Origin of the sequence: Bradyrhizobium sp. TM233 (assembly GCF_036247965.1) — a bacterium.
In the GTDB taxonomy this organism is placed as follows: Bacteria; Pseudomonadota; Alphaproteobacteria; order Rhizobiales; family Xanthobacteraceae; genus Bradyrhizobium; species Bradyrhizobium ottawaense.
Genome location: NZ_BTIG01000013.1, coordinates 1 through 56,644, shown reverse-complemented (window position 1 = coordinate 56,644; position 56,644 = coordinate 1). Strand labels below are relative to the sequence as shown.

Genomic DNA, 56,644 nt, shown 5'->3' with positions numbered 1-56,644 from the left:
GCGTTGAACGCGCGGGCCAGCGGCACGAACTCGGCCGGCAGGCGATTGCGCGCCGCGCGGGCCGACAGATCGCCCTCGCCGAGACGCTTGGCCATGTCGACGAGCATCTCGATCGGCTTGATGACGAGCTTTTCGGCGGCAATCAGCGCGCCGAGCAGGACGAACACGACGACGAAGGCGAGCTGGAGATAGGCGGTGCGGATGTCGCGGTTGACCGCCGCGGACACCTTGTCTTCGTCGATGCTGGCGATCAGGCGGGCGTTGGTGCCGGAGATGCGGATGTAGCTGACCGCGCGGCGCGAGCCGTCGGCGGCGAGGAAAGACAGTGAGCCTTCATCCTGGTCGGAACGCAGCGCCCTGTCGGCGATCGCCGACATCAGCGGCATGTTGTCGAGCGGACGGCCGACCGCGCTGTGCTGATCGGCCGGAGCGGCCAGCACGGTGCCTGCGCTGTCGACCAGCACGGCGGTGATGCCGGCGCGGCCGCCCAGATTGCTCATGACCTTCGACATCCAGTCGAGATTGACCGTGGCAAGGACGACGGCATCGGATACGCCGCTGAAGGCGGACACCGGATAAACCGCCATCACGGTCGGCGTCGCCACGGGCCGCGACAGGATGAAATCGCTCAGCACGAAACGGCCGCTGGTTTGGGCCTGCTGAAAGTAGGGCCGGTCGCTCAGGTCGAGGCCGACATACATGTTGTTCGTCGCGCACTGGATGCGCCCGTCTACGCCCGCGATCAAAAGCGTGCGGATCCAGGGCAGGTTCGACGGCAGGCTTGCGCGCAGCACGTCGCAGCTCTTGCTGACGCCGCCGGCGGAGGCGCGAATGAAGGCCTCTGATTTCAGGATGGTCTCGACCGACGAGATCACCTCGCGCTGCGCATCGGCGCTGTGCCGCGCGACGGTGGTGAATTCAACGGTGGCCTGCGCGATCTGCCGGGTGCGGGTGTCTTCGAGCGAACGGATGCGCTCGAGCATCAAGGGCGCCACCAGAATCACCGCGAGCAGCGCAAGGCGCGCCCGGATTCCGAGAACCTGCTTGAGTTTCGCTCGTTTGCGGTTGAGACTGACGCTTGCCATCTTCGCTACCCACCCCGTCGGCCAAGGTAAAGCGAAGGGTTCAAAAACTCTTTCTTGAACTCGGTAAAATTGGACTTACCCAGGTTACGACCTTAATCAATCGACGTCATGACAGATGAAAACGATGGGCCGGTAACCGGCCATTCACCAAACGCGCTCGCCGCGGTCGAAGCCGAAATCGCCCGCGCCTGCAAGGATGCGCGACGCGATCGCGCCTCCGTGACGCTGATCGCGGTGTCCAAGACTTTCGCCGCGGATGCAATTACCCCGGTTATCGACGCCGGACAGCGCGTATTCGGCGAGAATCGGGTGCAAGAGGCCAAAGGCAAGTGGCCTGCGTTAACGTCTGTTTACTCGGGCATCGCGCTGCATCTGATCGGACCGCTGCAGTCCAACAAGGCGAAAGAGGCGGTCGCGCTGTTCGATGCGATCCATTCGGTCGACCGTCCCAGCATTTGCCAGGCGTTAGCCAAGGAAATCGAATCCCAGAACAAGCACCCGCAACTCTTCGTCCAGATCAACACCGGCGAGGAGCCGCAGAAGGCCGGCATCGCGCCCGGAGAGGCCGACGCCTTCCTCGCCAGCTGCCGCGACACCTATGGACTGACGATCTCCGGATTGATGTGCATTCCGCCGGTCGACGAGCCGCCGGCGGCGCATTTCGCGCTGACCGCCAAGATCGCCGCGCGTAATGGATTGACGAATCTCTCGATGGGCATGAGCGCGGATTTCGCCAACGCCATCATGCTGGGTGCCACCCATGTCCGTGTGGGCAGTGCGATCTTCGGGCATAGGTGATTGCTGTCGGCGGGGGCAGTCTGGATTGCCTCGAGCCGGGACCCAGGGCAACACCGTACAGTGCGGCGAAATGGGCCCGGCTCTGCAGCGCACCGCCAAGGGCGCTGCGCTGCGTCCGGGGCACGAGCAGCGAAGCGCTGCCCTCGCAATAACAGCGGAGTGGGCCGGGCCTACACGAACCCCACCGACACTTTCCCCAACATCCCAAAGTCCACCGCGAAATGATCGCCGGCCTCGATCGGCAGCGGCGGATGGCACGTGCCTGTGGTCACCACCTCCCCTGCCCGCAAGGTCAGTCCGAGGCTGCGCAGCTCATTGGCAAGCCAGGCGAGCGCGGCGCGGGGATCGCCGAGCACGTTCTTGCCGTGGCCGACATAGCGCTCGCCGCGCAGCGTGATCTGTGGCCGCTCCTCGACGAGATCCATCGCACGCCAGTTCGCGGTCGTCGCCGCGCCCAGCACGAACAGATGCGCGCAGGCATTGTCGGCGATCAGCTGCGCCTCGCCCGCTCCGGCGAAATCGGCAAAGCGCGAATCCGGAATCTCGATCGCAGGATGGAAACTGTCGACGGCGGCGAGCACCTCGTCGACAGTGTAGGGCGTTGCACGCGGCGGCAGATCGCGTCCCATGCGGAAGGCGAATTCAGGTTCGCCGACGCGCATCTCGTTGCCCTTCATCGACGCAGTCCCGCCGTCGGCGATCACGGTGTCGCTCATGATGCGACCGGCCAGCGGACCCGTGACGTTGATGTGCTTCTGCCCGGAGACGCTCGTGGCCGCGATCTTCCAGCCGAACAATTTTCCACGCGACAATGTTTCGAGGCCGGCCTGGATGGCGTAGCCCTCAGTGCGGCTCTGTGGCCGCAGCCGCGGCTCCAGCGCGTCGAGCTTGGTGCCGTCGCGCCAATGTTGAAAGAGGACGCGCGAGGCGGCGGCGGTCTGATCCTTGTCGAGCATGTGCCTCACCCGATGATGATTCTTGTTCTTGGTCCCAGCCGTCGCAGCAATTGCAGCATCGCAGATTTCGTCATGGAGACGCAGCCCGCCGTCGGGCCGAAATTGTCGCGGGCCAGGTGCAAAAATACCGCGCTGCCGCGGCCGGCGATCCGCGGCCGCGTGTTGTGGTCGATTTCGATGATGAAGTCATAGAGATGGTCGGCACGCTTGAGCCGGTCGCCGCCCTGCCCCTCGTCGAGCCGGATTCCCTGGTTGTAATGGCGATCCCTGGGGTCCTCGCACCAGGCGTCCTCTCCGGTGATGGTCCGGGCCGGCAGGAAGCTCCGCGGACGGCTGTGCCGGTCGCCCCGCCACCACAAGCGCCTGGGGTGGAAGCTGCCCCTGGGCGTACCGCCGTCGCCCTCGCGCTTGTTGGCCAGGATGCCGCCGCGCCCCAGCGCGACCGGTAGCGTCAGCGATCCCGCCGTCAGCCAGCCCCGGCGCGGATTCCCGGCCGCAGGCTTAACGCGGATCGCGGAGAGCGGTCCGGCGCTCCGGTTCTTGGTGTAACCAACTGAAGCTGCTTTATTTTTCATGTGAACGTGCAATGTCGAATTCATTACAGGACATTCATCAAACCGGCCTGCTATTCTGAGTTAGAGTGCTTCCGGCTTGTGAATCGGTAACAGCCCACTACTTCAACACGAACAACAATAACAACAGCGACCCCTAAACTTCCCTCACGGCTGGGTGCAGCATGGATGCGCGCCGAGTCGGACCCCAAAAGGATGACCCCCTATGGCCAATGCCCGCAAGATCCTGATCGTGGATGACGATACCGATCTGCGCGATACGTTGGTGGAGCAATTATCGCTACACGAAGAATTCGAAGCCTCCGCGGTCGATACCGGCGCCAAAGGCGCGAGCGCTGCCAAGGCCAATGCTCCCGATCTCGTCCTGATGGACGTCGGCCTGCCCGACACCGACGGCCGCGAAGTGGTCCGCTCCTTGCGCAAGGGCGGCTTCAAGGCTCCGATCATCATGCTGACCGGGCACGACACCGATTCCGATACGATTTTGGGGCTCGAATCCGGCGCCAACGACTATGTGGCAAAGCCCTTTCGTTTCGCCGTCCTGCTGGCCCGCATCCGCGCCCAGCTGCGCCAGCACGAGGCCAGCGAGGACGCGGTGTTCTCGGTCGGCCCCTACTCCTTCCGGCCCGGCTCCAAGATGCTCACCGCCGCCAATGCGCGCAAGGTGCGGCTGACGGAGAAGGAGACCGCCATCCTCCGCTTCCTCTACCGCGCCGGCCAGATGCCGGTCTCGCGCGAGACCCTGCTCCAGGAGGTCTGGGGCTATAATTCCGGCGTTACCACCCACACGCTGGAAACCCACATCTACCGCCTCCGTCAGAAGATCGAGAAGGATGCCGCCAACCCGGAAATCCTGGTCACGGAAGCCGGTGGCTACAAGCTGGTGCCGTGATACGCTCGAAAGGCGTGCGAATCGTTTTAGATCGCATGCCTTTGAGCCTCGGATCTGAATGTCAATCGACGACGACGTAGCGCTTCTCGAGCGTGTCCCGACATTGCGCCTGTTGGGAGATGCCTCGTTGCGCATGCTGGCGATCGGCTCCGAGCAGCGCAATTTCGTCCGCGGCGACACCCTTTTCAATCTTGGCGATGACGCCGATGCCGGCTTCGTGGTCCAGCGCGGCGCCTTCCGGGTCGATGACGGCGCCGGCGCCGAGATGATCGCAGGTCCCGGCGCGTTGATCGGCGAGCTTGCGCTGGTGGTGCCGATGAAGCGGCCGTCGAGCGCGATCGCGCTGGAGCACTCCTCCGTCATCCGCGTCGCACGCAGCCTGTTTCAGCGCGTGCTCGAAAGCGATCCGGCCGCAGCGGTTCGGCTGCGCGACGAGTTCGCGGTCCGCTCCAGCCAGATTGCCAGCGATATCCTGATGGCGGGTGCGAAGCTGACGTCGTAGCTTCCTGTCATTCCGGGCGCGCGACTTCGTCGCGCCCGGAACGACGGCGGGGCTCACACCTCCAGCGTCACCGTGACAGGCACGTGGTCCGACGGCCGCTCCCAGCTCCGCGCATCGCGCAGAATCCTGAAATCGCTGACCGCATCCTTCAACGCGCGCGAGACCCAGATGTGATCGAGCCGGCGGCCGCGGTCGCCGACGGTCCAGTCGGCGGAGCGGTAGCTCCACCAGGTGTAGACTTTCTCCGACATCGGAATCCGATCGCGCGCGACGTCGACCCATTCGCCCGCGGCCAGCGCGGCCTGCAGCTTTTCGGTTTCGATCGGCGTGTGCGAGACCACCTTCAGAAGCTGCTTGTGCGACCACACGTCGTTCTCGTGCGGGGCGACGTTGAGATCGCCAACCAGGATGTGGCGATCCTCGCCGCGTGGATGCAGCGGCTCGCACGCCTTCATCTCGTCGAGGAAGCGAAGCTTGTGATCGAACTTCTCGTTCAGCGCGGGATCGGGAATGTCGCCGCCGGCGGGCACGTAGAAATTATGTATCACCAACGGCTTGGCGATATTGGCCTTCTCGCCGAACGATACCGAGATATGACGCGAATCCACCTTGTCGCAGAAGGTGCGGATGTCCGTGGATTCGAATGGGATCTTCGAGACGATGGCAACGCCGTGATAGCCCTTCTGCCCGTTCAGCGCGACGTGCTCATAGCCGAGCCGCTTGAAGCGCTTCAGCGGAAAGGCATCGTCGATGCACTTGGTCTCCTGCAGGCACAGCACGTCAGGCCGCGCGCTCTTGAGGAATTTCGCGACCAGATCGATGCGCAGTCGCACCGAATTGATGTTCCAGGTTGTCAGGGAAAAACGCATGGGGGATGCGTCTTAGCATGGATTGGCGCGGGGAAAATGCTTGTCCACAGGGCCGAATTCGTAGGGTGGGTTAGCCGAAGGCGTAACCCACCACGGTCTATTTCAGCGGAAGTGGAAGTTGGTGGGTTACGCTGCGCTAACCCACCCTACGCGCCGTCAACCCGGCGCCGGGCCGTAATTGGTGAAATCGATCTTGAACATGCCGGGATCGAGCTTCTTGCTCGAGTCCAGATTGTAGACCGCGATCGTGGTGTCGTAGCCCTGCGGATCGGTGACGGTCCACTGTTTCAACTGGCCGTCCTTGGCGCCGAACATCAGCAGCAGGCGGCTGGTGCCGACCAGCGCCTGCTTCTCCTCGATGGTGACGCTGACGAAGACGTCGTCGGCCGAGACGTTGACGACATTGGTGTCCTTCATCAGGTCGATGCGATCCGACAGCAGGAAACGCAGCGGCGTCTGCGACAGCGGATAGACGTCCTGGGTCGCGAGCTTGCGGTCGCGCACCACCAGCGAGGATCCGTCGGCGACGATGTCGATCGGGCTCGGCGCGTCGTATTCGAAGCGCACCTTGCCAGGTTTCTGGATGTAGAAATCGCCCTGCGTCTTGCTGCCGTCGGGGCCGACCTGGACGAAATTCCCGACCAGCGTCGACAGCGACGACAGATAGGCACTGACCTTGGCCGCCTGCGCCTTCTGGTTGGCATCGAAGGTCTGGAAGATGCTGCTCGGCACGTTGCGGCGGGGATCCGGGATCACCGGATTCGGCGGTGTCTGCGTTGCGCCGGTGACAGCGGGCCCGCCACCTCCGGTTTGAGCACCATCGCGGCCCTTCGGCGCGGGTTTCGGCACGGGCACGGTCTGCGCGAACGACGACGCCGTCACCATCGCGGCGGTGACGAGCAGCACGCCGGCCACGCGCGCGCTTCGCGCAGCGACGGTGGCAGCAAATCGAATGTCCGGATGTCTGATCAACGCGTCGTCCTAACGTGGCTGGGCGTCTTTTAGCGTGATTTCGGGCAAAAGCAGATAACGATTTCGCGTGAAATGATGTCTGGAGGCGGCTGCCTCACATATGGCTGTCTTCTTCCTCGACCAGAATCTCGCGCTTGCCGGCGTGGTTGGCGGGTCCGACGATGCCTTCCAGTTCCATGCGCTCCATCAAGGATGCGGCGCGGTTATAGCCGATCTGCAGGCGGCGCTGGATGTAGCTGGTCGAGGCCTTGCGGTCGCGTTTGACGATCGCAACCGCCTGCTGGAAGAGGTCGCCGCCGCCGTCGCCGCCCATGCCGGTGGCGTCGAACACCGCGCCGTCCTCGTCCTCGGTGGGCTCTTCGGCCGTGACGGCCTCGAGATATTCCGGCTGGCCCTGCGTCTTGAGGTGACGCACCACCTTCTCGACTTCCTCGTCGGAGGCGAAAGGTCCGTGCACACGGCTGATGCGGCCGCCACCGGCCATGTAGAGCATGTCGCCCTGGCCGAGCAGCTGCTCGGCGCCCATCTCGCCCAAAATGGTGCGGCTGTCGATCTTGGAGGTGACCTGGAAAGCGATGCGGGTCGGGAAGTTCGCCTTGATGGTGCCGGTGATGACGTCGACCGACGGACGCTGCGTCGCGAGGATCACGTGCAGGCCGGCGGCGCGCGCCATCTGCGCGAGGCGCTGCACCGCGCCTTCGATGTCCTTGCCGGCGACCATCATCAGGTCGGCCATTTCGTCGACGATGATGACGATGTAGGGCAGTGGGTCGAGCGAGAGCTTCTCTTCCTCGTAGATCGCCTTGCCGGTCTCCTTGTCGAAGCCGGTGTGAACGGTGCGCGTCGGCTCTTCGCCCTTGGCTTTCAATTCGAGCAGGCGCGTGTTGTAGCCGTCGATGTTGCGCACACCGAGCTTGGCCATGTTCTTGTAGCGCTCTTCCATCTCGCGCACGGCCCATTTCAGCGCGACCACCGCCTTCTTCGGGTCGGTCACGACCGGCGTGAGCAGATGGGGAATGCCGTCATAAACGGAGAGCTCGAGCATCTTCGGATCGACCATGATCAGGCGGCACTGGTCCGGGCGCAGCCGGTAGACCAGGCTGAGGATCATGGTGTTGATGGCGACCGATTTGCCGGAGCCGGTGGTGCCGGCGATCAGCATGTGCGGCGTGCGCGCGAGGTCGATGATGACGGGGTCGCCGCCGATGGTCTTGCCGAGGCAGAGCGGCAGCTTCGCCACCGTCTCGGTGGCTTCCTTCGCGATCAGCAGCTCGCGCAAATAGACCTTTTCGCGATGTGCGTTCGGCAGCTCGATGCCGATGGCGTTGCGGCCGGGCACGACGGCGACGCGCGCCGACAGCGCACTCATCGACCGGGCGATGTCGTCGGCAAGTCCGATCACGCGCGACGATTTGATGCCTGGCGCCGGCTCCAGCTCGTACAGCGTAACCACGGGGCCCGGATTGGCTTTGACGATTTCGCCGCGCACGCCGAAGTCCTGCAGCACGCCTTCGAGCGAGCGCGAATTGGCTTCGAGCTCGGCTTTGCTGAGCGGCTGGCGATCGCCGGCCTTGGGCGCGGCAAGCACGGAGACGGACGGAAGCTCGAACTTGTCGGAGGATTTCTTGGCAGCAGCCTTCGGGGCAGCCTTCTTGCGCGGGGCGCGAGCGGCGGGCTCCTCCTCTTCCTCCTCGTCTTCTTCCTCTTCCTCGTGCTGGTCCTCGTCGTCCTCGTCTTCGGCCTGCGGCGAGATCGAGGGCGCGGCGCGGCCGCCGCCGCCGAGATTCGGCTCCTGGCGGCTGAACGCGACGGCCTTGGTCTTCGGGCCGCTCGAGACCAGCGAGCGGTAAGCGGCGCCACACAGCCAGATCAGCCGCGCCTTCGTGCTCATCAGCGCATGGAACAACCAGCCCAGCGACACCGAGCCCCGATCGTTCTCCTCGTCCTCGTCGAGCGGCTTGTCGTCATCCTCGATCTGCGCCAGCTCGTCGTCGTGCTCGCGGGCGCCAAGACCGCATGCGATCAGGAAGGTCGCGGCCATCGCGGCGAACAGGATCGTGCCCAGCACGATGCGATAGATCGTGCCGGCCGGCCCGAAAATCACTGCGGGCGCGCGGACCAGCGCATCGCCGACCACGCCGCCGAGGCCCGTCGGCAGCGGCCATGCGCCGCCATGCGGCCAGCAGCTGACGAAGCCCGCCGCGATCACGGTGCAGAGAATCCAGCAGCCGAGCCGCAGCGCTTCGCGGTCGAACGCGCGATGGGTCATCATCCGCCAGCCCCAGACTGCGACGGTCAGGACCAGCATGATGGCGCCGAGCCCGAGGATCTGCATCGCAAGGTCGGCGCCGATCGCGCCGGCGTAGCCGAGAATGTTGCGGATCGGCCTTGAGGTGGCGTGGCTCAGGCTGGGGTCCTGCACCGACCAGGTCGTCAGCGCTGCCGAGGCAACGCCCGACAACGCGATCAGGCCGAAGCCGGTGAGCTCGCGCACGCGCCGTGCCAGCCCCTCGCGAATCGAGAGCGGCAGATGGCCGACCAGTGGAATGACACGTTCGATTGCCGACATGCTCATGGGCCCCGCCTAACCCAGAGTCTCGACCAGCCGGTGCAATGCCTGCGCCGTGGTCTCGCCATCCTGCACCAGCGCCAGGCGAATGTAGCCTGCACCGGGATTGAAGCCGTCGGGCTGTTGCCGTGCCAAGAAGCTGCCGGGCACCACGCGCACGCCTGCTTCCTTGAACAATTTCAGACACACCGACACGTCGTCGCCGATCTCGGACGTGTTGAGCCAGACGCAGAAGCCGGCGTCGGGCCGACGATAGCCGTAGCGGTTACCGATGATCTGGTCGGCGAGATCGAACTTGATCCGGTAGAGCCTGCGGTTCTCCTCGACATGCGCTTCGTCGCCGTAGGCAAAGGTCGCGACATGCTGGAGCGGCACTGGCACCTGCGGCGCGGCGATGTTGCGCAGCTCCAGGAACATGCCGATGAATTTCTTGTCGCCGGCGGCGAAGCCGACGCGCAGGCCCGGAAGGTTCGAGCGCTTCGACAGTGACTGGAACGCGGCCACGCGGGTGAAATCGGGGCCAGCGCATTCGAGCGCACTGCCTGGCGCTTCGCGGGTATAGATCTCCGAATAGCACTCGTCGCTGAGGATCATGAAGCCGTGGCGATCGGCGAGGCTCTTCAAGCGCGTGAAGTAGTCGCGCGAGGCGACCGAGCCCTGCGGATTGGCGGGCGAGGCCAGATAGAACGCCACCGTGCGCGCCAGCGTCGCCTCGTCGATGGCATCGAGGTCAGGCAGGAAGCCGTTTTCGACGGTGGTCGGCAGATAGACCGGCTCGCAGGCTGCGGCACCGGCGCCAGCACCGTAGACCGGATAAAACGGATTCGGCATCAGGATGGCGGGTTTGCCGGGGCGCGGGCCGACATAGCGCGCTGCTGCGATCGCGGCGAGGAACAGCCCTTCGCGGCTGCCATTGAGGACGAGAATCTCGCTTTTGGGGTCGAGCGGCCGCGGCAGCTTGAAGCGCGATGATAGCCAGGTGCTCGCGGCTTGGCGGAACGGCTCGGTGCCCTGGTTCATCGGGTAACGGCCGAAATCGGCGATGTGCTTGGCCAGCACCGGGCCGACGAAATCAGGCACGGGATGCTGAGGCTCACCGACGGCGAGCGAAATCAAGGGCTTGCCGGGTTGATGCGGCGCCAGCAGCTCATTCAGCCGGACGAAGGGCGAGCGTTCGGGAGCGGAGCTTCCACTGGCCTGCGGCGCACGGGATGAAGCGGTCATGACCATTCTGGGCGCCAGCACTCTTGGAACAGCCGGTCGCGCGAAGGCACCGGCGGGAAGCGGTTCAGTTCACCATAGATAGGGCGAGGTTAAGACGCGATTAACCATCGGCCGCCGCCTCCGTCCAGAGCAGGAATAATGAAGCCGGATAACAACGGGATGGTTCTCACCTCTCCCGCTTGCTGGAGAGGTCAGCGCGCTCGAAGAACGTTGCGGGTGAGGGCTCTCTCCTTTTGGGGAACCCCGCGGTGGAGACACCCTGTCCCCGACCCTCCCCGCATGCCGGGGAAGGAGCGCACCGTCATCGGGGCTTCAGCGCCCCGGCAGCCTCTCGAACGTCGCCATGCCCGCGGGGATCGCATGAAAGTCCTGCATGTCGCAGGTGTAGATCGCCATCTGCGGCTGGAATTGCTTTGGCTCGTCCAGTGTGCCGACCTTCACGACCACCGCCGGCAGGCCCGGAACCATGGTCACCAGATGGGTGCCGCACTCGGCGCAAAATTCGCGCGTGACGGCGCGTTCGAGATCCTTGCGGGTGAACTGCTTGGGCTGCCCCAGGATGTAGCTGAAGCCGGCCACCGGCATCGCGATGAAGGTGTTGGGCGCGCCGCCCGAGATGTACTGGCACTCGCGGCAATGGCACTGGGCCTGCATCATCGGGTCGCCTTCGGCCACGTAACGCACTTCGCAGCAATAGCATCCGCCTTCCAAACGCATGACGACCTCCCCGATTATTGTTTCTTGTGGTCGATATTTCTGCGCCGCCAGTGCGGAATGGCAATCTTTTTCTTCACTGCGAAATCGAAAAGAACGCTGCCAAAAAGAAAGGGGCTCCAACTTGCGCTGGAGCCCCTCAACGGTCAGGGCATTGCCGGGTATGTGCCCGAACCGTAGTTCTGAGCGCGATCTCCGGGGAGACCGCGCCCGGGAGGAGACTTACATGTTGTAGGCGCGCTCGGTGTGCTCGGTGATGTCGAGGCCTTCACGCTCGCTCTCGACGTTGGTCCGCAGGCCAACGATCACGTCGACGACCTTGTAGAGGATCGCCGAACCGATGCCCGACCACACCAGCGTGGTGCAGACGCCCCAGAGCTGGGCGATCATCTGCGCCGCGAAGTCGTAGTCGCCGACCTTCGGCGGGATCGCGGTGTAGTCCATGACGCCAGCGCCACCCAGAGCCGGGTTGACGAGGATGCCGGTGCCGAGAGCGCCGACGATGCCGCCGATGCAGTGCACGCCGAACACGTCGAGGCTGTCATCGTAGCCGAGCGCGTTCTTCACGACGGTACAGAAGAACAGGCAGACCACGCCGACGATGAGACCGAGGACGATCGCGCCCATGACGCCGGAGTAGCCGGCCGCAGGGGTGACCGCCACGAGGCCAGCGACCGCGCCGGAGATGACGCCCAGCACCGACGGATGACCCTTGATGATCCACTCCGCGAACATCCACGACAGCGCGGCGGCTGCGGTGGCGACGAAGGAGTTGGTCATGGCGAGCGCAGCGCCGCCGTTGGCTTCCAGGTTGGAGCCGGCGTTGAAGCCGAACCAGCCGACCCAGAGCAGCGAGGCGCCGATCATCGACATGGTCAGCGAGTGCGGAGCCATCAGCTCCTTGCCGTAGCCGACGCGCTTGCCGATCAGGAGAGCGCCGACGAGACCTGCGATGCCGGCGTTGATGTGCACCACGGTGCCGCCTGCGAAGTCGATCGCGTCCTTCTTGAAGATCCAGCCTGCGTCGGCCTTGATCTCGGCGAGCTTGGCCTCGGCCGCGGTCTTGGCCGCCGCGTCAGTGGCGGCTGCGAGCGCCTTGGCCGCATCCTGGATCAGGTCCGGACCCTGCCAGTACCAGACCATGTGCGCGATCGGGAAGTAGATCAGCGTGACCCAGAGCGGGATGAACAGAGCGATCGCCGAGAACTTCATGCGCTCGGCGAAGGCACCGACGATGAGGGCGGGCGTGATCGCCGCGAAGGTCATCTGGAAGCACACATAGATGAGCTCCGAGATGTTGGCGTCGACCGAGAAGGTCGCGGCCTTCGTATCGGTGGTGACGCCCATCATGAAGGCCTTGGAGAAGCCGCCGATGAAGTCGGAACCGCCGGTGAAGGTGAGGCTGTAGCCGTACACGGCCCAGATCACGGTGACGACGCAGACGGTGTAGAACACCTGCATCAGGACGGAGAGCATGTTCTTGGAGCGGACGAGACCGCCGTAGAACAGCGCGAGGCCGGGGATCGTCATCAACAGCACCAGCACTGTCGATGTCAGCATCCAGGCGTTGTCTCCCTTGTTGACCGTTGGCTCGGCGTAGGCTGCGGTCGCAGCGAACAGGCCGACTGCGAGAGCCGCCAATCCCGCGCCATAGGGACGCTTGAACGTCATATTATTCACTCCTGATTGGATAAAGGTTGAGCGCGAAATCAAAGGGCCGCGGCATCGGCCTCGCCGGTGCGGATGCGCACCGCGTGGTCGAGGTTGATGACGAAGATCTTGCCGTCGCCGATCTGTCCGGTTTTCGCGGCGGACGTGATGGCGTCGATGGTCTTGTCGACCTGGTCGGAGGCGACAGCGACCTCGATCTTGATCTTGGGCAGGAAGCTCACGGCATATTCGGCGCCGCGATAGATTTCCGTATGGCCCTTCTGGCGGCCATATCCCTTGACTTCCGTCACCGTGAGACCGTGAACGCCGATGGCGGTCAGGGCGTCACGGACTTCTTCCAGCTTGAATGGCTTGATAATCGCCATAACAATTTTCATGGGTCCTATCCCCGCTTGGGCCCGGTCCGGACGTGGCCGGGCGTTCTCGACTGGTTCGCCACGAGGGAGAAAGTTCACTACGCGGGCACAGCCAGGACCCTTAGAATCAAATGCCGTGCCAGATCGGGCGCGTTGCCTAACGGACTATGAAAACGGGGGTTTTCGCGGCGGACGGGTATTGCGGTGCAGTGCGCTATTCCGTCGCGCCCAAAACGTGGTCAGGACTGCTCAAAATGCGAGCATGACAGGCTACCGACACAATATTGCTCATGCGTCGGGCAGCTCAGAGGTAATTAAGTAGCGCCGCCGCTTATTGCAGGGCTTCGCCGTGCTGCGAAATATCGAGCCCCTCGAGCTCGTGCTCATGGGATACGCGCAAGGGCACGAACAGGCCGACCAGCTTGAGCAGGATGAAGCTCACGCCGGCCGACCAGACGAAGGTGACGGCGACGCCATAGAACTGGATCAGGAGCTGCTGCGGGTGACCCTCCAGCAGGCCGGCGGTGCCGCCGATGGCGCTGGTTGCGAACACGCCGGCGAGCAGGGTCCCGGTCAGCCCGCCGATGCCGTGGACGCCGAACACGTCGAGGGAGTCGTCATAGTTGAAGCGGTGCTTCAGCCAGGTGCAGGCCCAATAGCAAACCGCACCGGCAATGATGCCGATGACGATACCGTGCCAGGGCGCCACGAATCCGGAGGCCGGCGTGATGGTGCCGAGCCCGGCCACCGCGCCGGAGATCATGCCGAGCACGGAGGGCTTGCGCCGTGTCGACCATTCGATCGCGCCCCAGGTCAGCGCACCGGCGCAGGCGGCAAGATGGGTGGCGATGATCGCCATCACCGCGCGTGAATTGGCCGCGCCCGCCGAGCCGCCGTTGAAGCCGAACCAGCCGACCCACAACAGGCCGGTGCCCATCACCGCGAGCGAAAGATCGAACGGCGAGAGATTTTCGGAGCCGTAGCCGTGACGGCGCCCCATCACCTTGGCGGCGACGAGGCCAGCGGTGCCGGCCGACAGATGCACCACGAGGCCGCCGGCGAAATCCAAGACGCCCATGCTGTTGAGGAAGCCGCCGCCCCACACCCAATGCGCCAGCGGAATGTAGACGAAGATGAACCAGGCGACGGAGAACAGGAGATAGGCGGAGAACCGCATCCGGTCGGCGACCGAGCCCGCGACCAGCGCCACCGTGATGATGGCAAACGTCATCTGGTACAGCATGAACAGCGATTCCGGGATGGTCTTCGCGGCCGGATTGACACTGTCCATGGTCATGCCGACGAGAAACCAGCGGTCGAGCGTGCCGATCCACGGGCCGTCGCCGACGAAGCACAGCGAATAGCCGAACGCGACCCAGAGAATGGAGATGATCGTCACCGCGGCGAGGCTTTGCGCCATGGTGGCGAGCACGTTCTTCTTGCGCACCATGCCGGAATAGAACAGCGCGAGCCCCGGGATCGTCATCATCAGCACCAGCGCGGTGGCGACGATCATCCAGGCGGTGTCGGCGGTGTTGATCTCGGAGGCCGCGGCGCGCGCCGGCGAAGCCATGACCGACACAAGTCCGATCGGCGCAGCCATGGCAGCTGCGCGGCGCAAATATCCCGCCATGTCGTTCCCCCCAGCATAGAAATACGTCGCACGCTGTGGCGTCTTTGCCCGGCGCGATCGAAGAAGATGTATCAGGGCGTTTTCGAGCGAAGCGGATACCGGTTCGCGCCGGGAAAACGCGTCAAAATAATCTAGAGCGCGTCGCTGTCGGTTTCGCCGGTGCGGATGCGCAGCGCGTGGTCGATCGGCGTGACGAAGATCTTGCCGTCGCCGATCTGCCCGGTGCGCGCGGTCGCAGTGATCACGCTGACCGCCTTGTCGGCGACGTCGGAGGCGACCGCGATCTCGATGCGCAGCTTCGGCAGGAAGTTCACGACATATTCGGCGCCGCGATAGATCTCGGTGTGGCCCTTCTGCCGGCCATAACCCTTCACCTCGGTCACGGTCATGCCGTGGACGCCGATCGCCGTCAGGGCCTGGCGGACCTCATCGAGCTTGAAGGGTTTGATGATCGCGACGACGAGTTTCATGGTCAGGCCTATTCCCCGGGATGCGCCGCGCCGTATGTCCCCGGCGCAGCGTCAATCTGGCATCTTTCCGGGCAAATGGCATAAAAAAGTTGCAGACTGAAGCGGAAAAACGTCTGGCCATGTGAACGGCCGCCTCTGTACAGGGCAGCCGTTCATCCTTCACAATGCATTTTTGGCATGGATGCGGTGAACCCAAGCGTCCCGGCCGGTACAAACGTATGTTTGAGGGGGACGCTTCATGGCGAGTTGGTTCTACGCATCCGAGGGCAAGCAGCAGGGGCCCTTTCCGGAAGGGCAATTCCGCGATCTCGTCGCCCAGGGCGTCGTGCGCCCGGATACGCTGGTTTGGTCCGAGGGCATGGCCGGCTGGCAGAAGGCTGTCGAAATCCCCGGCCTGATCGGCGGCGGCGGTGCGCCCCCGATGATCCCGGCCGGCGGCCCGCCGATGATGGGCTCGGGTGGCTATGCCGGCGGCGGAGGCGGAGGGTCGCTGTCGGTCGATTTCAGCATTCTCGAGTTCACCTGGCGCACGCTCGTGCTCGTGATCGGCTCCTGCTTCGTCATCCCGGTGCCGTGGCTGTTCGTCTGGTACACGAAATGGATCGTGCCCTGCATCAAGGTTCCCGGACGGCCCAATCTCAGCTTCACCGGCAACGCGATGACGCTGGTGCCCTGGTTCTTCGGCTTCATCGTTCTGGCGATCGCGCTCGGCTTCGTCGGCAGCCAGCTGCTCTCCAATCTGCTGTTCATCGTCCAGATCGTGCTCTACTGGCTGCTGATCAAATGGATGATCGCAAACCTTGCTTCCAACGGGCAGCCGCTCGGTCTCAGCTTTACCGGTTCGGTCTGGGCCTATGTCGGCTGGAACCTGCTGTTTGCGATCTCCATCATCACCATCATCGGTTGGGCCTGGGTTGCCGCGGCCCAGATGCGCTGGTTCTGCCGCAGCATCGAAGGCACGCGGCGCGAGATCGTGTTCAAGGGCAGCGGTCTCGACATCCTCTGGCGCGGCATCGTCGCCGCCATCCTGTGCAGCCTGATCATCCCGATTCCGTGGGTGTATCGCTGGATCATGAACTGGTTCGCGTCGCAGACCGAGCTCGCTCCGCGGGGCGCGCAGTCGCGCATGTAACGGCTGCTGGCTTTCGGTAGCGAGCAGCCAAGATGTCCAATCGAATCTGGTTTCACGCATCTGAAGGCCAGCAGAAGGGTCCGTTTCCGGAGGCGCAGTTTCGCGATCTGATCGTGCGGGGAATCGTGCGATCGGATACGCTGGTCTGGGCCGAGGGGATGACCGGCTGGCAGAAGGCCGGCGCGGTCCCCGGTCTCGTGCCCGGCGCATCACCGGCGGTGGCTTCGAGCGGCGACGCGCGAGGCCGGCTGTCGGTCGACCTGCCGCTGTGGTCGTTCCTGGGATGGTGCATCCTGCTGGTGGTCGGCAACGCCGTCGTGGTGCCGGCTCCCTGGATCGCCACCGGCTACTACCGCTGGCTCTTTCCGCGCGTCCACGTTCCGCAGCGGCCGAACATCAGCTTCACCGGCCAGGTCGGCGATATCTGGTACGTCTTCGTCGCGCTGGCGCTGGCGGGCTATGCAGGTCTCGTCCACGACCTCTTTCAGCTTGCGGCGATTCCGCTCCAGGCCTTCTTGTCCTGGATGGTCATGCGCTGGGTGGTTGCCAATCTCAGCTCGAACGGTCAGCCGATTCCGATGACGTTCGACGGCAGCCCCTGGGCCTTCATCGGCTGGCAGCTCCTGATGTTTCTCGCCATGTTCACGATCATCGGCTGGGCCTGGGTCATGGCCGCATGGATGCGCTGGATTTGCCGAAACATCGCGGGAACGCGGCGCGAGATGATATTCGTCGGCACGGGCCTTCAGCTGCTGTGGCGAACCCTCGCATTCGGTTTCGGCTGCCTTCTAATCATTCCGATTCCGTGGCTGCTGCGCTGGTACTTCACGTGGACCATGGCGCAATTCGAGCTCGTCGAGCGCGCGAGGGCAATGGCCTAGGATTTGCGCTCGCGCACCGAGCCTTCCTGCGCGACGGAGGCGACCAGCGTGCCGTCGGGCTTGAAGATCGAGCCGCGGGTCAGGCCGCGGCCGCCGCGCGCGCTCGGCGAATCCTGTGCGTAGAGCAGCCATTCGTCGGCGCGGAACGGGCGATGAAACCACATCGCATGGTCGAGGCTGGCGGGCATCATGCGCTTGTCGAACAGCGTGCGGCCATAGCGCGCCATGATCGCATCCAGCAGCGAGAAGTCCGAGGCGTAGGCGAGCGCGCACATGTGCAGCGCTGGATCATCGGGCAGCTTCGCGGCGGTCTTGATCCAGACGTGAATGCGGCCGTCGTCAATCTTCTGGCCGAAATAGCGGCCGAGCTCGACCGGGCGCAGCTCGATCGGACGATCGGATTCATAGTAGCGGCGGATGAACTCCGGCATCTCCTTGAACATCGGCTGCTTCGCCACCTCCTCCGCCGTGAGCTTCTCCGGCGGCGGCACGTCGGGCATCTTGTCCTGATGGTCGAACGCACTCTCCTCTTCGGCGTGGAACGACACCATGATCGAGAAGATCGCGTTGCCGTGCTGGATCGCGGTGACGCGGCGGGTCGAATAGCTCTTGCCGTCGCGCAGGCGTTCGACCTGGTAGATGATCGGGATCTGCGGGTCGCCCGGCAGGATGAAATAGCAGTGCAGCGAATGCGGCAGCCGGCCCTCGACCGTGCGGCAGGCCGCAACCATCGCCTGCCCGATCACCTGGCCGCCGAACACCCGTTGCCAGCTGGTCTTCGGGCTGTTGCCGCGGAACAGATTCACCTCGAGTTGCTCGAGGTCGAGGATCGATATGAGGTCGATCAGGCTTTTGGACATGGAGTGAGCTTTCTCGCCGTCATTCCCAAGCGGATGCTCCGGAATGACACAATGGGGCAGTTCCGCCCTTGTTTCACCGCACTGTTTCGCCCACCTCAAGTCTGCTAGCAAGACCAGGATTTGACCGGGAATTTGGGTATGTCGGTACAGGGTAGCATTGTCATTGGGGGCGGCGCGTTTGCAGGGCTTGCGTTGGCCCTGGCGCTGCGACAGGGGCTCGGGCCCGAGATTCCCGTCATCGTCGCCGACCCCGCGCTCGCCACCCGGCCGAGCCGCGACCCCCGCGCCACCGCGATCGTGGCCGCCTGCCGCCGCCTGTTCGAGGCGATCGGCGCCTGGGACGACGTCAGGGGCGAAGCGCAGCCGATCCTCGACATGGTCGTCACCGATTCCAAGCTGGAGGATGCCACCCGTCCAGTCTTCCTCAATTTTGCCGGCGATGTCGCGCCGGGCGAGCCCTTCGCGCATATGGTCGAGAACCGCCGCCTGATCGATGCGCTGGTGGTGCGTGCCGAGGCCGAGGGCATCGATCTGCGCGCCACCACGGTCGCATCCTACGATGCGCGCGCCGAGGGCATCGACGTGACGCTCGGGGACGGCAGCGTCATCGCGGCCAGCCTGCTGGTTGCCGCCGATGGTGCGAAGTCAAAGCTGCGCGAGCGCGCCGGCATCGCCACCCATGGCTGGGAGTATGACCAGTCCGGCATCGTCGTCACGGTCGGCCATGAGCGCGATCACGAGGGCCGCGCCGAAGAACATTTTCTGCCGGCGGGCCCGTTCGCGATCCTGCCGCTCTCGGGAAAGCGCTCGTCGCTGGTGTGGACCGAGCGCCGGGCCGAGGCCGCGCGCATCATTGCTCTCAGCGACGAAGAGTTTCACGCCGAGCTCGAGCAGCGCTTCGGTCTGCATCTCGGCGAGGTGAAGGCGCTCGACAAGCCGCGCGCGTTTCCGCTGTCCTATTTCGTCGCGCGCTCGTTCATCGCCACCCGCCTCGCGCTGGTCGGCGATGCCGCACACGTCATCCACCCCATTGCGGGCCAGGGCCTCAACATGGGGCTGAAGGATGTCGCCGCGCTGGCCGAAGTCGTCGTCGATGCCGCGCGGCTCGGCATGGATCTCGGCGCGGCCGACGTGCTCGAGCGCTACCAGCGCTGGCGCCGCTTCGACACCATGGCGATGGGCGTTGCCACCAACTCGCTGAACTTCCTGTTCTCCAACCAGTCGACGCTGCTGCGCACCGTCCGCGACATCGGCCTCGGCCTCGTCGACCGCGCTCCGCCGCTGAAGAACCTCTTCATCCGCCAAGCCGCCGGGCTCACGGGCGAGGTGCCGCGGCTGCTGAAGGGCGAGGCGTTGTAAGGGCGCTGGCGCTAATCTCCGCTGTCGTCCCGGACAAGCGAAGCGCAGATCCGGGACCCATAACCACAGGGAGTGGTTTGGCGAAGACTCGGAGTTGTCACTTCGCTCCGCAACCGCTTTCTGTGGTTATGGGGTCCCCGCGTTCGCGAGGACGACCCCGAGTGTGTTGCGCGGTCATCGCGCAACAACGGCCTACCCGCCCCGTTCTCAATCGATCTTGCGCGCTTCTTCCGGCAGCATGATCGGGATGCCGTCACGGATGGGATAAGCCAGCTTGGCGCTGCGCGAGATCAGCTCCTGCTTTGCAGAATCGAACTCGAGCGGGCCCTTGGTCAGCGGGCAGACCAGAATCTCCAGCAATTTGGGATCGACGCTGGCTTCGGGACGTTCGGTGGGCGCGTTCATTGGAGTCTCCGGCAATCGGTTGCCTCTAGCACAGAAATCCGCGCCCGCCCATCGCGGCTGCCAAAGCGTTTTCCAGCGAAGTGGGTACCGGTTCGCATAAACAAAACGCGTCAAAATTAGAAATCTAAGCGGAGACCATCGTCAAGAGCTCGTCGAGCAGGGCCTGCAGCCGTGCTGCCGGCCCGGGCGCGCCCGACAGGGCGAAGCCGAGGAATGTCCAATACAGGATCTGCGCCCGGGCCTGCGCGGTTGCCGGGGTGAGCCCACGTTTTTCCAGCAGCCCCTCGATATAGTCGAGCCGGCGCCGGTCGATCGCGCGCACTGCGCCCTGCGCTGCCGCATCGAAGGCCGCCCAATTGCGCACTGCGCGCTCGAGCTCGAGCCGCGCACCGAACGATCTCCGCAGCAGCGCCTTGAGCGGATCGTCGCTGGCGGCTTCGACATCGGCGATGATCTGCTCGGCCGCGATCTCGCGCCAGCGTTTCAGCACGGCGGCCTGGAACGCGCCGAGATCGGCGAAATGCCAATAGAAGCTGCCGCGCGACACGCCCATGGATTTTGCCAGCGGATCGGCCTTGAGGGCGGTGAAGCCGCTTTTGGCGAGGGCCTTGAGACCTTCCTTGATCCAATCGTCGGCGGAGAGCTGCTCGGTCATGTCGGGTTCCCGGAGACGAGCCATACACTAGTGTATTGACAGGCCGCGGGCCAGCGCCTATGTCACCATACACAGATGTATGGACGAGCCTTCGGGAGCCCCGACGATGCGTGATCTGTTGCTCCAGTGCGCCGGCGTGCTGACGATCGTCGTGGCCCTCATCCACGGCTACCTCGGTGAGGCCAAGGTGTTCGCCCGCGCGACAATCGAGCCCGCACGGCTTCGCACCCTGATCCGCCTGGTCTGGCAGGCCTCGACCGTCGCCTGGATCGGCGGCGGCGTGCTCCTGATCGCGGCGCCCTGGATGGGCTCGGAGACGGCGCGCCATTGGATCGTCATCACCATGGTCTGCGTCTTCGGCTTCTCCGCGCTCGCCAACGCGTGGGCGACGCGCGGCCGGCATTTCGGTTGGATGGCACTCAGTGCTGTCGTCGCGATGGCGATGGCCGGCTACTAGCAATACGCACCGTCTGTGAGGCGTAAGGCCGCAGCGAGGTATTGCGCACGGAGAGCACTCAGCTTTTGGCCGCCGTTAGAACTTATCTAAACGGCCCATGCCCGAACCGGATTGACTTCAACCCCTCCTTTGCTTCCTTCGGTGCCGCTCGCGGCTCGCGTAGCGCGCACGACAGAGGAGGAGACGTTCGTGAAGGTCATTCGTGTTGTTGCCACTGCATTGACGATTGGGTTGGGCATGGGGTCGGCTGCCATGGCCGACGGTTTCAAGGATTGCACCAAGCTCGACAAGGCGTCGTGGAAGCCGGCCAGCGAGGCCGAAGCCAAGGCCAAGGCACTCGGCTACGAGGTGCGGCGCTCCAAGATCGAAGGCTCCTGCTATGAGGTCTACGGCGTCAAGGAAGGCAAGCTTTACGAGCTGTTCTACAGCCCCGAAGATCTCAGCCTGAAGCACACGATCGCCAAGTAAACTGCGAACGCAACCTGCGAAGTAAACTGCGCGAATTGATCCGCGCAAAGCAAGGCTTGAGGATGGTCTTCGCTTGATCGAAGAAGCGATGCCAAAAGCGCGCGGGGTGTCCGACCGGACCCCCGCGGATCGAACCGCTTCGCGGACGGTCGCAGTCTGGGACCTCCCGCTGCGCCTCTGGCACTGGATTCTCGCGGCCTGCGTTCTGGCCGCGTGGTTCACGCCGACCGTTTATGACAGTCTTCACCGCATCGTCGGCTATGCGGTGCTGGGGCTTCTCGCTTTGCGCCTCGTCTGGGGCTTCCGGGGAAGTCGCTATTCGCGCTTCCGGATGGTCGGCGTCAGGCTTCGCGCGGCGCCGCGCTATCTCTGGAATCTGCGGCGCGGCATCACCGGCCGCTATATCGGGCTCAATCCCGCCGGCACGTTGATGCTGGTGGCGCTGCTGGCCTCGCTCGCCGTCTCGACGATCACGGGCGCAATGTCGGTCACCGTCACCTTCTTCGGCGTCTGGTGGGTCGAGGACACCCACCACTATTCATCGGACGCAGTCATCATCCTGGTCGTGCTCCACGTCGTGGGCGTGGTGCTGATGGGGCTCCTCCAGCGGGAGAACCTGATCCGCGCGATGATCACGGGACGCAAGCGCATCCGTGGCCATCACTAGGCAGGACCGGTTCAGTTCCAACGGATGCAGCCACAGGCTCGCTCAACCGCGTGGTTTCACGGAACAAGAACCATCTTAACCCGCATAAATACCGCCAACTTGCGTCATTTGCCGGGAAGCATTTACCTCGCGATAGGCATGCAACTGGGCATTGTGGAAAATTAACGCGGAGAAAGCCCGATCGGATCAATTCTCGATAGTATTGACGAGGGAGCGACATTGCATGTTCCGCGTTTTTACCTGCCTCACGGCGGAGCACGACTGGCGGCTCGTCATGCTCGCTGGCCTCGTGTGCTTCGTTCAAAGCATCGTCGCGGTCAGCATCTTTCATCGGGCGATCGCCTCGCGAGCCTGGGCGCGGCTGATCTGGATTGCGATTGCCGGCGCGGCCATCGGCTACGGAATCTGGGCAACGCATTTTGTCGCAATGCTCGCCTACGAGCCCGGCTTCCCGATCGGTTACGGCCGCGTGCTGACAGCGCTGTCGCTCGCTGCGGCGATGATCTTGACCTCAGGCGGGTTTGGCGTTGCCGTCAACAATTCCGGCCGTTGGCGCGCAGCTGCCGGTGGCGGCATCATCGGCGCCGGCATTGCGAGCATGCACTATATCGGCATGTGGGCCCTCGAGGTGCCGGGTCGTGTCACCTGGTCGCCGGGGCTGGTGTTCATCTCGATCGTCCTCGGCATGGTCCTGAGCTACGTCGCGCTCGCGGTTGCCTTGGGCCACAAGAGCAAGTCGGGGACCTTGGCCGCGGCGCTGCTGCTGACGCTCGCCATCGTGTCGCATCATTTCACGGCCATGGGGGCCGTGCAGATCGTCCCAGACCCGACGCTGGCAAACGACACGTTGTCGCTTTCGCCGACCTTCCTTGCCGTGGCCATTGCGGGCGTGGCCCTGTCGGTGCTCGGGATGAGCTTCGTCGGCGTGCTGGCGGATCGTCGCCTTGCGACCAGAACCAGCAGATTCGAGGAAATCATCAGAGAACTTTCGCGCGCCAGGCAGCAGGTGGAAGATTCGCAACAGGAGATCCAGGACCAGAAGCTCAGGCTGGATACGGCCATCAACAACATGGTCGAGGCTCTCTGCATGTTCGATGCGGAGAGGCGACTTGTGGTCTGCAACGAGCGCTATGCCCGGCTCTATCGGTTGCCGCCGGAACTGCTGAGAACGGGGACCCTGCACGCCGACATCATCAGGCACCGCGTCGTGACCGGAATTCTCAAGAGCGACACCAGCGAGGGTGCAGCCGAACAGTTCCTGTCGAAATTGGCCGCGTTGCCGTTCGATACAGTCTCGAGCAGAATCGACGAGTTCGCGGATGGCCGGTTGATCTGCGTGACGCGACAGCCCATGGCCGGCGGCGGGTGGGTGGCCACGCATCTTGATGTCACCGAGCAACGCCGGTCCGAGGCCAGGATCGCTCATATGGCGCAACACGATGCGTTGACAGATCTGCCAAATCGCGTGCTGCTCAGAGAGCGGATGGAGCACGCCATTGCGGTTACGCGCAACGGCGGCGTCGATCTGGCCGTGCTCATGCTCGACCTCGATCGGTTCAAGGAAGTCAACGACACGCTTGGACATCCGGCAGGGGATTCCCTGCTGCGCGCCGTTTCTGCGCGTCTGCGCGAGTGCACCACGGAAACCGCGCTGATCGCTCGACTGGGCGGCGACGAGTTCGCCGTGATCGACTACGTGACCAACCCGGCCGTCGAGGCCGCCACCCTTGCCGAGAACATCAGAAAGGCGCTTTGCGAACCCTTTGATCTCGGCGATCACCGGGTCACGGTGGGCACCAGCATCGGCATTGCCATCGCGCCGCGCGATGGCAGTGATTCCGACGTGCTCATGAAGAGCGCGGATCTCGCCCTCTATTCGGCCAAGAGTGGTGGACGTGGTGCATTCCGTTTCTTCGAGCCGGAGCTCGACGAGCTCATGCATGCGCGACGCAACCTGGAGCGCGACATGCGGGATGCGCTTGCCGGCCGCGAATTCGAGCTGCACTACCAGCCGTTCGTCAATACCGCGACCGGCGAGATCCGCGGCTTCGAAGCCTTGCTGCGCTGGCATCACCCGCGGCGAGGTCTGGTCTTGCCCGGCGAGTTCATTCCGCTCGCGGAGGAGGCCGGCTTGATCGTGCCGCTGGGAGAATGGATCTTGAGGACGGCGTGTGCGGAAGCCGCCAAATGGCCTGCCCATCTCAGGATCGCGATCAACCTTTCTCCCGCTCAATTCAGGAGCAAGGAGCTTGTTCCGGTCATTGTCGATGCACTGGCGAGCTCGGAAATTGCGCCACACCGGCTCGAGCTCGAGGTCACCGAGACGGTGATCATGCATGACAGCGAAGCTGTATTCGCAGCACTTGGTCAACTGCGCGAGCTCGGCGTGCGAATCGCCCTGGACGACTTCGGCACCGGCTATTCATCGCTGAGCTTTCTGCAAAGATTTCCGTTCGACAAGATCAAGGTCGACCGCAGCTTCGTCAACGAACTGTCCAGCGCGAGGGCAGACGCGCACCATCTCGCCCGAGCCGTCGTTCGCTTCGCAGTCAGCCTCGGCAAGACGACGACCGCCGAAGGCGTCGAAACGAAGGAGCAGCTGGACGTGCTCCGTGAAGAGGGCTGCGTCGAAACGCAAGGCTACTATTTCGGTCGGCCGATGCCTGCATCCAGCATTGCGAAGATGCTGAGGCGAGGTGCCAAGCGAGGTGACAAGGCAGCCGTCCGGGCCGCGTGAGCACCCGCATCCTCACTGCAACGGCGGATCGCCGCTGGTGCGTTTCTTGGCGAGGTCCATCTCGGTCACCGCGATCAGAATCTCGGCGCGGGTCTTCAAGTCAGGCGCTTCCAGCATGGCCTGCTTTTCCGCGGGACCATATGGCGACATCATCGCCAGCGCGTTGACGAGGGCTTCGTTGGGCGCGCTTTCGACGCCTTCCCAGTCGACCTTGAGATTGTTGGCCTTCAGGAAGTCCGCCAGCACGGCGAGCAGCGCCTCTCGGTCGACCTCGTCCTCGCCCATGCGCGCGGTGAAGTCATCGACGAAGGCGAAGAAATCCACCTTGCACTGCCGGTATGCGGTGAGCACCTCGAGCTCCTCGACCACCTTGAAGCGCGAGACGCCGGTGAGCTCGAGGATGTAGCGGCCGTCGCCGGATTCGGCGAGCTGGGTGATGCGGCCGACGCAGCCGACGCGGAACAGCGTCGGCTTGTCGGAATTCTTCGGCGAGTGCGCGACATCGGGCTGGATCATGCCGATCAGGCGATGGCCGTCGCGGAAGGAATCGTCGACCATCGAAAGGTAGCGCGGCTCGAAGATGTTGAGCGGCATCTGGCCGCGGGGCAGCAGCAGCGCGCCCGGCAGCGGAAACACCGGAATGATCTCCGGGAGGTCGGCGGGTCCGCGATATTCGATGTTGATCGGCATCTGGTCCCGGTCCCCGCTGACTTGGTCAACCGCGCCTACGAAAACAGGATCGTCGACAAGCGCTTGCGTCCCTCGACGGTTGCATCATCCGTGCCGCCCCAGGCTTCGAAGAACTGCACCAGCTGCTTGCGGGCGCCGTCGTCGTTCCATTTGCGGTCGCGCTTGACGATCGCGAGCAGCTGCTCGGTGGCGGCCGCACGGTTGCCTTGCGCGTTCAGTGCGGTCGCGAGGTCGAATCGGGCCTGATGATCGAGCGGGTTTGCGGCGACTTTCTGTTCCAGCTCGGCCACTGGCCCCAGCGATTGCGCCTGCTCGGCGAGATCGATCGCGGTTTGCACGGCTTTCACCGCGGGGTCGTTGCGCTTGGATTCCGGCACCATGGCGAGCGTCTGCTTGGCCTGCTCCATCGCGCCGGAGACGGCATAGCATTTTGCGAGGCCCGCGAGCGCCGCGATGTTGGTGGCATCGTGCTGGAGCACCTCGGCGTAAATCTGCGCAGCCGCAGCCGCATCGCCCTCGGCGAGCACGGCTTCGGCCTCTTGCAGGATCTCTGCGATATTGGGCTCGCCCGGCGCGGTCACGCCCTTGGTCAGCTTCTCGATGAAGGCGTTGAGCTGGCTCTCGGGCACCGCGCCCATGAAGCCGTCGGCCGGCTGGCCGTTGACGAAGGCGATCACGGCCGGGATCGACTGGATGCCCATCTGGCCCGGGATCGCCGGATGCTGGTCGATGTTCATCTTGACCAGCTTGACCTTGCCCTTGGCCGCCGTGACCGCCTTTTCGAGCACGGGGGTGAGCTGCTTGCACGGGCCGCACCACTCCGCCCAGAAATCAATCAGCACCGGCTGGCGCTTCGATTCCTCGATGACGTCCTTCACGAAGGTCTGGGTGGTGGTGTCCTTGATCAGATCGGCCGCAGCCGGGCCCGCCGCTCCGTTACCCTGGTCGATGATCGTCACGGGGATCCCCTCGTCTATGTCCGGAATGGCGGGTCTTTAGCATGCCGCCGCTCCTTATGCTCGCTGTCGGCTCCTAAATTGGGCCGCGACGGCCGAATTTCAATCCATTGCGGCCGATTCGCCGGTTCCGGGGCACTTTCGGGCCATTTCGCCGCATTCAGGGTCCATATGGGGTCCCAAGAACCGAATCTATGCCGCCGGTAGCTGTTGCATTCCCCTCCCGCTTTTGGCATACGACAGCCGTTGCCGGCGCGTCACGCGACCGACACAGGATGCGGGTGTAGCTCAGTGGTAGAGCACGACCTTGCCAAGGTCGGGGTCGAGGGTTCGAGCCCCTTCGCCCGCTCCAAATTTTCCCAAAGCATCCAGCCGATCCGGACGGAAACGTGGTTCGCCACGCCGCTGGCGGCTGTCCTGGGTTCGCAATGACAATCCTGGTTACGGGCAGCGCAGGTCACCTCGGGGAAGCCATTGTCCGGACCCTCCGCGCTCGCGGTTCCCCAGCGCGCGGGATCGATCTGAAGCCATCGCCTTTCACCGATGCCGTCGGCTCGATCGTCGACCCCCACTTCGTGCGGCGGCAGATGGACGGCGTCAGCGCCGTGATCCACACCGCGACGCTGCACAAGCCCCACGTGGCGACCCACGCCAAGCAAGACTTCGTCGACACCAACGTCACCGGCACGCTCAATCTGCTCGAGGCTGCTGCGGCCGGCGTGCGCAGCTTCGTCTTCACCAGCACCACAAGTGCATTCGGCTCGCAGCTTCGCCCCGAGGCGGGACAGGCCGCGGTGTGGGTCACCGAGGATCTGCCGCCGGTGCCGAAGAATATCTACGGCACGACCAAGCTGATGGCGGAGACTCTGTGCGAGCTGTCTTTTCGCGAACGTGGTCTGCCGGTCGTCGTCTTGCGGACCTCGCGCTTTTTTCCGGAGGACGATGATGATCCGGCGATGCGCTCGGCCTATCCGCTGGACAACGCGCAGGCCAACGAGCTGCTCTATCGCCGGTTGGACATCGCGGACGCCGTGAGCGCGCATCTGCTCGCTGTCGAGCGCGCGCCTGACATCGGCTTCGCTCGCTACATCGTCTCGGCCACCAGCCCGTTCGAGCCGCGCCATCTCGCCGCGCTGGCGCGCGATGCGGCCGGTGTCGTGCGCGAACTCCATCCGGAGTGCGCAGAGCTCTATGCGGCGCGCGGCTGGCACCTCTTCCCCGAGATCGACCGCGTCTATGTCAACGGACGCGCGCGGCGTGAGCTTGGCTGGCGGCCTGAATTCGACTTCGCGCATGTGCTGAGCTGCCTTCGCGAGGGCCGCGATTTTCGCAGTGCGCTGGCGCGCGAGGTCGGCGCGAAAGGCTATCATGATGCGGTGTTCGACGACGGGCCCTACCCCGTCGCCCCCTGAGCGCCGCGTTCGTCATTTTGCTCGATGCATCAAATGCCTGTCCGGCGTCACCGCGCGCAACCCGCCCGAGCCGTTCTACTGTGCATGGGGTTGTTTTCGCAATTTTTGGTTTGGCCCGTCTCTCGTGCTGTCCGAAGGCGAGCCGCCTGCCGGTCTGATTCCGCGTTGCAGCGAGAACGCTGTCGTCGCGGTGTTCAGGCTCATTGACACTCCGTCTCAATTTTTAATGAGCGCAACTGCAGCCCATGCGATGCCCTTCTCAGCGCTCGCAGATGTGCTAGCCTTTTTAGGTCTGCCTCTCGGCAGACCCCAAACTTCGCCTCTCGACTAGCAAAACAAAATAAATCGCAGCCCTGGCGGCTGCCTTAGGGGAGTGACGCGATGACATCGATGTTCCATCGATCCGTGTTGGCGCTTGCGGCCGTGGCCCTTCTCGCGGGGACCAGCGCTGTCAATGCGCAGGACAAGAGCAAACCGCTGAAGAAATACGAATCCGGCACCAAGGAGTTCTGGACCCATCCGCCGGATGACTGGTTCCTCGGCGACGAGACCGAGGCGCAGAAGGGTCTTGCGCCGCCGTCGGGTCCGCCGACCGGCGCCTCCGATGCCGAGCTCGCCAACATCGTCAAGAAGGTCAAGCTGCCGCCGGGCTTCAAGATGGAGGTCTATGCCTCCGGCGTGCTGGCCGCGCGGCAGATGGCCTGGGGTGACAAGGGCACGCTGTTCGTCGGCTCGTTCGGCCTCGGCAACGTCTATGCCATCAAGGACAACAACGGGAAGAAGGAGGTCAAGACCGTCCTCAAGGGCCTGAACATGCCCACCGGTCTCGCCTTCAGGGACGGCGCGCTCTACGTCATCGCCGTCGACAAGCTGATCCGCTACGACAACGCCGAGGCCAATCTCGACAAGCTCGGCGACGGCAAGGTGGTCTATGACGATATGCCGTCCTATGCCGCGCATGGCTGGAAGTACATCGCGGTCGACAAGGAAGGCTGGTTCTACATTCCGTTCGGACCGCCCTTCAACATCGGCGTCCCGCCGACCAGCGTCTCGCAGATCCGCCGCGTCGATCCCAAGACCGGCAATGCCGAGATCTACGCGCTCGGTGTCCGCAACTCGGTCGGCGGCGACGTCGATCCGCGCACCGGCAAGTACTGGTTCACCGAGAATGCCCGCGACTGGATCAGCGATGATCTGCCCAGCGACAAGCTGAACATGATCAACAAGATCGGCGAGCATTTCGGCTATCCCTATTGCCACCAGGGCAATCTGCCGGACGACAAGTTCGCGATGGGCCACAAATGCTCCGAGTTCACGCCGCCAGTGCTGAACCTCGGCGCCCACGTCGCTCCGCTCGGCATGAAGTTCTATACCGGCGACCAGTTCCCCGCCGAGTACAAGAACAACATCCTGATCGCCGAGCACGGCTCCTGGAATCGCCACAAGTACCAGGGCGGCCGCATCATGCGCGTGATCGTCGGGCCTGACGGCAAGAACCCCAAGCAGGAGGTGTTCGCCTCCGGCTGGATCGAGGGCGACCAGGGCTATCTCGGCCGTCCCGACGACATCATCCTCGCCAAGGACGGATCGATCCTCGTCGCCGACGACTGGGCCGGCGCGATCTATCGCATCAGCTACAGCAAGAAGTAGCGCGTACACGATAAGAGGCTGCGGTGGCCGGAAGGTGCCGCAGCCTCTTTGCTGACAACCTGGATGCTGTCGTTCCGGATTCCGCGCACCGCGAATCCGGAACCCATGACCACGAAGAGAGGTTATGGATTGCGGCTCGCGCCCAACGGGCGCGCCCGGAATGATGAGCTCGATAGAACGGATTCTCCATCATGCGCCGGCAGTTCATCTCGCACGCAATCAGCGCGATTGCGCTCCTGACGCTCGGCGCCCTTCCCCTAGGCGCAGCCGATAGTCCCGCGATCAAGGAGAAGGCCTCCGCCTGCGCCGGCTGTCACGGCGAGAACGGCGTCTCGCAGACCGAAAACATCCCCTCGCTCGCCGGCCAGCCCGATCAATTCCTGCAATGGCAGCTCGTGTTCTTCCGCGCCGGCTCGCGCAAGAACGAGCAGATGAAGCCGATCGTCGAGGAGCTCACCAACGAGGACATCCGCAATCTCGGCGCCCATTTCTCGCAGCTGACGCCGCCGAAGGGACCGGAGGACGGGGATCCCGACCTGTCGAAGAAAGGCGCTCAAGTTGCCGCCGGCCGCCGCTGCGCCTCATGCCATACGGACAGCTTCGCCGGCACCAAGGGAGTGGCGCGACTGGCTGGCCAGCGCGAGGAATATCTGGTCAAGGCGCTGCACGACTATAAAGCGGGCCAGCGCGTCGGCGGCGGCGTCGCCGCGATGGCCGATGTCGCCTATCGCATGAGCGACGAGGAAATCACGGCCGTCTCGCACTATCTTGCGCATTTGAAATAGCAGCGGAGTTAGTTGCGGCAATCTCCGCTGTCGTCCCGGACAAGCGCGCCTCAAGCGCGCGCAGATCCGGGACCCATAACCACAGGAAGATGTGGTTACGGGGACTCGGAGTGACGACGTTGTGGCTATGGGTCCCGGATCTGCGCTTACGCTTGTCCGGGACGACACCGAGGGTATGGCTGGGTGTTACCCCGCCCGCTGCTTCTCATACGCCTTCAAATGCGTGTAGGCGATGCGCAGCTTCGGCACCGGCACCTTGGCGGCATCGGCGCGTGCGATGAGGTCGCCGATGACATGATCGGCTTCGACCGGCAGGCCCGCCTTGATGTCGCGGAACATCGAGGCCGTCATCGGCGAGCCCTCGGTGGTGAGGTTGCCCTTCACCCGTTCGAAGAATGGCCCGCCCGGCGTATAGCCCGACGCGGTGGCGATCGCGCTGGTCTCGTCCAGCATGCCGAGCAGGAAATCCCGGCCGCCAGGGGCCGCGAGGATGTTGCCGACGGAGGTGCGCATCAGGCTGGTGGAGGCCGCGAGCGAGGACAGGAACACCCACTTCTCCCACATGTCCTGCATGATGTTCTGGCTGGCGGTGGCACCATTGATGCCGCTCTTGAAGGCCTCGTCGATCGCCTTGACGCGATCTGAAAGCGTGCCGTCGCGCTCGCCGTAACTGATGGCCTGCATCGGCTGGAGCTGCACCACCTCACGCTGCTCGTTCAAGGTCGCGGCGATGGCGCAGAGACCGCCGAGCACGCGCTCCTTGCCCAACTTGTCGTCGAGGATATCGAGATGCTTCATGCCGTTGAGCATCGGGATGATCGAGGTGTTTGGTCCGACCCCCGGCGCAAACGACTTGATGGCGTCGTCGAGATCGAACGCCTTGCAGCTCAAGAGCACGACGTCGAACTTGTCCGTGAGCCCGTCGGCCTGCACGGTCGGCGGATTCTTCAGCGTCACGTCGCCATTCGGGCTCTTGATGACGAGGCCGGCGCTTGCGAGCTCGCCGGCGCGGCGCGGCCGGACCAGGAAGGTGACGTCGCGGCCGGCCTGCAACAGCCTGCCACCAAAATAGCCGCCGATGGCGCCGGCGCCGACCACGAGGATACGCATGGGATGCTCCATTGTTGCTCTTGATTGTTGCTCTTGGCGGCTACTTATAATCGTCATTGCGAGCGAAGCGAAGCAATCCAGAATGTTGCCGCGATCACATTCTGTCGCCGGAGAACGAGCGGCTACGTCCCGAGCACCATCTCCTCGACCTCGCGCAGCTGCTCCTTGCCGAAGAACATCTCGTTGCCGACGAAGAAGGTCGGCGAGCCGAACGCGCCGCGGACGACGGCGTCCTCGGTGTTCTTGATCAGCTTGGCCTTCACCTCGGGCTCCTGGCTGCGGGCAAACAGCTTCTGCGCATCGAGCCCGGAGGACGCCAGCGCCTTCGCCGCGATCCCAGGGTCGTCCATCTTCTTCGGCTCGCGCCACATGTGGTCGAAGGCGGCCTCGACATATTTCTCGAACACGCCCTCGGCTTGCGCCGCGATCGCCATGCGCATCAGGTTCAGTGTGTTGACGGGAAAGTGCGGATTCCAGACATAGGGCTGGACATGGAAGCGCTTGATGAAGCGCTCGGTCTCGACGTGCTGGAATTCACGCTTGTTCTTGACGCCCGCGAGCGTCTCGGCGGGCGACTTGTTGTTGGTCGACTTGAAGATGCCACCGAGCAGGATCGGCACATATTCGAACTTGACGCCGATGCGCTGCTCGATCGCGGGGATCGCGAGGTGGCTGAGATAGGCATTCGGGCTGCCGAAATCGAACAGGAATTGTGGGGCTGTGCGGGTCAAAATCGGTCTCCCTGACCTAACTTCTTGATCTGGCTTTTCTCGCATTGTGACGCAGCGTGCTCTGCAGGTCCACCGTTTAATGATGATCATAATACTCTGAGAATCAGACCAGCCGCCGGATCGCCCGCTTGCGCCAGACCATCAGGTAATAGCCCATCTGCAAAACGAACATGGCGCAGAACACGATGGGATAGGCGGCCCACACGCCCGCAAGGCCGATCGTGTGGCTCAGGATCACCGCGGCAGGCAGCTCGATCGCGAGAATCGCGAAGATCGCGAGCAGCATCGGCATCAACGCGACGCCGGCGGCGCGCATGGCACCCGAGAACACTGTGGCCAGGCCGAACGGCACCGAGCTCCACAGGGCGATGTCGAGCAGGCCTTTTGCCAGATCGAGCACGGCGGCATCGGTGATGAAGATGCCGAGGATCGCGCGCGGCGCGAGATGGATCAGCGCCACGAGCCCGCCGGTTAGAACGAGGTTGAAAGCGAGCCCGGTCCGCACGATGCCGTCGAGCCGGGCCCTGTCGCCGCTGCCGACAGCCTGCGCGCCGAGGATCGAGACCGCGATCGAAATCGACATCGCCGTGAACTGCGTGTAGCCCATCACCTGGTTGACGGCGCCATAGGCCGCCGTCGCGTCCGATCCAAAGCCGTTGACAAGGCCGAGCAGGACCAGCTCTGCGACCGCCATCACCACCATACCGATGGCGCTCGGCAATCCGATGCCCAGGATTTTTCCGAGCATGGCGCCGTTGAGCCGCAGGTGACGCAGCAACGCGGCGTCCGGCGCGAGCGCGTGCTTCTTCCGCAGCAGATAGAGCGCCAGCGCGACCAGCGTGAGCGCGTTCGAGATCGCGGCCGCCCATGCCGGACTGGTGATGCCGGCTGCCGGCAGTCCGAACGACCCGCGGATCAACATCGGCGTCAGGATCAGACCGGTCGCGGTCGACAACGCCAGCGCCAGCAGCGGCGTCAGCGCGTCGCCGACGCCGCGGATCATCGCCGTCATCAGCAGGAAGACGAAGCCGAGCGGCATCGTCAGCAGCATGATGCGGGCATAGGCGCTGGCCTGTTCGAGAATATCCGCGGGTGTGGCGAGCGCCATCATCAGTTGACGGCTGAAGAGCCCGCCGATCAGCGCCACTGAGATTGAAAGCAGAAGGCCGACCGCGAGCGTCGTGCCTACGACGCTCCTGATCCGGCCGTGCTCGCCTGCGCCAAAGGCCTGGCCGATCAGCACGGTCGCGCCGGTGCTCAGCCCCATGACGAAGGCGAACAGGAAGAACATCACCGGGAAGAACGCCGACACCGCCGCGAGCGCGTCAATGCCGATCATCTGGCCGAGATAGACGTTGCTGACGGTGCCGAACAGCGATTGCAGCGCGTTGCTCAGCATCAACGGCGCGAGGAAGCGGAGGAATGTGGTCCAGAGCGGCTTGGGGGCAGACATGGATTAGCCTTTCATCAGGGCGTGCAAAGCCGTTGCCGCGCGAAGCACGCGCGGCTCGGCCGTCGATGGAGGTTGTGAAGAGCGGCGCGCTTTAAGCGCGGTCGCTGTAGGCGAGCTTGACGATGTGGTCGCGAATATCGGTCGGCCAGTCCGCGATCAGTCCGGTGAAGCGTCGCCGGTCATCGGCAAACAATGCGCGCGAGGCTTCCTCGAACTGCGGTAAATTGCCCGCCATGGTCGACATGAAGTGATAGGCCGCATCGCGGGCCTGCCGCTCGCGGTCCTTGTCGCCGCTGGCGCGCCTGGCCTCGTCGACGAGTTTTCGCAATGCGACCGAGGCACCTCCCGGCTGCGCGCCGAGCCACTCCCAGTGCCGTGGCAACAGCGTCACCTCGCGCGCGACCACGCCGAGCTTCGGCCGGCCGCGCCCGCGCGGCTCGCTCGGTGGCGTGCTCTCCTCGACCGGCGGCGGGACAAGCTTGGCCAGGCGCGCCAGCACCTCGCGATCGCCGCCGCGCAGATCGAAGTCGATCGATCTGCCCGTGCCGTCCTCGAAGATGATGATGGGCTCGTCTGGCCGCGTCGCCACCCGCTTGACGACCAGCGCGACCTCGCCTGCCGGCCCGGAGACCAGGCGGCGCTGCCCCTGGAAAGCGGTGAAAATCTTCTGCATTGGAATCGCTGCCATTTTGACGACGTTGGGCCATTTAATACCCGGGTAAATTGTTGACGTCAATATACCCGGGTGAAAATATCGGTCCGGACGGCTCGACATTGCGGTCCCGGGCTGGCAGGTACGCGGCCGACGACCACGCCCAGCCACCACGCCTAGCCCCGGGGACCTCGCCGATGCTGACCGTTCACCACCTCAACAATTCCCGCTCGCAGCGCGTGCTGTGGCTGCTCGAGGAGTTGGGCGTGCCCTACGAGATCGTGCGCTATCAGCGCCAGCCGGACATGCGGGCGCCGAAGGAGCTGCGCGCCATCCACCCGCTCGGCAAATCGCCGGTCATCACCGACAACGGCAACACCATCGCCGAGTCGGGCGCGATCATCGAATATCTCGTGGCAACCTATGGCAACGGCCGGCTGATCCCGCCGCCGAACACGCCGGAGCGGCTGCGCTTCACCTATTGGCTGCATTATGCCGAAGGGTCTGCGATGCAGCCGCTGCTGTTGAAGCTGCTGTTCACGCTGATGCCGAAGCGCGCACCCGCGCTGCTTCGTCCGCTGGTGCGCAAGGTCTCGAACCAGGCGCTGACCACGCTGGTCAATCCGCAGCTCAAGCAACACATGGATTACTGGGAAGGCGAGCTTGCGAAGAGCGAGTGGTTCGCCGGCAACGAGTTCACCGCCGCCGACATCCAGATGAGCTTCCCGCTGGAAGCGGCGCAAGCGCGCGGCGGGCTCGAGCAGGGCCATCCCAAGGCGATGGCATTCCTCGAGCGCATCCACGCGCGGCCGGCTTATGCGCGCGCGCTGGAGAAGGGCGGACCGTATCAGGTGGGGCGGTAGTTCTCTTCATCGTCATTCCGGGGCGCCTGAAGGGCGAACCCGGAATCTCGAGATCCCGGGTTCGGCTTCTGCGAGCCGCTCCGGGATGACAGTAACAATCAGTGCGCGTGCAGCACGCGCCCCCGTGTTTCCGGCAGCGCGAAGGCGGCGATGAAGAACAGCGCGTAAGCGACCACCGGGAAGATCGCGATCGCATTCGCAAGCGAGGTCGACGCCGACAGCGCGCCGACGAGGAACGGAAACAGCGCGCCGATGCCGCGGCCGAAATTGTAGCAAAAGCCCTGGCCTGAGCCGCGCAGCCGCGTCGGATAGAGCTCGGTCAGGAACGCGCCGATGCCGGAGAAATAGCCCGAGGCGAAGAAGCCGAGCGGGAAACCGAGCAGCCAGAGGATCTCGTTGGTGAGCGGCAGCTGCGTATAGAGCAGCACCACCGCCATGGCGCCGATCGAGAAGATCAGGAACAGGTTGCGCCGCCCGATCCGGTCGGCAAGCCAGGCGCCGGTGAGATAGCCGATGAAGGAGCCGATGATCAGCGTCGACAGATAGCCGGTCGAGCCGACGATCGAAAGATGCCGCTCCTTGGTCAGGAATTGCGGCACCCAGAACGTGACGGCGTAGTAGCCGCCCTGGCAGCCCGTTGCCATCAGCGATGCCAGGATCGTGGTCTTCAGGATCGGGCCGGAGAAGATCTCCCAGATCGCCGGGCGATCGCCGCTCGCGGCCTGCCTGGCGCGGGCCTCTGCCGCGATCTCCGGCTCGGTGACGGAGCGGCGGATGTAGAACACCAGAAGCGCCGGCAGCGCGCCGATCACGAACATCCAGCGCCATGCCGTCTCCGCCGGCAAGACCGAGAACAGGATCGCTTGCGACAGTACTGCGAGGCCCCAGCCGACCGCCCAGCCCGACTGCACCGAGCCGACCGCGCGCCCGCGATATTGCGGCCGGATCGCCTCGCCCATCAGCACGGCGCCCGCCGCCCATTCGCCGCCGAAGCCGAGGCCGAGCACGGCACGTGCAATCAGGAGCTGGTCGAAATTCTGCACGACGGCGCAGACCAGCGAGAAGAACGAGAACCAGATGATGGTGATCTGGAGCGTCCTCACCCGCCCGATATGGTCGGAGAGATAGCCGCCGAGCCAGCCGCCGATCGCGGAGGCGAGCAGCGTCACCGTGCCGGCAAGGCCAGCCGAGGCGGCATCGACCTTCCACAGCGCGATGATGGTGCCGATCACCAGCGGATAGATCATGAAGTCCATGCCGTCGAGCGCCCAGCCCGCCGCGCACGCCCAGAACGTCCGGCGCTCGGCGACGTTCATGTCGCGATAGAAGGCAAGAAGGCTGGTGTCTTCGATCTCCGCGCGCTCGATGCGCTGGTTCGGATCGGTCGTCGTCATGTGCGTTTCCCCGGCAGTTTCTTGAAAGCTGCGCTTTGGTAACACGCGTGGCAGCGAGAGCTAGCGGATCCGCGCTCCCGTGCCATGCAAATGGCGTCGTTACTGCCCCGCTGCTTCTGCGCCCCGCGTGCGGGGATCGGGCGCGCCGAGCGGTCCGTTCGGCGTCACGACAATCGAATTGGCCGACGTCTGCCCCATCGGCTCGACGATGAAGTGGCCCATCGCCTTCAGCTCGCCCAGAACATCGCTGGGAAAGCCGCCCTCGACACGCACTTCATCCGGCAACCATTGGTGATGCAGCCGTGGCGCGGCGACGGCTGCCGCAACATCCATCTTGTAGTCGAGCACGTTGACGATGACCTGCAGCACGCTGGAAATGATGCGGCTGCCGCCGGGCGAGCCCGTCACCAGCACCGGCTTGCCGTCCTTCAGCACGATGGTCGGCGACATCGACGACAGCGGCCGCTTGCCGGGGCCGGGCAGATTGGCCTCGAAGCCGACCAGACCGTAGGCATTGGAGGCGCCGATTGCGGCGGTGAAATCGTCGAGTTCGTTGTTGAGCAGCACGCCGGTGCCGTCGGCAACAAGGCCGACGCCGTAGCTGAAGTTCAGCGTATAGGTGTTGCTGACGGCGTTTCCGCTGGAATCGACGACGGAGAAATGCGTGGTGTTGCTGCCTTCGCGCGGCGAGGGAGCCGTGGAAACGAGCTCCTTCGACGGCGTGGCGCGTTCGGCGGAGATGCCGGAGCGGAGCTTGGCGGCGTAGTCCTTCGCGACGAGCGTCTCGATCGGCGCGTTGACGAAGGCGGGATCGCCGAGATAGCGCGCGCGATCCGCATAGGCGCGCTTCATGGCCTCGATCAGGAGATGCAGCGACGCCGGTGAGCCCTGCTTCGAATCGGCAAGCTGAAAGCCCTCGAGGATGTTGAGCGTCTCCACCAGCACGACGCCGCCCGACGAAGGCAGCGGCATCGACACGATGTCGTAGCCGCGATAGGTGCCGCGCATCGGTGCGCGGATTACGGCCTGATAGGCCTTCAAATCGGCTGGCGTCATGATGCCGCCCGCGTCGGTCACGGCTTTGGCGATTTTTTCCGCGACCGGTCCCTCATAGAAGCCGCGTGGCCCCTGTGCAGCGACGGCCGACAGCGTTTCAGCGAGATCGCCCTGCACCAGCCTGTCGCCTTCGCTCAGCGGAGTGCCATCGGGCCGCGAGAAGATCTTGGCCGAAGACGGCCAGCGTGCCAGCCGCCGGTGCCAGCCCGGCATGGTGTCGGCAATGTCGTCGCTGACGGCGAAGCCGTCGCGGGCGAGCGCGATCGCGGGCGCCAGCAATCGCGCCAGCGTGAATTGCCCCGAGCCGTATCTCTCCAATGCCAGGGCGAGGCCCGCAACCGTGCCGGGCACGCCGACGCCGAGCGCGGAATCCCGCGACTTCGCAATATCGGGCTTGCCGTCGGCACCGAGGAAGATCCGCGGCGTGGTCGCCGCCGGCGCCGTCTCGCGGTAATCGATCGTGATGTCTTCGTTGCGGTCCGCGGAATGGATCACCATGAAGCCGCCGCCGCCGATATTGCCGGCACGCGGATAGGTCACGGCCATCGCAAAGCCGGTCGCGACGGCAGCATCGACCGCATTGCCACCGCTCCGCAGGATATCGGCACCGATCTGCGCAGATATCTTCTCCTGCGCGACGACCATGCCGTGCTCGGCGGCGACGGCGCGTACCGTGTCAGGCGCGGCCGGGACATAGGCCCGTCGCGCATCCTGGGCGGCTGCCGGCGACAGACCAAAGGCCAGAGTGGCTATGAAGGCGAAAAATGTCCGCCTTGTCGAATATGACGATATCATCAGGCTTTCGCCGTGGCTTCGAACCAGTTCACACGCCTCGCTGCAATGCTATACGGTTTGCCCAGAGAGAGGCAAAACTGTTCGTGATGAGGACTGCGTGATGACGACGATCGCCCAGGATGCGCGCATGGCCGGCGTGTCGCGGACCTATCCGCCGCGCGCTGCCGTCGTCAGCTGGATCTTTTTCGACTGGGCCGCGCAGCCCTATTTCACGCTGATCACGACCTTCGTGTTCGCGCCCTATTTCGCCACCAGCATTGCGCCAAACCCCGCTACCGGCCAATCGCTGTGGGGATTTGCGATGGCGGCCGCGGGCCTTGCGATCGCGTTGATGTCGCCGGTGCTGGGCGCCATCGCGGACGCCTCGGGCCGCCGGAAGCCGTGGATCGCGGGCTTCGGTGCGCTGCTGGTGGTTGCATCCTGCACGCTATGGATCGGCAAGCCCGGCGATCCCTCCATCATTCCGCCCCTGCTCACCGCAGTCGCGCTCGCCAGCGTCGGCGCGGAATTCGCTACCCTCTTCAACAATGCGATGATGCCGACGCTGGTGCCGCCGGAGCGAATCGGACGGCTCTCCGGCACCGGCTGGGCCACCGGCTATGTCGGCGGAATCGTCAGCCTGATCATCGTGCTCGGCTTCCTCGCGGCCAATCCGCAGACCGGCCGCACATTACTCGGCTTAACGCCGCTGTTCGGGCTCGATCCGGTCAGCCATCAGGGCGATCGCATCGTGGGGCCGCTGACCGGACTGTGGTTCATCGTGTTCGTGACACCGTTGTTCCTGTTCACGCCGGATTATCCGGCGAAGCGCCCGGTGCGCGAGGCGTTGCGTGAGGGGCTGTCGGAGCTGAGGCAATCGATCAGAAGCCTGCCGCAGCAGGGATCGCTGGCGGCATTTCTGCTCGCCAATATGATCTATACGGATGGTCTGGTGTCGCTGTTCGCCTTTGGCGGCATCTATGCCGCGGGCACCTTCGGCTGGCACACAATTCAGATCGGAACCTTCGGCATCATGCTCGCGATTGCCGGCGCATTTGGCGCATGGTTCGGCGGCAAGCTGGATGATCGTCTCGGGCCGAAGCGCGTCATCGCCGGCAGCATGCTCGTGCTGCTGCTGTCCGTGGCGGCAATTCTCCTGGTCGACAAGGACAGTGTGTTGTTCATCAAGGTCGCGCCGCCGCAAGCAGACGCTCCCTTGTTCTCGAGCGCGGCCGAGCGCGCCTATCTCGTGCTCGGCTGCCTCATCGGCGCGGCCGGGGGTCCACTCCAGGCGGCCTCGCGCACGCTGCTGATCCACCTCGCACCGAAAGACCGCATCGCGCAGTATTTCGGCCTGTTCGCGCTGACCGGGAAGGTGACGTCCTTCATCGGACCGCTCTTGATCGGCATGATCACGGCGGTGACCGCAAGCCAGAAGGCCGGCATGGCCGTGCTGGTGGTGTTCTTCGTCGCCGGGCTGGGACTGTTGATGCGGGTGCGGGATTAGACCGCAATTCCCTGTCATTCCGGGGCGCGCGAAGCGCGAGCCCGGAATCTATCGTGCAGCGTGTCACGCGGAGAAATGGATTCCGGGCTCGCGCCAAGTGGCGCGCCCCGGAATGACGGTGAGCTCAGTGCCTGAAGTGCCGCGTGCCCGTGAACACCATGGCGATGCCGTGCTCGTCGGCGGCTTTGATCACCTCGTCGTCGCGCATCGAGCCGCCGGGCTGCACCACCGCGGTGGCGCCAGCCTCGATGCAGGCGAGCATGCCGTCGGCGAACGGGAAGAACGCATCAGACGCCACCACCGACCCCCTGGTGAGCGGCTCGGCGAGCTTCAGCTCGTTCGCCGCATCCTGGGCCTTGCGCGCCGCGATCCGCGCTGAATCCACCCGGCTCATCTGGCCGGCGCCGATGCCGACGGTGGCGAGGTCCTTGGCGTAGATGATGGTGTTGGACTTGACGTGTTTTGCCACCCGGAACGCGAACTTGAGGTCGCGCATCTCGGCGTCCGTGGGTGCGCGCTTGGTCACGATCTTGAACGTCATGTCGTCGACCACGGCGTTGTCGCGGCTCTGCACCAGCAGGCCGCCGGCCACGGTCTTGGCGGTGAGGCCGGGCGCGCGGGGGTCGGGCAGGCTGCCGGCGAGCAGCAGGCGCAGGTTCTTCTTGCCGCCGATGATGGCGATCGCTTCCTCGGTGGCGTCGGGCGCGATGATCACCTCGGTGAAGATTTTTGTGATCTCGCGGGCCGTATCTGCGTCCAGCGGACGATTCATCGCGATGATGCCGCCGAAGGCCGAGGTGGAATCGCAGGCCAGCGCCCTGCGATAGGCTTCGACGAGGTTTGATCCCTCCGCGACGCCGCAGGGGTTGGCGTGCTTGACGATGACGCAGGCTGCGGTGCGCTTGGCGTCGAACTCGCCGATGCACTCATAGGCGGCATCGGTGTCGTTGATGTTGTTGTAGGAGAGCTCCTTGCCCTGGAGCTGCCGCGCGGTGGAGACGCCCGGACGCTTGTCGGGCGTCGCGTAGAACGCCGCGGTCTGGTGCGGGTTCTCGCCGTAACGCAGCGACTGGATCAGCTTGCCGCCGAAGGCGCGGAAGTCGGGCGCGTCGATCTCGAGCTGGCGATTGAACCAGTTCGAGATCGCGGCATCGTAAGCGCCGGTACGCGCATAGGCCTTCGCGGCAAGGCGGCGACGCAGTTTCAGCGTGGTCGCGCCCTTGTTGGCGGCGAGCTCGTCGAGCACCGCCTTGTAGTCATCTGCCTCGACGACGACGGCGACGTCGTCATGGTTCTTGGCGGCGGCGCGGATCATCGCGGGGCCGCCGATGTCGATGTTCTCGATGCAATCCTCGAAGCCGGCGCCTTTGTCGACCGTCGCCTCGAACGGATAGAGATTGACGACCAAAAGATCGATCGGCGCGATGCCGTGCGCCTTCATCGCGTCCACATGTTCCTTGTTGTCGCGGATCGCGAGCAGGCCGCCATGTACCTTCGGATGCAGCGTCTTGACGCGGCCGTCCATCATCTCGGGGAAGCCGGTGAGGTCGGAAACGTCCTTCACCTTGAGGCCGGCCGCGGCGATCGCCTTGGCGGTGCCGCCGGTCGAAACCAGCTCGACATCATGCGCGGCGAGCGCCTTTGCGAATTCGATCAGGCCGGTCTTGTCGGAAACGGAGAGCAGGGCGCGGGTGACGCGGCGGGGATGGTCAGTCATGAGCAAGATCCTCTGTTCAGGGAGTGTCTATGCCCAGGCGCGCGGCTTCTATGTCCCGCGCTTCCCGATGGTGCTCCATCCAAGGTCGCCAGTCGCGCGAGCGAGGGCTCGATAGCAGTTTTCGGCGTGCTTCACAACGATCAGATCGGGCCGAAACCGCGCGTTTACAGCGGAAGTTCCGGTTCGCGCCGGGCGTTGCGGCGGGCATTGGTGACGGTCGGCGATGCCGTGGAGCGGACAAAGCTCCAGCGGATCGAGGGCGCCTGCCGCGCGTCCTGCCGGATCACGATCTGGGCGGTGCGGCGCGGCCCGTCATTGCCGGCCAGGAACACGCTGTCCTCGAGGTCGACCTTGTCGTCGAGCGCCTCGAAGGTCCAGACATCGCGGTTCGGCAGCACCAGCATGACGCCGCGCGCATCCGACAGCCGGCTCGCCTTCACCGCCGGATGCAGATGGAAGCGCAGCGCGAAATCGGCATCCGCGCCCTTGAAGCGTCCGCCCTGCGGCGGCGACAGCGTGTCCTCGCCGTCGATGCGCGCGCCGTCATTGGCGATCATCAGCACGCGGCGGTGGATCGCGCCGAATTTGGCGAGATAGCCGTCATGCGACGTCGTGAGCAGCGTGCCGTTCTGCACGATCTCGCGATAGCTCTCGACCTCGACCGGCCCGCTCGTGACCGGCGAGCCGTGCAAGAGCCGCTTCATCGCCGACATCTCCACGAACTGGCATGACGAGGTGTCGTGATAGGTCAGCGTCGAATGCGCCGCCGTGCCGCGAGCGAACGGCCGCCAATTGTCGCGGCCCGTGGTCGGCATGCCGCAATTGGTGACGATGCGGCTGATGCCGGAGGACAGTTCGAACGACAGGCAGCCGGCATGGGCGTCGTGACTGACGCCGGCCGGCGGCGGCGGGCCGGTGTCGATGATCACAGTGGTCTGGCCGGCATCGAGGCGCTGAAAGCCGGTATGCGGCATGTTCGCCATCGGCGCGCCGTGGGTGTCGTCATAGGCGAGCAGCGTGGCGAGCAGGTCCGAGGACGTCGCGCTCATGCCGTTGAACAGCGCGAAATTGCCGTCGCCGTGCCGGAAGAAGCGCAGCATCGGCATCATGCGGTCGATCGCGTTGAGCAGCGCCGGCGGTGGCGCGATGTTGCGCGCAGCAAAGGTCTGCCGCAGCGGCAGCAGGTCGATCAGGAGTTCGATCAGCGCGCCCGGATTGCGCGAGATGTGTCCGCCGTCGGGCAGGATCTGCCGCTGCAATTCGTCCGACAGCTTTTTCGACGCGCTGCGAATCTGGCCCGCCTGGTTGGCGAGGCACAAGGCCGCATAGCACAGCGCGATCAGCACCTGGAGCTTCGGCACCCCGTCTGGAATGTTGACCATGGTGTAGCGCAGGAAGCGGATCTCGCGCGCGAGGGCGCGCAGGTAACGGCGGTAGAACTTGTTGTCGGTCTCGCCCAGCACCAGCGGCGCCTGCGACAGCAGCGAGATCACGCGCCGGGCCAGCACATCGGCGCGGCGCGCGACCGGGCGGCGCTTGTTGGCGGGGTTGGCGATCCAGTCCTCGATCAGCGCGCGCGCATTCGCCCGTGTCAGCGCAGTGTCGGCGGCGCGCAAATGGCGCAGCCAGCCGAAGCCGAGTAGCGCAACCTCCCAATCCTCCGACGGCGGATCGAGATCGAAGATCGAACGGCCGTGGCAATTGACGATCTTGCCGGCGAAGACGAAGCGGCCGGCATAGATTTCGGCGGCGCGGGTGGCATCCGCGGTGCGCAGATCGTGCGGCGCGATGATCAGCCGATCGGTGCGGCCGGGCCAGACCCGCGATAGCGCAACGGAACCGCCGCTCGCGCGCGCGAGCATGTTCCGCGCGAAGCGGTTCATGACCAGCGTCGAGATACGTCTGCGTTGAGCGACCGACACGCTTTGCCTTGAAGGGGGAGAGGATTCCGACGAATCCCTATTAATCCCAAAATCGGACGTCTGACACCACCTTGAACGTGTGCGAATCAGCGTCGCGGTCGCAAAATCCGGTGCAAAATCAGGATTTAACGAGCCGGGTCGCGAAAAATCCGTCGAGCCCGCCGAGCTTGGGATCGGCGTTCGGCAGATGGCTGGGCAGGGTACGCAGATCGCCGTCCCCTGTGATGATTTCGTCCAGGCCCGCGACCTCCGCGGCCTCGATCGGGACGCGGCGAAGCGCAGGCTCGTTCGCCAGCAGCGTTGCCACGGCCTGCTCGCCCTCTTCGGGTTCCAGCGAGCAGGTGCAGTAGACCAGCGTGCCGCCCGGCTTGAGCAACGACACCGATTTTCGCAGCAGTCGCTGCTGGAGCACGGTCATGGCGGTGACATCGGATTCCTGCCGCAGCCACGCCACATCGGGATGACGGCGGATCGTGCCGGTCGATGTGCAGGGCGCATCGATCAAAATACCGTCGAAGCCTTCGGCAGGGCCGGCCCATTCCACGGCGTCAGCGACGACGGTCTCGGCCTGGAGCGACAGCCGCGCCAGGTTTTCACGCAGCCGCGTCACCCGGGCCGGCGAGCGGTCGATCGCCGTGACATGCGCGCCGGCATGCGCCAGTTGTGCGGTCTTGCCGCCGGGGGCGGCGCAGAGATCGGCAATGGACTTGCCCTTGACGTCGCCGAACAGCCGGGCCGGCAGCGCGGCGGCGGCGTCCTGCACCCACCATTGTCCCTCGGCGAAGCCGGGCAGCATGGTCACCGAGCCGTGCAGCAGCATCCGCACCGTTCCGGTCGGAAGCGTCTCGCCGTGCAGGCGGCTCGCCCATTGCGCGGCATCGGACTTCACGGTGAGATCGAGCGAGGGTTCGTGGCCGAGTGCGAGCGCCATCTCCCTTGCGGTTGCTTCGCCATAATGCGCGCTCCAGCGCGCGAGCAGCCATGGCGGCAGGTCCAGCGATTGCGCGGCGACCTCTTCGACCAGCGCCGTACCCTCGCGCGCGCAGCGGCGCAGCACGGCATTGACGAGGCCGGCATAGCGCGCGGCGCGCCGGTCGGATTGCACCAGGCGAACGGAGAGGTCGACGGCCGCGTGGTCCGGCACGTCCATCCAGAGGATCTGTGCCGCGCCGATCAGGAGCGCGCTCTGCGCGCGCGGTGCTTCGGAGGGGATGCCCTTGTCGAGCAGGCGGGACAGCACATGGCCGAGCGTGCCGAGCCGGCGCAGCACGGTGGCGACCAGGCGCCGCATCAGCGCGCGGTCGCGGTCGGCCAGCGTCTTCAATCCGGGATGGGCGCCGCTGCCGTCGAGTTGGTCGTCGAGCGTACGGTGCTTGTGCAGCACGCCGTCGACGATGTCGGCGGCGATCCGTCGCGCCGCGAGACCGGGCACTTCGGACGGAGGGGCAAAACGTTGAGATGGCATGCGGAAGCAAGGTTCTGAGCGAGCGGCAGTTCCGCCGCAATGGGCGCATGCCTTGAGAAGGCGATCTCTGGCACGCGAATATGCCAAATGTAAGAATCGCTTCCGGCTTTTTCAGCCCTTCCGGGCCGATTTCAGGAATGCGTTATTGGACATCGCGTTGCGGCTCGTCCTGCGCTAGAAAGCCTGGCGATGAGTGACCAGCCTCCCGTTCCCGACCGCAAGCAGCTCACGCCGGCAGCCCAGCGCGCGCTGGCCGAAGCCGAGGCGCGCCGGCAGGCCGCGACCGTGCAGGCCCAAGAGGCCGGCAAGGCGGCGCCGAAGGAGTTGCAGGGGCCCAAGGGACCCGAGCCGACCCGCTACGGCGACTGGGAGCGCAAGGGCATCGCCTCCGACTTCTGAGCGATCGCCGATCCGGGAAGGCGTCCACGCCCGCCACTACAGATAGTGATTGTCCCTGAGATAACGGATGATGCGCTCGCAGGCCGCGTCGCTCGACAGGTCCGACGTGTCGATGGTGATCTCCGGCGCCTGCGGCATCTCGTAGGGCTGATCGATGCCGGTGAACGCCGGCAGCTCTCCCGCCCGTGCCTTGCGATAGAGCCCCTTGGGATCGCGATGCTCGCATTCGGCGAGCGGGGTCGCGACATGGATCTCGATGAACTCGCCTGCCTCGACCCGCTGGCGCGCCAGTTCGCGCTCGCTGCGGAATGGTGAGATCAACGCGACCAGCGCGATCATGCCGGCATCGACGAACAGTGCGGCGATTTCCGCGGCGCGCCGGACGTTCTCCGCCCTGTCCGCATTGGAAAAGCCGAGGTCGCGGTTGATGCCGTGGCGGAGATTGTCGCCGTCGAGCAGCGCGGCGTGGCGTCCGAGTTCGGCAAGCCTGCGGTCGACGAGATCGGCGATCGTCGATTTACCGGCCCCGCTCAGGCCTGTGAACCAGAGCACGCAGGGTCGCTGCTGCTTCAACCGCGCCCGCACCGATTTGTCGACGGCAAGCCGCTGCCAATGAATATTGGTGGCGCGGCGGAGCGAAAGGTCGATCATTCCCGCGGCGGCGGTGCGGTGGCTGATCGGATCGACGAGAATGAAGCTGCCCATGTCGCGGTCGTCGCGATAGGCCTCGAACACCAGCGCCCGGTCGAGGCTGAGATGGGCGTAGCCGATCTGGTTGGCGTCGAGCGTGGCAGCGTCTTCATGCGCCATGGTGTCGATGGCGATGCGGTGCTTGAGCGTCGTGATCACCGCGCCGGTCGAGGCCGCGCCGCATTTGAGCAGATAGCGCCGGCCCGCGACCATGGCCTCGTCATCGAACCAGACGAGGTGAGCGGCAAGCTGATCCGAGACCTGCGGCGCGGGCCCCGCCGTCAGCACGTCACCGCGACTGACGTCGATCTCGTCGTTCAATGTGAGCGTGACCGATTCGCCCGCCGCCGCCCGATCGCGCTCGCCGCCGGGCGTGAGAATGCGCGCGACGCGCGTGTGGCGGCCCGAGGGCTGCACGACGATGCTCTCGCCGGTCGTGATCGTTCCGCTGGCGATCCGCCCGCAGAAGCCGCGAAACTCCGCATGCGGCCGGTTGACCCATTGCACCGGCAGCCGGAACGGCCGCTGCGAGACATCCCCGGAAACATCGACCGATTCCAGATAGGCCGTGACGGTCGGCCCAGTGTACCAGGGCATCCGCGCGCTGGCGGCGACGATGTTGTCGCCGTCGGGCGCCACGACCGGAATGCACTGGACCTGCGAGATCCCGAGCTGCCCGGCCATGGTCAGATATTCGGCAGTGATCGCCGCAAAGCGATCCCCGTCGAATCCGATCAGGTCCATCTTGTTCACGGCGAGCACGACGTGACGGATACCCAGCAGCGACAGGATGTGGCTGTGGCGCCGCGTCTGCGTGATCACACCCTTGCGGGCATCGACCAGCACCACGGCGAGATCGGCGTTGGAGGCGCCGGTCGCCATGTTGCGGGTGTACTGCGCATGTCCCGGCGTGTCGGCGACGATGAAGCGGCGCAGCTTGGTGGCGAAGAAGCGGTAGGCGACGTCGATCGTGATGCCCTGCTCGCGCTCGGCCTGCAAGCCGTCGACCAGCAGCGCGAAATCGAAATCGCCGCCGGTGGTGCCGACCGTCCGGCTCTCGGACGCCAGCGCGTCGAGCTGGTCGTCGAGCAGCGTCTTGGAATCGTAGAGCAGCCGGCCGACCAGCGTGCTCTTGCCGTCGTCGACGCTGCCGCAGGTGACGAAACGCAGCGTCGGACGGTCGTCCTGATCCAGCCGCGGCGCATCGGCGGCCGCGATCGTGGGGGCCTCGTGATAGGACATCAGAAATAGCCTTCCGCTTTCTTGCGCTCCATCGATGCGGGACTGTCCCGGTCGATCATGCGTCCCTGCCGCTCGGAGGTGCGCGAGGCCATCATCTCGCGCACGATCTCGGGCAGCGTTGCCGCGGTCGAGACCGTGGCGCCGCTGAGCGGATAGCAGCCCAGGGTGCGAAACCTGACGGAGCGCCATCGTGGCTCTTCGCCTGCATGCAGCGGCATCCGTTCGTCGTCCACCATGATCAGCGCGCCGTCGCGCTCGACCACCGGGCGCGAGGCGGCCAGATAGAGCGGAACGATCGGGATGTCCTCGAGCAGGATGTAGTCCCAGACGTCGAGCTCGGTCCAGTTCGACAGCGGAAACACCCGCATGCTCTCGCCGGGCGCGAGCATCGTGTTGTACAGGCTCCACAGCTCGGGCCGCTGGTTCTTCGGATCCCATCGATGCGCCGTGCTCCGGTGCGAGAACACGCGCTCCTTGGCGCGCGATTTCTCCTCGTCGCGCCGCGCGCCTCCGATCGCGGCGTCGAAGCCGTGGAGGTCCAGCGCCTGTCGCAACGCCTGCGTCTTCATGACGTCGGTGTAGCGGGCCGAGCCGTGGGTGAAGGGGTCGATGCCCTGGCTCAAGCCGTTATTGTTGGTATGGACGATCAGGTCGATGCCGAGTTCGCGCGCGCGGCGGTCGCGAAACGCGATCATCTCGCGGAACTTCCACGTCGTGTCGACGTGCAGCAGCGGAAACGGCGGCTTGCCGGGATGAAAGGCCTTCATCGCCAGATGCAGCAGCACCGAGGAGTCCTTGCCGATCGAATACAGCATGACCGGCTTGCGGAATTCGGCCGCCGTCTCCCGCAGGATGTGGATGCTTTCCGCCTCCAGGCGCCGAAGATGGCCGGCGGCGTGAAGCTGCTCGCGGCCGGTTCTTTCAAGGAGGGCGGATTCGCCGCTCGTGGGATTGTCCAGCATGCGGATCACGCGGCCTCAGCGAACCAGTCGCCGAACAGATGCGCCGAAATTGCTGCATTCAGACCGAGATCGCGGACGCACGCCGCGACCGAAGCTCGATAGGCGTCATTGACGCCGCAGCGCTCCAGGATCTCCAGCTGGGCTTCGCTCACCGAGCCCGTCGCGCGGCGCTGGTAGCGATAGGCGCTATCGGAGGTGTGCAGATTGGGCACCTTGTAGATCGTCGCTTCGCTCGGGAAGATGACGCGCGCGTTGTTTGCCTGCACGCCTCCCGGTTCCCGCCATGACGTCACGGCATTCTCGGTAAAGCTGCTCGAAAGGCCGAGGCGGTCGAACAAGACGCGCACCGACGACAACGCCTCCTTGCTCACCTCGTAGACGTAGTGCGTGACGGGAACGCCTTGTTGCTGGGCGTAACTTGCGACGCGGGCCGCGCTGAGTGCGGCGACGACATAGTGCCGCAGCAATGTATCTTCGGGCGCGCGCGAAATCAGCTTCTCGAGCCATGACGCCAGCGAACTCGCCGGCTCGCGATCGAGCATGATGAGATGCAGACGGTGCCGCGGATAGCCTGCGTCGACCAGGAGCTGCAGCGGATTGAACAAGCTCTCGGCGAGCACGTAGGGCCCGATCGTTTCCTTGCTGAAGATGTGCGGCTCGTCGCTCGCCGAGGGGATGACCCAGGGCGTCAGCGGACGGCCGACGAGCGCTTCGCGCAGGATCGCCTTCAGCGGTTGATAATATGAAGGCATGCCGGTCATGCCGAACAGATTGCTGAGGGCGGTCGATCCGACCCTGGCCTTGCCGCATGCAAAATAGAGCATCGGAAAGTCCTGCGCCGGGCGATGCTGGAAATCCTCGGCGAGGCAGTCCGTCACTTCACGCATCAACGTCGCGAGCGTGACGGCTCTGGTCTGGAATTCGCCCACTGGGGACAGCAGCTTGGTGTCGAGGGAACCGTGTTGCTGCCGAACGAGGTCGGCCATTCGTTCGAGCGAATCGGCTGAAATTGCGTCGATGTTCATGTCGGGGGACTCGCTGCAGGGAGTTCCACGAGCGATTGCTCGTTGGATCATTTCCAACCTACAGTTGCCGACACCGCCGGACAATTCCGGGGAATCCCGGAGGCGCTGTCCGTGTGCAACGAGCATCGATGATATGCTCGTCGCCGCTATGCAGTTTCATGCCGCGCGCACGGTGTTGAGGAACTTCTCGACTTCCGTCTTCAAGAGGCTGCTTTCGCCCGACAGTGAGCGCGCCGATGCCAACACCTGCCCCGACGCTGCGCCGGTCGCGCTCGCGCCATGACTGACCTGGGCGATCTTGTCCGCGACTTCGACGGTTCCCTTGGCGGCTTCGCTGACGTTGCGCGCAATCTCGGCCGTCGCCGCACCCTGTTCTTCGATCGTCGCGGCAATGGTCGACGAAATGTCTGAAATGCGGGCGATGGTCGCGCCGATTTCCTTGATCGCTCCGACGGAGTCCTCGGTTGCCGATTGCATGCCGGCAATCTGCGCGCTGATCTCTTCGGTCGCTCGCGCGGTTTGCGCCGCGAGTGCTTTCACCTCGCTCGCCACGACTGCAAAGCCGCGGCCGGATTCGCCGGCGCGCGCCGCCTCGATCGTTGCGTTCAGCGCCAGGAGGTTGGTCTGTTCGGCAATCGCAGTGATCAACTTGACGACGTCGCCAATTCGGCCCGCCGCCTTGAGCAGTTCATTGATCCGGACGTCGGTGCGCTCGGCCTGCCTGACCGCTTCGCTGGCGATGCGGCTGGAATCGTGGACCTGGCGGCCGATCTCGACGACCGAGGTGCTCATTTCCTCGGCGGCGGACGCGACCGCTCCGACATTGGTGGACGCTTCCTCCGAGGCCGCCGCGACCATTCCGGAGAGCTGCTGAGTCTCTTCTGCGGTTCCCGACAACGTACCGGCGGCTGCCTCGAGCTGTTGGGAGGCTGCTGACACGGAGTCGATGATGCCCCCGACCGCGGCTTCGAACACGCCGGCGAGCTGGGCCATCTCTTCCTTGCGCTGCGCAGCCGCAGCGGCTTCCTGATTCTTCTGCTCGGCCTCCATCTGCTCGATACGGATCAGGTTTTCCTTGAAGGTCTGAGCCGCGCGAGCGTTGTCGCCGACTTCATCGCTACGACGCGTGTAGGGAATCTCGATCGCCTTGTTGCCGCCGGCGAGCTGGAGAAGCACGTCGCCGATGCGCCGGATCGGCCGGGCAATGTTCGACACGGAAAAGACGGCGGACCCGATCAAGGTCAGAACGACGAAGACGCCGACGATCAATGCGAAGTTGGCAACGCGGTCCAGTTCGGCCAGCATCTCGCCCTTGCGGCGCGCGGCGAATTCGTTGGCAACGCCGACCAGATCGTCGATCCGTTTGCTGACTTCCAGGGCGGCCGGACGCATACGCTCTGCGAGAATGCTGGCCTTCGTCGACTCTGCCGCAGTCCTGGCGCCGCCAGAGGGGGCGCCAATGACGGTCTTTTGCGCCCCCGCCAGTTCAACGCCACTGGCCAGATACGCATCGACGAATTTCTTGGTCTCACGATAGGCATCCTGGGTGACCTTGCGGGTCGCCCGGTCGGTCGCCGCGTCGATTTCCGCACCGGCTTCGCCTGCGCGCGCACGGAGACTCTCGAGGAGCTTGTCAACCTCTCCGGCTGACGAGGCGGAACCGATCTCGAGAGCTGCGAGCTGGGCCCGCGCCATCGCCGTCTGCGCCGCTTGCGCATTGCCTTTGTTGAGATAGTTGATCGTGACGAGGCGATTGGATTCGGCAATCGACCGGTTGCCGAGCATCTGGTTGGTCAGCATGCCGCAGACCAGCACGATGCTCACGCCCGTGACGATACCCAGCTTTGTCCCAATGCGAAACCTGAATGACCCCACCGCAATCTCCCTCGCGCTGCCGTATAACAGGTATTCGCAACCAATGATTGAGATTTGGGAAATATTCGCGGATCTCCAGTAGAACTACGGCTGACATATTCGACGATGGAATTTTCCTGCACGCTTGCCAGTGGATCTGGTTCCGCTATGTGCGCGCCCGTGCTTTGAGTTCCCCCCGACTCTGTCCTAGCGTGAGGTCATGCGCTTCCAGGATCGACCCAATGCCTATCGGCCGCGATTCGGCGGCTCGCCGTTCAGCCGACTCTTCTCCGGTTTATTGCCGTGGATGTTCGTGGTGGGCATCGTGCTGGCCGTCGTGCTCACCTTTCGCCATGGAATGAGCTGGCTTGTTCCGGACACCGATGGCGACCGCACGCGGAATGCCGAGATCGTTCTCGAGCAGGCGGGCCATCCCGATGTTCGCGAGCCGGTCGACGTCATTCGCACCATCGACGGCGACACCTTTCTCGCGCGTGTTCGTCAGCGCGACGGCCGCGATCTCGTCGTGCGTGTTCGGTTGCGCGGCATCGACGCGCCCGAGATGAAAGCGTCCTGCCAGGACGAGCAGGACAAGGCGGAAGCCGCGGCGCGCGCATTGCGCGATCTGCTCGGCCAGGGCGGCGTGACGATCACCAATCTCGGCCCCGACAAATACGGCCGCGTTCTCGCCGACGTCGCGACCCGGCGGACTGCGAGCGTTTCGGCGGCGTTGCTCGCCGGCGGTTTTGCGCGAAGCTACAATGGCGGCCACCGCGACGGCTGGTGCGCGCGCAGCTGGCGCTTCTGGTAACAAAAAAGCCGCGTCCGGGGACGCGGCCTTTTCCTGTCTTGCCTTGATCCCGGCGATCAGCGCGTCACGACCACCGTGGTGCCGACGGAGACGCGGCCATAGAGATCGGTGATGTCGTCGTTGAGCATGCGGATGCAGCCATAGGAGACGAAGCCGCCGATCGAGCCCGGCACGTTGGTGCCGTGGATGGCGTATTCGCCGCCGGCCAGCGTCATCGCCGCAACGCCCATCGGGTTGCGCGGCGAGCCGCCCGGAATCATGTCGGGAATGCTCGGCTTGTCACGCTTGACCTCGGCCGGCGGTGCCCAGGCCGGGTTGCGATATTTCCCGTCGATGCGGGTGGTGCCGGCCCACTGCTTGCCGGACTTGCCGACGCCGACCGGATAGCGCACGGCGTGGCCGTTATCGAGGATGAGATAGAGCCGCCGCTCGCTGGTTTTGACCACGATGGTGCCCGGCGAATAGTCGGCCAGATGCGCCCCCACCATTTCCGGCCGCGCCTGCACCGCCGTCGACATCAAGACCCCTGCCCCGATGGTGGCGGCCAGTGCCGCCGCAATCCTTATCGACATCGATTTTCCCCTAGCCCGAACGGATCGTCCAAAATTACGCAGCACCGGCAATCGCCAGCTTGCCAAGTCCTTGTCAGGGACATTCTTAACCGCGCCCGTTAACCGGTTGGTTTCCGCGCACGGCCGCCAAGGGCCAGCCAGCAGGGGGAACAAAGGAAATGTTCGAAATAAAGTAAATGACCTGAAAACAACACTCGGCGGGAAAGATGCGGCCGCACCGGCACGCGCGCTGACGAGTGCGTGAGGATGTGAACGGCTGTTGTTTACCGGAGGCTCGACGACAAACGCGGTCTCGTGTCCCGGACAAGGCGCGGCGCGTCGCGCCGCGACGCAGAGCCGGGAGGACCCAGTTCTTTGCGCTGGGATGGATGGGCCCCGGCTCAGCAGCGCAACGCGACGTGCGCGCTGCGCTGCGTCCGGGGCACAAGAGCAAGCTTACGCCGACTTCTTGTTCTGCCGGTTCCTGACGAGATCATCGACCACGGCGGGATCGGCCAGCGTCGAGGTATCGCCCAGGCTGCCCGGCTCGTCCTCGGCGATTTTGCGCAGGATGCGGCGCATGATCTTGCCGGAGCGGGTCTTGGGCAGGCCCGGCGCAAACTGGATCTGGTCCGGGGAAGCGATCGGGCCGATCTCCTTGCGCACCCAGGTGACGAGCTCCTTGCGCAGGTCCTCGGTCGGCTCGATGCCGGCCATCAGGGTGACATAGGCGTAGATGCCCTGGCCCTTGATGTCGTGCGGGAAGCCGACCACGGCAGCCTCCGAGACTTTCTCATGCGCCACCAGCGCGCTCTCGACTTCCGCGGTGCCCATGCGATGGCCCGAGACGTTGATGACGTCGTCGACGCGGCCGGTGATCCAGTAATAGCCGTCGGCATCGCGGCGGCAGCCGTCGCCGGTGAAGTACTTGCCCTTGTAGGTCGAGAAATAGGTCTGCTCGAAGCGGGCATGGTCGCCGTAGACCGTGCGCATCTGGCCGGGCCAGGACCGCGTCAGGCAGAGATTGCCCGAGGTCTCGCCGTCCAGAACCTTGCCGTCGGCGTCGACGATCTCAGGCACCACGCCGAAGAACGGCTGCGTCGCCGAGCCCGGCTTGAGCTTGGTCGCGCCCGGCAGCGGCGTGATCAGGATGCCGCCGGTCTCGGTCTGCCACCAGGTGTCGACGATCGGGCAGCGATCGTCGCCGACGACGCGGTGATACCACTCCCACGCTTCCGGATTGATCGGCTCGCCGACCGAGCCGAGCAGGCGGAGCGAGGCGCGCGAGGTCTTCTTCACCGGCTCATCGCCGCCCTGCATCAGCGCGCGGATCGCGGTCGGCGCGGTGTAGAAGATGTTGACCTTGTGCTTGTCGATGACGCTCCAGAACCTGGAATTATCCGGGTAATTCGGCACGCCTTCGAACATCAGTGTGGTCGCGCCGTTCGCCAGCGGCCCATAGAGAATGTAGCTGTGGCCGGTGACCCAGCCGACGTCGGCGGTGCACCAGTAGATGTCGCCGTCGTGATAGTCGAAGACGTATTGATGCGTCATCGAGGCGAACACGAGATAGCCGGCGGAGGTGTGCAGCACGCCCTTGGGCTGGCCGGTCGAGCCTGAGGTGTAGAGGATGAACAGCGGGTCCTCGGCGTGCATGTGCTCGACCGGGCATTCCGTCGTCACCATCGCCGCCGCCTCGTGATACCAGAGGTCGCGCGTCGGGTTCATGTCGATCTTGCCGCCGGTGCGCTTGACCACCACGACCCAGTCGACGTCGTCGGCCTTGGCGAGCGCGGCGTCGACGTTGGCCTTCAGCGGCACCTTCTTGCCGCCGCGCAGGCCTTCGTCCGCGGTGATGATGATCTTGGATTTGCAGTCATTGATGCGCTGGGCGAGGCTGTCCGGCGAGAAGCCCGCGAACACCACGGAGTGGATCGCGCCGATGCGCGCGCAGGCGAGCATCGCATAGGCCGCTTCCGGAATCATCGGCAGGTAGATGGTGACGCGGTCGCCCTTCTTGACGTTGCGGGTGCGCAGGATGTTGGCCATCCGGCAGACCTCGTCGTGCAGCTCCTTGTAGGTGATGTGCTTGGACTGCGAGGGATCGTCGCCTTCCCAGATGATCGCGGTCTGGTTGCCGCGCGTATGCAGATGCCGGTCGATGCAGTTGTAGGCGACGTTGAGGATGCCGTCCTCGAACCATTTGATCGAGATGTTGCCGGGTGCGAAGGAGACGTTCTCGATTCTGGTCGGCGCATGCATCCAGTCGATGCGCTTGGCCTGCTCCGCCCAGAAACCGTTCGGGTCCGAGATCGAGCGAGCGTACATTTCCTTGTACTTGGCCTGGTCGACCCAGGCGCGCTTCGCCCATTCCGCGGGGACGTCGTAGATCTTCTCGGACATGCTTTCCCTCCACATACGGCAGGCCGAACGCTGGTGACCGGCGAGCCGACTTGATCATTGACTGATTATGCGTCGGGCTAACCGGGCCCGACAAGGAGCACAAGCTGGACCTTCGGCGGGCCGCCGGCCATGCGGAGGATCAAGGCCGCCTGCTGCGACTGTCGCAGATCTGAAACAAGCCGGCGGGCGGCTTTCGGAGGCTCTCCTCGAAGGTGCGGAACCGGGTGGCGCAGCGTCCTCATGCATCCCCAGCGGTATTTAGAAACCACCTTTCACTGATTCGGGACTCGCAATACGGTTCGGAACACCCTAAATGGCCACCCCGGGTCCCAAGAGACCCTTCGGAACAAAAATCAGAACACCGGCATTGACCGACAACAGACAGGGCTAAGGCATAAGGCTATGATGGATCAGCAGAATCTCGGGACGATACGGCCCGCTTCAGCCGATCCCGCGGCCATTGCACTGGCAAAGGCCCTCGGACAATGGCCGAAATCGGCCCCTTTCAGGCGTCCGAGCCCGAAGAAGACCTTCGACACGGCGCCTGCGGCGACGGTCGAGGCGCTCGCCAAGGAGCTCGGCCTGCGGCTCGGCGACCAGAACGAGCTGACCATCCGCCGCGTCAAGCGCGGCAAGGGCTATTCCTTCGTCCGTCCCAACGGCGCACACATCCGCGACGCCCGCACCATCCGCCGGCTGCACGCCATGGCGGTGCCGCCGGCCTATCGCGAGGTGCGCTACTCGGCCGATCCGAGCTTGCATCTCCAGGCCGTGGGCCGCGATGCCGCGGGCCGGCTGCAATATCGCTATCACGCCGATTGGGAGAAGGTCCGCGAGCACCGCAAGGCGCATCGTCTGGAAAAGCTCGTCGGCGCGCTGCCAAAGATCCGGCGCAAGGTCTCGGCGTTCCTGTCGGGCGACGAGGCGACGCGTGAATTCGCGCTCTCGGCCGTGATCGAGCTGATCGCGCGCACCGCGATCCGTCCCGGCAACGAATCCTATGCCCGCCTCAACGGCACCCGCGGCGCCACCACGCTGCTGAAGTCGAACGTCACGCTGGAGGACGACAGCTTCGTGCTGACCTTCAAGGCGAAGGGCGGCAAGGCGGTGCGCAAGGAGTGCGACGCGGCCAAGCTCGTGCGTGCCATCGGCATTTTGCAGGGCGTCCCCGGCAAGCGCATGTTCCAGTATCGCGATGCCTACGGCATCGTGCGCGCGGTCAACACCACGCAGGTGAACGCGTTCTTGCGTGAGATCGCCGGCATCAAGATCTCGCTGAAGGATTTCCGTACGCTGATGGCCTCTGCTGTCGTCGTGGAATCGCTGTCGCGGATCACGCCGGCGACCAGCCAGCGCGGCCGCAAGAAGCAGGTGCTGGACGCGATCCGCGCCGCAGCCGACAAGCTCTCCAACACGCCGGCGATCTGCCGCAAGAGCTACGTCCACGACACCATCGTCACCGCGTTCGAGGACGGCATCCTCGAACGCTTCGCCGCGACCATGAAGGGCCAGCGCTCGCAGGCGAGGCGCGAGCAGCTTCTGGCGCAGGTGGTGGCGACAGCCGCGGTGTAACGACACTGCCGTAGCGTGGGCAAAGCGAAGCGTGCCCACCATTTGCTCATGGTGAATGATGGTGGGCACGGCGCAAGTGCGCCTTTGCCCACCC

The 56,644-nt window shown here is 64.8% G+C and carries 50 protein-coding genes, 1 tRNA gene and 1 riboswitch (1 of these 52 cut by a window edge); of the genes, 19 read left to right on the top strand and 32 right to left on the bottom strand.

The annotated features are described in order from the left end of the window. On the bottom strand, positions 1-1,085 hold the 5' portion of the coding sequence (locus tag AABA86_RS24195; protein ID WP_212243252.1) for a diguanylate cyclase domain-containing protein. It extends 613 nt beyond the left edge of the window; the window shows 1,085 of its 1,698 coding nt (coding positions 1-1,085); it begins with the start codon at positions 1,083-1,085; its stop codon lies beyond the left edge, outside the window. A gap of 108 nt (positions 1,086-1,193) precedes the next feature. Here AABA86_RS24195 and AABA86_RS24190 point away from each other — a divergent pair, with 108 nt between their 5' ends. Then, a complete protein-coding gene (locus tag AABA86_RS24190) occupies positions 1,194-1,883 on the top strand; it encodes a YggS family pyridoxal phosphate-dependent enzyme (protein ID WP_338308698.1) in 690 nt (229 codons plus the stop codon). 170 nt (positions 1,884-2,053) lie between these two features. Here AABA86_RS24190 and AABA86_RS24185 read toward each other — a convergent pair whose 3' ends face one another. Continuing rightward, complete coding sequence (locus tag AABA86_RS24185) at positions 2,054-2,839, bottom strand: 2-keto-4-pentenoate hydratase (RefSeq protein ID WP_338308697.1); 786 nt, start codon at positions 2,837-2,839, stop codon at positions 2,054-2,056. Positions 2,840-2,844: 5 nt separating this feature from the next. Beyond that, positions 2,845-3,414 carry a L,D-transpeptidase family protein gene (locus tag AABA86_RS24180; RefSeq protein WP_338308696.1) on the bottom strand — a complete coding sequence of 190 codons (570 nt, stop codon included), beginning with the start codon at positions 3,412-3,414 and terminating at the stop codon, positions 2,845-2,847. Positions 3,415-3,616: 202 nt separating this feature from the next. Between AABA86_RS24180 and AABA86_RS24175 the strand changes: the two genes are divergently transcribed. Both AABA86_RS24175 and AABA86_RS24170 read left to right on the top strand, forming a co-directional pair. Next, a complete protein-coding gene (locus AABA86_RS24175; RefSeq protein WP_007598630.1) occupies positions 3,617-4,303 on the top strand; it encodes a response regulator transcription factor in 687 nt (228 codons plus the stop codon). Between the two features lie 58 nt (positions 4,304-4,361). Next, positions 4,362-4,805, top strand: a complete 444-nt coding sequence (locus AABA86_RS24170; protein WP_018323556.1) for a cyclic nucleotide-binding domain-containing protein — start codon at positions 4,362-4,364, stop codon at positions 4,803-4,805. Between the two features lie 53 nt (positions 4,806-4,858). On the opposite strand, the gene xth is transcribed toward AABA86_RS24170, so the two are convergent. The 9 genes from xth to AABA86_RS24125 all read right to left on the bottom strand — a co-directional run bounded on the left by xth (position 4,859) and on the right by AABA86_RS24125 (position 15,283). Then, a complete protein-coding gene (gene xth / locus AABA86_RS24165; RefSeq protein WP_338308695.1) occupies positions 4,859-5,674 on the bottom strand; it encodes an exodeoxyribonuclease III in 816 nt (271 codons plus the stop codon). Positions 5,675-5,830: 156 nt separating this feature from the next. Continuing rightward, complete coding sequence (locus tag AABA86_RS24160; protein WP_212244103.1) at positions 5,831-6,589, bottom strand: outer membrane lipoprotein carrier protein LolA; 759 nt, start codon at positions 6,587-6,589, stop codon at positions 5,831-5,833. Between the two features lie 151 nt (positions 6,590-6,740). Further along, the gene (locus AABA86_RS24155) at positions 6,741-9,221 is read right to left on the bottom strand and encodes a DNA translocase FtsK (RefSeq protein WP_338308694.1); all 2,481 of its coding nucleotides are present in this window, start codon (positions 9,219-9,221) and stop codon (positions 6,741-6,743) included. Positions 9,222-9,230: 9 nt separating this feature from the next. Further along, positions 9,231-10,445, bottom strand: a complete 1,215-nt coding sequence (locus AABA86_RS24150) for an aminotransferase class I/II-fold pyridoxal phosphate-dependent enzyme (protein WP_338308693.1) — start codon at positions 10,443-10,445, stop codon at positions 9,231-9,233. A 306-nt stretch (positions 10,446-10,751) separates the two neighbouring features. Continuing rightward, positions 10,752-11,156: a GFA family protein gene (locus AABA86_RS24145; RefSeq protein WP_338308692.1), complete on the bottom strand. Its 405-nt coding sequence runs from the start codon at positions 11,154-11,156 to the stop codon at positions 10,752-10,754. Between the two features lie 219 nt (positions 11,157-11,375). Continuing rightward, positions 11,376-12,824 (bottom strand): ammonium transporter, encoded by a 1,449-nt coding sequence (locus AABA86_RS24140; RefSeq protein ID WP_338308691.1) that lies wholly within the window; start codon positions 12,822-12,824, stop codon positions 11,376-11,378. 38 nt (positions 12,825-12,862) lie between these two features. Further along, entirely contained in the window at positions 12,863-13,201 is a 339-nt protein-coding gene (locus AABA86_RS24135) for a P-II family nitrogen regulator (RefSeq protein ID WP_008142813.1), read from the bottom strand. A gap of 310 nt (positions 13,202-13,511) precedes the next feature. After that, on the bottom strand, positions 13,512-14,813 hold the full coding sequence (locus AABA86_RS24130) for an ammonium transporter (protein WP_338308690.1): 1,302 nt from the start codon (positions 14,811-14,813) through the stop codon (positions 13,512-13,514). Between the two features lie 131 nt (positions 14,814-14,944). Beyond that, positions 14,945-15,283 (bottom strand): P-II family nitrogen regulator, encoded by a 339-nt coding sequence (locus AABA86_RS24125; RefSeq protein WP_028176997.1) that lies wholly within the window; start codon positions 15,281-15,283, stop codon positions 14,945-14,947. A 238-nt stretch (positions 15,284-15,521) separates the two neighbouring features. Between AABA86_RS24125 and AABA86_RS24120 the strand changes: the two genes are divergently transcribed. After that, complete coding sequence (locus AABA86_RS24120) at positions 15,522-16,415, top strand: DUF4339 domain-containing protein (RefSeq protein ID WP_338308689.1); 894 nt, start codon at positions 15,522-15,524, stop codon at positions 16,413-16,415. 32 nt (positions 16,416-16,447) lie between these two features. Then, positions 16,448-17,296 (top strand): DUF4339 domain-containing protein, encoded by an 849-nt coding sequence (locus tag AABA86_RS24115; RefSeq protein WP_338308688.1) that lies wholly within the window; start codon positions 16,448-16,450, stop codon positions 17,294-17,296. Here AABA86_RS24115 and tesB read toward each other — a convergent pair. Continuing rightward, a complete protein-coding gene (gene tesB, locus AABA86_RS24110; protein WP_338308687.1) occupies positions 17,293-18,156 on the bottom strand; it encodes an acyl-CoA thioesterase II in 864 nt (287 codons plus the stop codon). The two genes, AABA86_RS24115 and tesB, sit on opposite strands and share 4 nt — an antisense overlap. Before the next feature lie 138 nt (positions 18,157-18,294). Between tesB and AABA86_RS24105 the strand changes: the two genes are divergently transcribed. Then, complete coding sequence (locus tag AABA86_RS24105; protein WP_338308686.1) at positions 18,295-19,515, top strand: ubiquinone biosynthesis hydroxylase; 1,221 nt, start codon at positions 18,295-18,297, stop codon at positions 19,513-19,515. A gap of 207 nt (positions 19,516-19,722) precedes the next feature. Here AABA86_RS24105 and AABA86_RS24100 read toward each other — a convergent pair whose 3' ends face one another. After that, a complete protein-coding gene (locus tag AABA86_RS24100) occupies positions 19,723-19,920 on the bottom strand; it encodes a Trm112 family protein (protein ID WP_007598651.1) in 198 nt (65 codons plus the stop codon). Positions 19,921-20,044: 124 nt separating this feature from the next. Then, positions 20,045-20,575, bottom strand: coding sequence for a TetR/AcrR family transcriptional regulator (locus AABA86_RS24095; RefSeq protein WP_338308685.1), 531 nt, complete (start codon positions 20,573-20,575; stop codon positions 20,045-20,047). Between the two features lie 106 nt (positions 20,576-20,681). On the opposite strand from AABA86_RS24095, the gene AABA86_RS24090 reads away from it, so the two are divergent. The 4 genes from AABA86_RS24090 to AABA86_RS24075 all read left to right on the top strand — a co-directional run bounded on the left by AABA86_RS24090 (position 20,682) and on the right by AABA86_RS24075 (position 24,904). After that, entirely contained in the window at positions 20,682-21,032 is a 351-nt protein-coding gene (locus AABA86_RS24090) for a hypothetical protein (protein ID WP_338308684.1), read from the top strand. A 189-nt stretch (positions 21,033-21,221) separates the two neighbouring features. After that, positions 21,222-21,500, top strand: coding sequence for a PepSY domain-containing protein (locus AABA86_RS24085; protein ID WP_338308683.1), 279 nt, complete (start codon positions 21,222-21,224; stop codon positions 21,498-21,500). A gap of 88 nt (positions 21,501-21,588) precedes the next feature. Then, positions 21,589-22,167, top strand: a complete 579-nt coding sequence (locus AABA86_RS24080) for a cytochrome b/b6 domain-containing protein (protein WP_338308682.1) — start codon at positions 21,589-21,591, stop codon at positions 22,165-22,167. Positions 22,168-22,390: 223 nt separating this feature from the next. Next, positions 22,391-24,904 (top strand): EAL domain-containing protein, encoded by a 2,514-nt coding sequence (locus tag AABA86_RS24075; RefSeq protein ID WP_338308681.1) that lies wholly within the window; start codon positions 22,391-22,393, stop codon positions 24,902-24,904. Between the two features lie 12 nt (positions 24,905-24,916). Here AABA86_RS24075 and AABA86_RS24070 read toward each other — a convergent pair whose 3' ends face one another. Next, positions 24,917-25,594: an LON peptidase substrate-binding domain-containing protein gene (locus AABA86_RS24070; protein ID WP_018323574.1), complete on the bottom strand. Its 678-nt coding sequence runs from the start codon at positions 25,592-25,594 to the stop codon at positions 24,917-24,919. Positions 25,595-25,629: 35 nt separating this feature from the next. Then, a complete protein-coding gene (gene trxA / locus AABA86_RS24065) occupies positions 25,630-26,553 on the bottom strand; it encodes a thioredoxin (protein WP_338308680.1) in 924 nt (307 codons plus the stop codon). A 274-nt stretch (positions 26,554-26,827) separates the two neighbouring features. Here trxA and AABA86_RS24060 point away from each other — a divergent pair. The 4 genes from AABA86_RS24060 to AABA86_RS24045 all read left to right on the top strand — a co-directional run bounded on the left by AABA86_RS24060 (position 26,828) and on the right by AABA86_RS24045 (position 30,397). Next, positions 26,828-26,902: transfer RNA gene (locus tag AABA86_RS24060), tRNA-Gly, on the top strand. Between the two features lie 76 nt (positions 26,903-26,978). After that, a complete protein-coding gene (locus AABA86_RS24055; protein ID WP_338308679.1) occupies positions 26,979-27,962 on the top strand; it encodes an NAD-dependent epimerase/dehydratase family protein in 984 nt (327 codons plus the stop codon). Positions 27,963-28,343: 381 nt separating this feature from the next. Continuing rightward, positions 28,344-29,612 (top strand): PQQ-dependent sugar dehydrogenase, encoded by a 1,269-nt coding sequence (locus AABA86_RS24050; RefSeq protein ID WP_338308678.1) that lies wholly within the window; start codon positions 28,344-28,346, stop codon positions 29,610-29,612. 191 nt (positions 29,613-29,803) lie between these two features. After that, positions 29,804-30,397, top strand: a complete 594-nt coding sequence (locus AABA86_RS24045; RefSeq protein ID WP_338308677.1) for a c-type cytochrome — start codon at positions 29,804-29,806, stop codon at positions 30,395-30,397. Between the two features lie 186 nt (positions 30,398-30,583). On the opposite strand, the gene panE is transcribed toward AABA86_RS24045, so the two are convergent. The 4 genes from panE to AABA86_RS24025 all read right to left on the bottom strand — a co-directional run bounded on the left by panE (position 30,584) and on the right by AABA86_RS24025 (position 34,379). Further along, positions 30,584-31,507: a 2-dehydropantoate 2-reductase gene (gene panE / locus AABA86_RS24040; RefSeq protein ID WP_338308676.1), complete on the bottom strand. Its 924-nt coding sequence runs from the start codon at positions 31,505-31,507 to the stop codon at positions 30,584-30,586. A 122-nt stretch (positions 31,508-31,629) separates the two neighbouring features. Then, on the bottom strand, positions 31,630-32,238 hold the full coding sequence (locus AABA86_RS24035) for a 2-hydroxychromene-2-carboxylate isomerase (RefSeq protein ID WP_338308675.1): 609 nt from the start codon (positions 32,236-32,238) through the stop codon (positions 31,630-31,632). Positions 32,239-32,341: 103 nt separating this feature from the next. Next, positions 32,342-33,691: an MATE family efflux transporter gene (locus tag AABA86_RS24030; RefSeq protein ID WP_338308674.1), complete on the bottom strand. Its 1,350-nt coding sequence runs from the start codon at positions 33,689-33,691 to the stop codon at positions 32,342-32,344. A gap of 91 nt (positions 33,692-33,782) precedes the next feature. Further along, a complete protein-coding gene (locus AABA86_RS24025; RefSeq protein WP_338308673.1) occupies positions 33,783-34,379 on the bottom strand; it encodes a DUF2239 family protein in 597 nt (198 codons plus the stop codon). A 161-nt stretch (positions 34,380-34,540) separates the two neighbouring features. On the opposite strand from AABA86_RS24025, the gene AABA86_RS24020 reads away from it, so the two are divergent. Next, the gene (locus AABA86_RS24020) at positions 34,541-35,206 is read left to right on the top strand and encodes a glutathione S-transferase family protein (protein WP_063198664.1); all 666 of its coding nucleotides are present in this window, start codon (positions 34,541-34,543) and stop codon (positions 35,204-35,206) included. A gap of 98 nt (positions 35,207-35,304) precedes the next feature. Here AABA86_RS24020 and AABA86_RS24015 read toward each other — a convergent pair whose 3' ends face one another. Both AABA86_RS24015 and ggt read right to left on the bottom strand, forming a co-directional pair. After that, positions 35,305-36,600 carry an MFS transporter gene (locus AABA86_RS24015; RefSeq protein WP_338308672.1) on the bottom strand — a complete coding sequence of 432 codons (1,296 nt, stop codon included), beginning with the start codon at positions 36,598-36,600 and terminating at the stop codon, positions 35,305-35,307. Positions 36,601-36,699: 99 nt separating this feature from the next. Beyond that, a complete protein-coding gene (gene ggt, locus AABA86_RS24010) occupies positions 36,700-38,451 on the bottom strand; it encodes a gamma-glutamyltransferase (RefSeq protein ID WP_338308671.1) in 1,752 nt (583 codons plus the stop codon). 100 nt (positions 38,452-38,551) lie between these two features. Here ggt and AABA86_RS24005 point away from each other — a divergent pair, with 100 nt between their 5' ends. Further along, complete coding sequence (locus tag AABA86_RS24005) at positions 38,552-39,937, top strand: MFS transporter (RefSeq protein ID WP_338308670.1); 1,386 nt, start codon at positions 38,552-38,554, stop codon at positions 39,935-39,937. Positions 39,938-40,061: 124 nt separating this feature from the next. Here the strand turns inward: AABA86_RS24005 and purH are convergent, their stop codons facing one another. From purH to AABA86_RS23990, 3 genes are all read right to left on the bottom strand, one after another. Beyond that, a complete protein-coding gene (purH, locus tag AABA86_RS24000) occupies positions 40,062-41,654 on the bottom strand; it encodes a bifunctional phosphoribosylaminoimidazolecarboxamide formyltransferase/IMP cyclohydrolase (RefSeq protein WP_338308669.1) in 1,593 nt (530 codons plus the stop codon). Positions 41,655-41,678: 24 nt separating this feature from the next. Next, positions 41,679-41,760: riboswitch (ZMP/ZTP riboswitch) on the bottom strand. Between the two features lie 58 nt (positions 41,761-41,818). Further along, on the bottom strand, positions 41,819-43,537 hold the full coding sequence (locus AABA86_RS23995; protein WP_212243187.1) for a heparinase II/III family protein: 1,719 nt from the start codon (positions 43,535-43,537) through the stop codon (positions 41,819-41,821). 157 nt (positions 43,538-43,694) lie between these two features. Beyond that, positions 43,695-45,041, bottom strand: coding sequence for an RsmB/NOP family class I SAM-dependent RNA methyltransferase (locus AABA86_RS23990; protein ID WP_212243185.1), 1,347 nt, complete (start codon positions 45,039-45,041; stop codon positions 43,695-43,697). Positions 45,042-45,230: 189 nt separating this feature from the next. Here AABA86_RS23990 and AABA86_RS23985 point away from each other — a divergent pair, with 189 nt between their 5' ends. Further along, the gene (locus AABA86_RS23985) at positions 45,231-45,440 is read left to right on the top strand and encodes a DUF1674 domain-containing protein (protein ID WP_212243183.1); all 210 of its coding nucleotides are present in this window, start codon (positions 45,231-45,233) and stop codon (positions 45,438-45,440) included. 36 nt (positions 45,441-45,476) lie between these two features. Here the strand turns inward: AABA86_RS23985 and cysC are convergent, their stop codons facing one another. The 4 genes from cysC to AABA86_RS23965 form a co-directional block, all read right to left on the bottom strand. After that, complete coding sequence (gene cysC, locus AABA86_RS23980; RefSeq protein ID WP_338308668.1) at positions 45,477-47,372, bottom strand: adenylyl-sulfate kinase; 1,896 nt, start codon at positions 47,370-47,372, stop codon at positions 45,477-45,479. Continuing rightward, positions 47,372-48,334 (bottom strand): sulfate adenylyltransferase subunit CysD, encoded by a 963-nt coding sequence (cysD, locus tag AABA86_RS23975; RefSeq protein ID WP_338308667.1) that lies wholly within the window; start codon positions 48,332-48,334, stop codon positions 47,372-47,374. Before cysD ends, cysC begins: the two co-directional genes overlap by 1 nt. 5 nt (positions 48,335-48,339) lie before the next feature. After that, entirely contained in the window at positions 48,340-49,359 is a 1,020-nt protein-coding gene (locus AABA86_RS23970; RefSeq protein WP_338308666.1) for a sulfotransferase family protein, read from the bottom strand. A 156-nt stretch (positions 49,360-49,515) separates the two neighbouring features. After that, positions 49,516-51,054, bottom strand: coding sequence for a methyl-accepting chemotaxis protein (locus AABA86_RS23965; protein WP_246549932.1), 1,539 nt, complete (start codon positions 51,052-51,054; stop codon positions 49,516-49,518). A 379-nt stretch (positions 51,055-51,433) separates the two neighbouring features. On the opposite strand from AABA86_RS23965, the gene AABA86_RS23960 reads away from it, so the two are divergent. Continuing rightward, the gene (locus AABA86_RS23960; protein ID WP_212243172.1) at positions 51,434-52,024 is read left to right on the top strand and encodes a thermonuclease family protein; all 591 of its coding nucleotides are present in this window, start codon (positions 51,434-51,436) and stop codon (positions 52,022-52,024) included. 56 nt (positions 52,025-52,080) lie between these two features. On the opposite strand, the gene AABA86_RS23955 is transcribed toward AABA86_RS23960, so the two are convergent. Then, positions 52,081-52,596: a L,D-transpeptidase gene (locus AABA86_RS23955; RefSeq protein WP_212243162.1), complete on the bottom strand. Its 516-nt coding sequence runs from the start codon at positions 52,594-52,596 to the stop codon at positions 52,081-52,083. Positions 52,597-53,031: 435 nt separating this feature from the next. Continuing rightward, complete coding sequence (acs, locus tag AABA86_RS23950; RefSeq protein ID WP_212243161.1) at positions 53,032-54,978, bottom strand: acetate--CoA ligase; 1,947 nt, start codon at positions 54,976-54,978, stop codon at positions 53,032-53,034. Between the two features lie 402 nt (positions 54,979-55,380). Between acs and AABA86_RS23945 the strand changes: the two genes are divergently transcribed. Then, entirely contained in the window at positions 55,381-56,550 is a 1,170-nt protein-coding gene (locus AABA86_RS23945) for a DNA topoisomerase IB (protein ID WP_212243160.1), read from the top strand. The last annotated feature ends 94 nt before the right edge of the window (positions 56,551-56,644 follow it).

Excerpts from the sequence above, each read along its gene's own strand:
- AABA86_RS24025 (WP_338308673.1), bottom strand. The coding sequence starts at position 34,379 with ATGGCAGCGATTCCAATGCAGAAGATTTTCACCGCTTTCCAGGGGCAG.
- cysD (WP_338308667.1), bottom strand. The coding sequence starts at position 48,334 with ATGCTGGACAATCCCACGAGCGGCGAATCCGCCCTCCTTGAAAGAACC.
- AABA86_RS24170 (WP_018323556.1), top strand. The coding sequence starts at position 4,362 with ATGTCAATCGACGACGACGTAGCGCTTCTCGAGCGTGTCCCGACATTG.
- AABA86_RS24090 (WP_338308684.1), top strand. The coding sequence starts at position 20,682 with ATGCGTGATCTGTTGCTCCAGTGCGCCGGCGTGCTGACGATCGTCGTG.
- AABA86_RS24045 (WP_338308677.1), top strand. The coding sequence starts at position 29,804 with ATGCGCCGGCAGTTCATCTCGCACGCAATCAGCGCGATTGCGCTCCTG.
- AABA86_RS24130 (WP_338308690.1), bottom strand. The coding sequence starts at position 14,813 with ATGGCGGGATATTTGCGCCGCGCAGCTGCCATGGCTGCGCCGATCGGA.
- AABA86_RS24115 (WP_338308688.1), top strand. The coding sequence starts at position 16,448 with ATGTCCAATCGAATCTGGTTTCACGCATCTGAAGGCCAGCAGAAGGGT.
- AABA86_RS24005 (WP_338308670.1), top strand. The coding sequence starts at position 38,552 with ATGACGACGATCGCCCAGGATGCGCGCATGGCCGGCGTGTCGCGGACC.
- AABA86_RS23955 (WP_212243162.1), bottom strand. The coding sequence starts at position 52,596 with ATGTCGATAAGGATTGCGGCGGCACTGGCCGCCACCATCGGGGCAGGG.
- AABA86_RS24080 (WP_338308682.1), top strand. The coding sequence starts at position 21,589 with ATGCCAAAAGCGCGCGGGGTGTCCGACCGGACCCCCGCGGATCGAACC.
- AABA86_RS24175 (WP_007598630.1), top strand. The coding sequence starts at position 3,617 with ATGGCCAATGCCCGCAAGATCCTGATCGTGGATGACGATACCGATCTG.
- AABA86_RS23970 (WP_338308666.1), bottom strand. The coding sequence starts at position 49,359 with ATGAACATCGACGCAATTTCAGCCGATTCGCTCGAACGAATGGCCGAC.
- panE (WP_338308676.1), bottom strand. The coding sequence starts at position 31,507 with ATGCGTATCCTCGTGGTCGGCGCCGGCGCCATCGGCGGCTATTTTGGT.
- AABA86_RS24015 (WP_338308672.1), bottom strand. The coding sequence starts at position 36,600 with ATGACGACGACCGATCCGAACCAGCGCATCGAGCGCGCGGAGATCGAA.
- AABA86_RS24150 (WP_338308693.1), bottom strand. The coding sequence starts at position 10,445 with ATGGTCATGACCGCTTCATCCCGTGCGCCGCAGGCCAGTGGAAGCTCC.
- cysC (WP_338308668.1), bottom strand. The coding sequence starts at position 47,372 with ATGTCCTATCACGAGGCCCCCACGATCGCGGCCGCCGATGCGCCGCGG.
- AABA86_RS24145 (WP_338308692.1), bottom strand. The coding sequence starts at position 11,156 with ATGCGTTTGGAAGGCGGATGCTATTGCTGCGAAGTGCGTTACGTGGCC.
- AABA86_RS24055 (WP_338308679.1), top strand. The coding sequence starts at position 26,979 with ATGACAATCCTGGTTACGGGCAGCGCAGGTCACCTCGGGGAAGCCATT.
- AABA86_RS24095 (WP_338308685.1), bottom strand. The coding sequence starts at position 20,575 with ATGACCGAGCAGCTCTCCGCCGACGATTGGATCAAGGAAGGTCTCAAG.
- AABA86_RS24070 (WP_018323574.1), bottom strand. The coding sequence starts at position 25,594 with ATGCCGATCAACATCGAATATCGCGGACCCGCCGACCTCCCGGAGATC.
- AABA86_RS24155 (WP_338308694.1), bottom strand. The coding sequence starts at position 9,221 with ATGAGCATGTCGGCAATCGAACGTGTCATTCCACTGGTCGGCCATCTG.
- xth (WP_338308695.1), bottom strand. The coding sequence starts at position 5,674 with ATGCGTTTTTCCCTGACAACCTGGAACATCAATTCGGTGCGACTGCGC.
- AABA86_RS24140 (WP_338308691.1), bottom strand. The coding sequence starts at position 12,824 with ATGACGTTCAAGCGTCCCTATGGCGCGGGATTGGCGGCTCTCGCAGTC.
- purH (WP_338308669.1), bottom strand. The coding sequence starts at position 41,654 with ATGACTGACCATCCCCGCCGCGTCACCCGCGCCCTGCTCTCCGTTTCC.
- tesB (WP_338308687.1), bottom strand. The coding sequence starts at position 18,156 with ATGTCCAAAAGCCTGATCGACCTCATATCGATCCTCGACCTCGAGCAA.
- AABA86_RS24020 (WP_063198664.1), top strand. The coding sequence starts at position 34,541 with ATGCTGACCGTTCACCACCTCAACAATTCCCGCTCGCAGCGCGTGCTG.
- AABA86_RS23960 (WP_212243172.1), top strand. The coding sequence starts at position 51,434 with ATGCGCTTCCAGGATCGACCCAATGCCTATCGGCCGCGATTCGGCGGC.
- AABA86_RS24135 (WP_008142813.1), bottom strand. The coding sequence starts at position 13,201 with ATGAAAATTGTTATGGCGATTATCAAGCCATTCAAGCTGGAAGAAGTC.
- AABA86_RS24105 (WP_338308686.1), top strand. The coding sequence starts at position 18,295 with ATGTCGGTACAGGGTAGCATTGTCATTGGGGGCGGCGCGTTTGCAGGG.
- AABA86_RS23985 (WP_212243183.1), top strand. The coding sequence starts at position 45,231 with ATGAGTGACCAGCCTCCCGTTCCCGACCGCAAGCAGCTCACGCCGGCA.
- AABA86_RS24030 (WP_338308674.1), bottom strand. The coding sequence starts at position 33,691 with ATGTCTGCCCCCAAGCCGCTCTGGACCACATTCCTCCGCTTCCTCGCG.
- AABA86_RS24050 (WP_338308678.1), top strand. The coding sequence starts at position 28,344 with ATGACATCGATGTTCCATCGATCCGTGTTGGCGCTTGCGGCCGTGGCC.
- AABA86_RS24125 (WP_028176997.1), bottom strand. The coding sequence starts at position 15,283 with ATGAAACTCGTCGTCGCGATCATCAAACCCTTCAAGCTCGATGAGGTC.
- AABA86_RS24190 (WP_338308698.1), top strand. The coding sequence starts at position 1,194 with ATGACAGATGAAAACGATGGGCCGGTAACCGGCCATTCACCAAACGCG.
- AABA86_RS23995 (WP_212243187.1), bottom strand. The coding sequence starts at position 43,537 with ATGAACCGCTTCGCGCGGAACATGCTCGCGCGCGCGAGCGGCGGTTCC.
- AABA86_RS23990 (WP_212243185.1), bottom strand. The coding sequence starts at position 45,041 with ATGCCATCTCAACGTTTTGCCCCTCCGTCCGAAGTGCCCGGTCTCGCG.
- AABA86_RS24075 (WP_338308681.1), top strand. The coding sequence starts at position 22,391 with ATGTTCCGCGTTTTTACCTGCCTCACGGCGGAGCACGACTGGCGGCTC.
- AABA86_RS23945 (WP_212243160.1), top strand. The coding sequence starts at position 55,381 with ATGATGGATCAGCAGAATCTCGGGACGATACGGCCCGCTTCAGCCGAT.
- AABA86_RS24120 (WP_338308689.1), top strand. The coding sequence starts at position 15,522 with ATGGCGAGTTGGTTCTACGCATCCGAGGGCAAGCAGCAGGGGCCCTTT.
- AABA86_RS24185 (WP_338308697.1), bottom strand. The coding sequence starts at position 2,839 with ATGCTCGACAAGGATCAGACCGCCGCCGCCTCGCGCGTCCTCTTTCAA.
- AABA86_RS24180 (WP_338308696.1), bottom strand. The coding sequence starts at position 3,414 with ATGAAAAATAAAGCAGCTTCAGTTGGTTACACCAAGAACCGGAGCGCC.
- AABA86_RS23965 (WP_246549932.1), bottom strand. The coding sequence starts at position 51,054 with ATGGCGCGGGCCCAGCTCGCAGCTCTCGAGATCGGTTCCGCCTCGTCA.
- AABA86_RS24100 (WP_007598651.1), bottom strand. The coding sequence starts at position 19,920 with ATGAACGCGCCCACCGAACGTCCCGAAGCCAGCGTCGATCCCAAATTG.
- acs (WP_212243161.1), bottom strand. The coding sequence starts at position 54,978 with ATGTCCGAGAAGATCTACGACGTCCCCGCGGAATGGGCGAAGCGCGCC.
- ggt (WP_338308671.1), bottom strand. The coding sequence starts at position 38,451 with ATGATATCGTCATATTCGACAAGGCGGACATTTTTCGCCTTCATAGCC.